This window comes from Terriglobus roseus DSM 18391 (assembly GCF_000265425.1).
Lineage (GTDB): Bacteria > Acidobacteriota > Terriglobia > Terriglobales > Acidobacteriaceae > Terriglobus > Terriglobus roseus.
The window spans coordinates 5,185,058-5,227,858 of sequence record NC_018014.1; the positions used below are offsets into that span (position 1 = coordinate 5,185,058).

Annotated in this window: 38 protein-coding genes (1 of these 38 running past the window's edge); 19 read left to right on the forward strand and 19 right to left on the reverse strand. The window is 60.9% G+C overall.

What is annotated here, in order from left to right:
• Nucleotides 1-1,084, reverse strand: partial view of a capsule assembly Wzi family protein gene (locus TERRO_RS21470; protein ID WP_157178486.1) — the 5' portion only. The gene continues 611 nt to the left of window position 1, outside the view; the window shows 1,084 of its 1,695 coding nt (coding positions 1-1,084); the start codon lies at nucleotides 1,082-1,084; its stop codon lies beyond the left edge, outside the window.
• 195 nt (nucleotides 1,085-1,279) lie between these two features.
• Between TERRO_RS21470 and TERRO_RS21475 the strand changes: the two genes are divergently transcribed.
• From TERRO_RS21475 to TERRO_RS21485, 3 genes are read left to right on the forward strand one after another with little or no spacing between them, the layout of a single operon-like run.
• Nucleotides 1,280-2,512, forward strand: a complete 1,233-nt coding sequence (locus tag TERRO_RS21475; protein ID WP_014787822.1) for a GumC family protein — start codon at nucleotides 1,280-1,282, stop codon at nucleotides 2,510-2,512.
• Nucleotides 2,509-3,477, forward strand: a complete 969-nt coding sequence (locus TERRO_RS21480; protein WP_014787823.1) for a glycosyltransferase — start codon at nucleotides 2,509-2,511, stop codon at nucleotides 3,475-3,477. The genes TERRO_RS21475 and TERRO_RS21480 overlap by 4 nt, the downstream gene beginning before the upstream one ends.
• Complete coding sequence (locus TERRO_RS21485; protein ID WP_014787824.1) at nucleotides 3,474-4,418, forward strand: glycosyltransferase family protein; 945 nt, start codon at nucleotides 3,474-3,476, stop codon at nucleotides 4,416-4,418. Before TERRO_RS21480 ends, TERRO_RS21485 begins: the two co-directional genes overlap by 4 nt.
• Here TERRO_RS21485 and TERRO_RS21490 read toward each other — a convergent pair.
• Entirely contained in the window at nucleotides 4,415-5,449 is a 1,035-nt protein-coding gene (locus TERRO_RS21490; RefSeq protein ID WP_157178487.1) for a hypothetical protein, read from the reverse strand. The genes TERRO_RS21485 and TERRO_RS21490 overlap by 4 nt on opposite strands.
• 242 nt (nucleotides 5,450-5,691) lie before the next feature.
• On the opposite strand from TERRO_RS21490, the gene TERRO_RS21495 reads away from it, so the two are divergent.
• Nucleotides 5,692-6,987: an O-antigen polymerase gene (locus tag TERRO_RS21495; protein ID WP_014787826.1), complete on the forward strand. Its 1,296-nt coding sequence runs from the start codon at nucleotides 5,692-5,694 to the stop codon at nucleotides 6,985-6,987.
• Here TERRO_RS21495 and TERRO_RS21500 read toward each other — a convergent pair.
• Complete coding sequence (locus tag TERRO_RS21500; protein ID WP_014787827.1) at nucleotides 6,966-8,066, reverse strand: glycosyltransferase; 1,101 nt, start codon at nucleotides 8,064-8,066, stop codon at nucleotides 6,966-6,968. The genes TERRO_RS21495 and TERRO_RS21500 overlap by 22 nt on opposite strands.
• Before the next feature lie 48 nt (nucleotides 8,067-8,114).
• On the opposite strand from TERRO_RS21500, the gene TERRO_RS21505 reads away from it, so the two are divergent.
• From TERRO_RS21505 to TERRO_RS21540, 8 genes are all read left to right on the forward strand, one after another.
• On the forward strand, nucleotides 8,115-9,266 hold the full coding sequence (locus TERRO_RS21505; protein WP_014787828.1) for a glycosyltransferase family 4 protein: 1,152 nt from the start codon (nucleotides 8,115-8,117) through the stop codon (nucleotides 9,264-9,266).
• Nucleotides 9,267-9,292: 26 nt separating this feature from the next.
• Nucleotides 9,293-10,666, forward strand: a complete 1,374-nt coding sequence (locus TERRO_RS21510; protein ID WP_041593654.1) for a bifunctional folylpolyglutamate synthase/dihydrofolate synthase — start codon at nucleotides 9,293-9,295, stop codon at nucleotides 10,664-10,666.
• Nucleotides 10,663-11,448, forward strand: coding sequence for a lysophospholipid acyltransferase family protein (locus TERRO_RS21515; protein WP_014787830.1), 786 nt, complete (start codon nucleotides 10,663-10,665; stop codon nucleotides 11,446-11,448). Before TERRO_RS21510 ends, TERRO_RS21515 begins: the two co-directional genes overlap by 4 nt.
• 466 nt (nucleotides 11,449-11,914) lie before the next feature.
• Complete coding sequence (locus tag TERRO_RS21520) at nucleotides 11,915-12,658, forward strand: gamma-glutamyl-gamma-aminobutyrate hydrolase family protein (protein WP_014787831.1); 744 nt, start codon at nucleotides 11,915-11,917, stop codon at nucleotides 12,656-12,658.
• Nucleotides 12,659-13,273 (forward strand): 16S rRNA (guanine(527)-N(7))-methyltransferase RsmG, encoded by a 615-nt coding sequence (gene rsmG / locus TERRO_RS21525; RefSeq protein ID WP_014787832.1) that lies wholly within the window; start codon nucleotides 12,659-12,661, stop codon nucleotides 13,271-13,273.
• Between the two features lie 144 nt (nucleotides 13,274-13,417).
• On the forward strand, nucleotides 13,418-14,242 hold the full coding sequence (locus TERRO_RS21530) for a ParA family protein (protein ID WP_014787833.1): 825 nt from the start codon (nucleotides 13,418-13,420) through the stop codon (nucleotides 14,240-14,242).
• A 34-nt stretch (nucleotides 14,243-14,276) separates the two neighbouring features.
• Nucleotides 14,277-15,188 carry a ParB/RepB/Spo0J family partition protein gene (locus TERRO_RS21535; protein ID WP_014787834.1) on the forward strand — a complete coding sequence of 304 codons (912 nt, stop codon included), beginning with the start codon at nucleotides 14,277-14,279 and terminating at the stop codon, nucleotides 15,186-15,188.
• 70 nt (nucleotides 15,189-15,258) lie between these two features.
• Nucleotides 15,259-16,038, forward strand: coding sequence for a methyltransferase family protein (locus TERRO_RS21540; protein WP_014787835.1), 780 nt, complete (start codon nucleotides 15,259-15,261; stop codon nucleotides 16,036-16,038).
• Between the two features lie 112 nt (nucleotides 16,039-16,150).
• Here the strand turns inward: TERRO_RS21540 and TERRO_RS21545 are convergent, their stop codons facing one another.
• From TERRO_RS21545 to TERRO_RS22520, 3 genes are all read right to left on the reverse strand, one after another.
• Complete coding sequence (locus TERRO_RS21545) at nucleotides 16,151-16,462, reverse strand: HU family DNA-binding protein (protein ID WP_014787836.1); 312 nt, start codon at nucleotides 16,460-16,462, stop codon at nucleotides 16,151-16,153.
• A gap of 283 nt (nucleotides 16,463-16,745) precedes the next feature.
• The gene (locus TERRO_RS21550) at nucleotides 16,746-17,444 is read right to left on the reverse strand and encodes a DUF2461 domain-containing protein (RefSeq protein ID WP_014787837.1); all 699 of its coding nucleotides are present in this window, start codon (nucleotides 17,442-17,444) and stop codon (nucleotides 16,746-16,748) included.
• Between the two features lie 11 nt (nucleotides 17,445-17,455).
• On the reverse strand, nucleotides 17,456-17,974 hold the full coding sequence (locus TERRO_RS22520; RefSeq protein WP_014787838.1) for a hypothetical protein: 519 nt from the start codon (nucleotides 17,972-17,974) through the stop codon (nucleotides 17,456-17,458).
• A gap of 87 nt (nucleotides 17,975-18,061) precedes the next feature.
• On the opposite strand from TERRO_RS22520, the gene TERRO_RS21560 reads away from it, so the two are divergent.
• Nucleotides 18,062-18,991, forward strand: coding sequence for an SPFH domain-containing protein (locus tag TERRO_RS21560; RefSeq protein WP_014787839.1), 930 nt, complete (start codon nucleotides 18,062-18,064; stop codon nucleotides 18,989-18,991).
• Nucleotides 18,992-19,259: 268 nt separating this feature from the next.
• The gene (locus TERRO_RS21565; protein WP_014787840.1) at nucleotides 19,260-20,105 is read left to right on the forward strand and encodes an SGNH/GDSL hydrolase family protein; all 846 of its coding nucleotides are present in this window, start codon (nucleotides 19,260-19,262) and stop codon (nucleotides 20,103-20,105) included.
• A 381-nt stretch (nucleotides 20,106-20,486) separates the two neighbouring features.
• Here the strand turns inward: TERRO_RS21565 and TERRO_RS21570 are convergent, their stop codons facing one another.
• Both TERRO_RS21570 and TERRO_RS21575 read right to left on the reverse strand, forming a co-directional pair.
• Nucleotides 20,487-21,404: an NADP-dependent oxidoreductase gene (locus TERRO_RS21570; protein ID WP_014787841.1), complete on the reverse strand. Its 918-nt coding sequence runs from the start codon at nucleotides 21,402-21,404 to the stop codon at nucleotides 20,487-20,489.
• A 39-nt stretch (nucleotides 21,405-21,443) separates the two neighbouring features.
• Nucleotides 21,444-21,965, reverse strand: coding sequence for an SRPBCC family protein (locus TERRO_RS21575; RefSeq protein ID WP_014787842.1), 522 nt, complete (start codon nucleotides 21,963-21,965; stop codon nucleotides 21,444-21,446).
• Nucleotides 21,966-22,141: 176 nt separating this feature from the next.
• On the opposite strand from TERRO_RS21575, the gene TERRO_RS21580 reads away from it, so the two are divergent.
• Nucleotides 22,142-23,308, forward strand: coding sequence for a threonine aldolase family protein (locus tag TERRO_RS21580; protein ID WP_157178488.1), 1,167 nt, complete (start codon nucleotides 22,142-22,144; stop codon nucleotides 23,306-23,308).
• A 10-nt stretch (nucleotides 23,309-23,318) separates the two neighbouring features.
• On the opposite strand, the gene TERRO_RS21585 is transcribed toward TERRO_RS21580, so the two are convergent.
• The 4 genes from TERRO_RS21585 to dnaN form a co-directional block, all read right to left on the reverse strand.
• Nucleotides 23,319-24,143: a class I SAM-dependent methyltransferase gene (locus TERRO_RS21585; RefSeq protein ID WP_245536168.1), complete on the reverse strand. Its 825-nt coding sequence runs from the start codon at nucleotides 24,141-24,143 to the stop codon at nucleotides 23,319-23,321.
• A gap of 102 nt (nucleotides 24,144-24,245) precedes the next feature.
• Nucleotides 24,246-27,395 carry a protease pro-enzyme activation domain-containing protein gene (locus TERRO_RS21590; RefSeq protein WP_052313430.1) on the reverse strand — a complete coding sequence of 1,050 codons (3,150 nt, stop codon included), beginning with the start codon at nucleotides 27,393-27,395 and terminating at the stop codon, nucleotides 24,246-24,248.
• A gap of 326 nt (nucleotides 27,396-27,721) precedes the next feature.
• The gene (accD, locus tag TERRO_RS21595) at nucleotides 27,722-28,561 is read right to left on the reverse strand and encodes an acetyl-CoA carboxylase, carboxyltransferase subunit beta (RefSeq protein WP_014787846.1); all 840 of its coding nucleotides are present in this window, start codon (nucleotides 28,559-28,561) and stop codon (nucleotides 27,722-27,724) included.
• A 217-nt stretch (nucleotides 28,562-28,778) separates the two neighbouring features.
• A complete protein-coding gene (dnaN, locus tag TERRO_RS21600; protein ID WP_014787847.1) occupies nucleotides 28,779-29,969 on the reverse strand; it encodes a DNA polymerase III subunit beta in 1,191 nt (396 codons plus the stop codon).
• Between the two features lie 945 nt (nucleotides 29,970-30,914).
• Between dnaN and TERRO_RS21605 the strand changes: the two genes are divergently transcribed.
• The gene (locus tag TERRO_RS21605) at nucleotides 30,915-31,496 is read left to right on the forward strand and encodes a hypothetical protein (protein ID WP_014787848.1); all 582 of its coding nucleotides are present in this window, start codon (nucleotides 30,915-30,917) and stop codon (nucleotides 31,494-31,496) included.
• A 10-nt stretch (nucleotides 31,497-31,506) separates the two neighbouring features.
• Entirely contained in the window at nucleotides 31,507-31,836 is a 330-nt protein-coding gene (locus tag TERRO_RS21610; protein ID WP_014787849.1) for a TfoX/Sxy family protein, read from the forward strand.
• Between the two features lie 55 nt (nucleotides 31,837-31,891).
• Here the strand turns inward: TERRO_RS21610 and TERRO_RS21615 are convergent, their stop codons facing one another.
• Entirely contained in the window at nucleotides 31,892-33,022 is a 1,131-nt protein-coding gene (locus TERRO_RS21615; protein WP_014787850.1) for a Gfo/Idh/MocA family protein, read from the reverse strand.
• A 222-nt stretch (nucleotides 33,023-33,244) separates the two neighbouring features.
• Between TERRO_RS21615 and TERRO_RS21620 the strand changes: the two genes are divergently transcribed.
• The gene (locus tag TERRO_RS21620) at nucleotides 33,245-35,026 is read left to right on the forward strand and encodes a M20/M25/M40 family metallo-hydrolase (protein WP_014787851.1); all 1,782 of its coding nucleotides are present in this window, start codon (nucleotides 33,245-33,247) and stop codon (nucleotides 35,024-35,026) included.
• An 89-nt stretch (nucleotides 35,027-35,115) separates the two neighbouring features.
• Here the strand turns inward: TERRO_RS21620 and TERRO_RS21625 are convergent, their stop codons facing one another.
• The 5 genes from TERRO_RS21625 to rpmH form a co-directional block, all read right to left on the reverse strand.
• Nucleotides 35,116-36,165 carry a thioesterase domain-containing protein gene (locus tag TERRO_RS21625; RefSeq protein WP_041592774.1) on the reverse strand — a complete coding sequence of 350 codons (1,050 nt, stop codon included), beginning with the start codon at nucleotides 36,163-36,165 and terminating at the stop codon, nucleotides 35,116-35,118.
• Nucleotides 36,166-36,192: 27 nt separating this feature from the next.
• Nucleotides 36,193-36,342 (reverse strand): hypothetical protein, encoded by a 150-nt coding sequence (locus TERRO_RS23365; protein WP_014787852.1) that lies wholly within the window; start codon nucleotides 36,340-36,342, stop codon nucleotides 36,193-36,195.
• A gap of 164 nt (nucleotides 36,343-36,506) precedes the next feature.
• Nucleotides 36,507-36,776 (reverse strand): membrane protein insertion efficiency factor YidD, encoded by a 270-nt coding sequence (gene yidD, locus TERRO_RS21630; protein ID WP_014787853.1) that lies wholly within the window; start codon nucleotides 36,774-36,776, stop codon nucleotides 36,507-36,509.
• Between the two features lie 5 nt (nucleotides 36,777-36,781).
• Complete coding sequence (rnpA, locus tag TERRO_RS22525; protein ID WP_014787854.1) at nucleotides 36,782-37,255, reverse strand: ribonuclease P protein component; 474 nt, start codon at nucleotides 37,253-37,255, stop codon at nucleotides 36,782-36,784.
• A gap of 122 nt (nucleotides 37,256-37,377) precedes the next feature.
• Nucleotides 37,378-37,533: a 50S ribosomal protein L34 gene (rpmH, locus tag TERRO_RS21640; protein WP_014787855.1), complete on the reverse strand. Its 156-nt coding sequence runs from the start codon at nucleotides 37,531-37,533 to the stop codon at nucleotides 37,378-37,380.
• A gap of 360 nt (nucleotides 37,534-37,893) precedes the next feature.
• On the opposite strand from rpmH, the gene TERRO_RS21645 reads away from it, so the two are divergent.
• The gene (locus TERRO_RS21645) at nucleotides 37,894-39,777 is read left to right on the forward strand and encodes an alpha-L-arabinofuranosidase C-terminal domain-containing protein (RefSeq protein WP_014787856.1); all 1,884 of its coding nucleotides are present in this window, start codon (nucleotides 37,894-37,896) and stop codon (nucleotides 39,775-39,777) included.
• Between the two features lie 104 nt (nucleotides 39,778-39,881).
• Here TERRO_RS21645 and TERRO_RS21650 read toward each other — a convergent pair whose 3' ends face one another.
• Nucleotides 39,882-42,395, reverse strand: a complete 2,514-nt coding sequence (locus TERRO_RS21650) for an Ig-like domain repeat protein (protein ID WP_014787857.1) — start codon at nucleotides 42,393-42,395, stop codon at nucleotides 39,882-39,884.
• Nucleotides 42,396-42,801 lie beyond the last annotated feature (406 nt).

A 42,801-nucleotide genomic window follows, 5' to 3' on the forward strand; every position in this document is an offset into this window, starting at 1 on the left:
GCGTCGCTGCAACCGTGCTGAAGAAGCTGCGCAGGAAACTCTCGATCGTAATCGGCGCATGACCTTCACCGCCCCAGATCACCGCGCGAGAGAACCCGAACTCAATATCGGGCGTCGGCTTGAAGCTGACCTTCTCGTTATGGATCCACGGGGCGTTGGGATATTTGTGGCCCTTCAAACTGCCCACACGAAACTCGTAGCGAAACAGCCCTGTAATCCGCGAAAGCCCCGGGATCCAGAGCGGCTCCGTCCGGTTGATGCGAAAGGTATACGGACTCTCCGCATTGTTCGACCAGATCATGGCGCCGCCCTGCGCCGGTCCCAGCCAAGCATCCTGCTTACCAAAGGAGATCTCGTGTCCCAGCAGGTGCGCCGACGCGTCAGCCTCAATAATGCGAAAGACATTCGTCGTCGCAATCGGTCCCGGAAAGATGGTGGCCTGTGGCAGGCCGGGGATCGGCCGATCCAGCGTCGTCAGAATGGCAGCCAGCTCCGGCGTGAAGCCAGGCCCGGAGGGTGCATGCTGGTATTCACCGCGGAACGCCAGACTGAAACGCCCGGCCGTGCCGCGCGCGCTGAAACCCGTTATGTTGCTCACACCCGACTGGTACGGACGGCCGTAGTCGTCATAGATCGTCTGACCAAAGTGGAAGCTGTCATTGAGCACATCGCCGCTGATGCCCCGTATCCGCGTGTACCCGTACTCCGGTGTCACGCGCGGCTTGTCGTCTGCTGCCAGCTCCGTGCGCAGTTCCCGGCTAAGCCGGTCAAATATCTCGGATGCCTCGTTGCCAGGATCTCCCGCCAGCAGTTGGCCGCGCGACAACACCAGCGCATGCGCCAGGGACGCGCGGGTCCACGGCCGCAACCCCACATATAGTGTCGGCAGATAGCCCAGCTCGTACAGTCGCAGGGCTGACGACGTCATCCAGCTATCCACCGGGATAAACGTCGATCCCGTGGTCGGCCGCGATGCCTCGAAGACCTCTTGGTGCGATGGCGTGTCTTCACCGCTCTGTGCCCAAAGCGACGTTGTCGTCGCGCAGACCGCAAACAAACCGATACAGAAGCGTGGAACTGACAAAAACCGCAAGCAAAGCCCTTCCAATTCAGCGAGGCCAGATGCAGGCCCGTTGAATTGATACTAATTGTCGCGACGAAGACGGCCGCCCCCGCATGGAAAGGATGTGGCACGAAAGCCTTGTTCGTGTAGCCTTAAGTCGCTACCGAAGCCTCCCGAGGAGAGCATCGCGCGGCGTAGAGGCGGGATACACAAGGCATGGTGCAGGATCAAAGCAACGAGCCAGTAGTGCGGGCTTTAGAGCAGGGTGTGGCAACCTTGGTGGTTCCGGTAGTGCAAAGTCCGGCAGACGAAATTTCACTCATCGACATCCTCATCGTCCTGCGCCGAAACCTGCGGCTCATCCTGCTGAGCGCCCTCGGTATGGGCCTCCTGGCCTTCGCCTTTGTCTTCACGATTCCCAAGCAGTACACCGCCACGACGATCATTCTTCCGCCGCAACAGGCCAGCTCCTCCTCTTCGCTCCTCTCGCAATTGGGCGGTCTCGGTTCGCTCGCTGGTCTTACCGGCGGTGCAGTGAAAAGCCCGGCCGACCTATACGTCGGCCTGATGAAGAGCGTCAGCGTTGAAAACGCAATGGTGAACCGCTTCCACATCAAGGGAGACTATCTCTCCCGAAGCCGGGTGAACGTCGAACAGATGACCAAGTTCGACACCACTGGCAAAGACGGACTCATCCGCATCTCCGTGACGGACAAGGATCCGGCTCGTGCAGCCGACATCGCCAACGGATGGATCGAAGAATACCAACACCTCTCGTCCTCGCTCGCGATCGGAGAGGCATCGCAGCGGCGCCTCTTTCTCGAAGGCCAGTTGCAAAACGTTAAGAACAACTTGGCCGCCAGCGAAGAAGACCTGAAGCGTACCGAGCAGAGCAGCGGCCTGATCGAACTCAGCAGCCAGGCACGCGCGCTCATTGAAACAACCGCAGGTCTGCGCGCGCAAATTGCCGCAAAGGAAGTCCAGATCCAGTCGATGCAGACCTACTCAGGCACCGGCAATGTTGATCTCATCGCCGCACAGCAGGAGCTGAGCAGCCTGCGCGCGCAGCTTTCCAAGCTGGGCGGTGGACAGTCCGGTAACATCGGCGACCCCATCGTCCCGCAAGGCAAGCTTCCCCAGGTCGGCCTCGAATACGTGCGCAAGACTCGCGAAGTTCGTTACAACGAAACCCTCTTCGAAATCCTGGCGCGTCAGTTTGAAGCGGCCAAGCTAGATGAAGCGCGCGAAGGCGCCGTCATCCAGGTCGTCGATCGCGCCACGCCGCCCGACTACAAGTCCTATCCGCCGCGCCTGCTCTTCCTGATTGGCGGCTTCGTCCTTGGACTCTTCTTATCCACTGCCTATGTTCTGTGGCGTAGCATGATCCGCTTCCTCCGCCGGTCGCCCGTATGGGCTGAAAAGCTTGACGCTCTAGGCCGCAAAGGATGAGCTCGCCGGGCATACTGGCCGTCGTAGTGCGCTACAAGACGGCGCTCTCTGACTCGCAGACCATCGCCGGTCTCGCAGAGGCCCTGGTAGATCCGGAACTGTCGCGCGACGTCGCCGTGCTTCTGTGGGATAACTCACCCGCGCCACTCGTCGATCCGCAGTTACCCTTCGCCTTTCAGTACGGCTGGACAGAGCAGAACCTGGGCACGGCAGGCGCCTACAACCAGGGCATTGCGCTCGCAGCGGAACACGGCATCCCGTGGATGCTGCTGCTGGATCAGGACACCGACTTGACCGCGGACTTCCTGCGGTCCATGCTGCGACACAGCCGCGCTCTCCATGGCGACTCAAACATCGGCAGCATCGTCCCTTTCATCCGCTCCTACGGCCAGATCGTCTCGCCGCGCCGCTTCCGTCCGCTCAATCGCAATACCCCCGTAGAACGCAACTTCACCGGCCTGCTGCGAGAGGACGGCTATGCCGTCAACTCCGCGTCATTGATGCGCGTCTCCGCCCTCCAGGAGTTCGGCGGCTACAGCAACGATTTCTGGCTCGATCTCTCTGACGTCTACGCCTTCCAGCAGATGTACCAGCGTGGCCGCCGCATCTTCGTCGCAGGCGAACTGGAACTTAACCACGCCATCGCCGGCATGAACTTTCAACAGGAGATGGTGCCCGAGCGCTACGAGACCTTCCTCGCGGCCGAAAGTGCCTACCTGCAGATGCACCGCTCACGCTTTGAGAACTTCGTACAGACCCTCTGGTTGCCGCTCCGTGCGCTCCGCCAGTGGCGCCAGTACAGGGACAAGCGCTACGCAAAGATCACCTGGCGCTACTTCATCATGCGCCTTACCAAGCCGCCCGCAACGCGCCTCCAGATCTGGCGCGAACAGCTCCGTGGTCGCCGCAGCATTCCTGCCGCAAAGCCGCTACCAGACAAGGCGGGGGGAAAGGCCGCCGCATGAGCGAACCGCTGCAACCCCGCATTCTCGTGGTGATCGTGAGGTACCGCGTCCCGGTCTCCGAGTCCGCAACCATCCAAAGCCTCACGCGTGCCTTCGCCGCGGACCCGTCCCTGCACGATCGCTACACCACGCTACTGTGGGACAACAGTGCGGAACCTCTGACCGACCCGCCGGCAGGCATGCTCTACCGCCACGACCCGGCCAACAGCGGCATCACCGGTGCCTTCAACGCATCGGCCGCATACGCTGAACAACACGGCTTCCCTTGGATCCTCTTGCTCGACCAGGACTCGGACCTGCCGCCCAACTTCCTGCATGACATGGCGGAGGTGGCGAACCACGTCCACAACATTCCAGAAGTCGCTGCAATCGCACCCAGCATCTACGCGCAGGGATTCCCAGCCTCGCCGCACCGCGTACTGCGCAACCGCCACGTGCCTTATCCCGCAGGCGAGAGCGGGATCGCTTCGGGCGAGGCCACAGCCATCAACAGCGGCTCCATGCTCCGCGTAAAGGATCTGCTGGCAGTGGGCGGGTACAGCGCGGCCTTCCAGCAGGAGTACTCCGACTGGTACATCTTCCACCAGCTACACCGTGCGGGGAAAAAGCTGTGGCGGGCCGCCAACATCCGCGTAGACCACGTCATGACCGTCATGGACTACGACAACCTGTTAAGCGTGAAGCGTTACGGCGAACTGCTCGCTGCTGAGGAAGCCTTCAACGACCTCTATCGCAGCTCCCTCGAAGGTTCGCTGCAGACGCTACGACTCCTTCTACGTGCGGCCAAACAGCGCCTCCGCCTCAAGAATCCCGAGTTCTCGCACGTCACACTCCGCCGCTTCTTCCGCCGGCTCGCAACAACCCGCGGGCACCGCATCGCCGCTTGGCAGGCAGACGCCGAAGCCCGCCGAAATCGATACACCGCCGGCGCCTCCAACTAAGATTCAGAAGGAATCGGCTCCGCCACCAGTGCACAGTAAGCCAGCGTCGGCAGCATACCGCAGAGCCACAAGCCGCCCTCCCACGACCCCAGCTTCTCTGCGATATGGCCGGGCCCGGCGAGCTTCTTGCTCAGATCAAGCACGGCTGGCAGACCAAACGTCACCGCGAAAAAGACAAGGAAGATTCTTCGCGCGGGCAAACGGCCGGCAAGCCACAACATCAAGAGCGCAAGCAACACCAGCATCGTGATGGCCCAGACCGGCCCAATGGAGAGCAGAACGTTCGCCGGCAGCAACGGCAGGCTGCTGAATTTGCGAAGGACGTGCCAGGGTCCAGACGTCAGATACGATTCAGCATTCCAGTGCAGGAAAACTACCTGCCACACCAGCGCCAACCCAACGCCACCCAAAGCAAGCCAGCGGCCGACGGCATCCCGCAGCAGAACGGGCAGGATGATAGTGGGAAGACGAAACTGGTCTATCAGCGATGCGGCAAGCACGATAGGTATCTTCACCCAGCCGAGCTTCCGCCGCTGCTCCGACAGCGCGAGCAAACCGACGCTCAGGATCCCAAAGGTAAGGAAATCTGTACCGTCAAACAGGCCAAGCAGGCAGACAGGGGCGACCGCCAGCAGAGCAAGCCAGCCGGCGGTCGTACGTGATCCCGCGCACCACAGCAGCACAGCCAACGTGGCAAGCCATAGCAACAGTAGATTCACCGGATACCCCGCGAGGAGCGTCGCTGGCATCTGCAATGCCATCCATCCAGGACCGCAGCTCATCGGGTTCCCCGTCCAAAGCTTCGCTGGCTGGTAGGGCCATTGCCCATGTGCGAGGAGTTGCCCACCCACCACTACGCAATCGGCCTGGTCGCTGCCACGCCCCTGCTGATGTAGCCGTTGCATGCTGTGATGTCCCGCAAAGATCGTCACAGCAAACAGCAGAGCGGCCCCCACAGAAACCACAGTGCGCCAACGCAAGGAAACGATCCAAAGCAGCGGCAGGCACACCAGCACAGTCAGGCCGGCCATGATCAGCTGCAAAGGAAGATGCAGCAGTCCGGCCACCAAAGGAGCCTTGCCAAGTAGACCAATTCCGGAAAAGACGCTCAGACAGGCAAACGTCCAGCCCGCAGCTCGCTTCGGAACCGCCACTAACTCGGGTGCATTTTTTGGCAAAGCTGGCTCGCAGCGGAGGAGTCCGCACAATGCCGTTAGAATAGCCTACAGCCGAGCGCCGCCAATCCGGTGCGCACCTGCCTCGTCACGCAACCATGCTCATCGCCCTACTTACCGCGTACCTCGGCGCACTTACGTTCGCAAACTATCGCCTGAAGCGTTCCGTCCTCTACCCGCCATTTCTATTCTGTGGCATGTGGTTTTTGACGATGACGCTGTCGGCGCTACAAATCGTGGAAACCGATCCACTACACGGCACAGTTCTCTTTCTCGTTGGAGCCGGTGCTCTTTGCTTCACGATCGGCGGCGCAGTCGCTGCGCTCCTGCCCGCGCCGCTCGTTGAAACGCGCTTGACACTCTGGCCACGCTCGCGCAAACCCAGGCAAGACCACTTCATGAAGTACGTCTACCTTGGCGTGATGATCCTCTCGATGATCCTCATCGCACGCCAGACCATCCTCACGGGTCTATCCCGTGGCGGCGTCGCTGGTATCCTCGCTAACGCGCGGGCAGCCGGCGTGGAAGGAACTGCCGAGGGAGGCTTTGCACTCCTGGCTTACATGCCATCCTGGACCATCTACACAGCCGTACTCTTTGCCGTGGAACGAAGAAATCGCATGTTCTGGATCGCTGCGGTTGTGGCCTTTATCTCGGCTGTGTTCACGACGGGACGCGCCCCGATCATGCAGCTTTTCATCTCTCTCATCGTGGTCTTCATGGTGCAGACGAATCGTACGCGGTTTCTTCAGGCTGTCAGGATTGCCCGCATCCCGATGCTTATCTTCTTCGCGCTCTATGTCGGTCTCATCTTCACAACGAAGAATTTATCAACGATGGAGGGTGGCGTCGTTAGCATCGCTACCTACTTCGTTGTCAGCTATATTGTCGGACCGGTGGCGGCGATGGATTACGTGATCGAGCACCCATCTCTATACAGCGCTGAAGTTCACCACACCTTCAAATTCCCTCTCGGTATCGCAGCGCGACTGCACCTCTTTGCCTACGAACCGCCCCCCTTGCTCGACACCTTCGTAGCCATCCCGTTTCCTGCGAACGTGTACACCGGATACAAGTTCTTCTACACAGACTTCGGACTCTTCGGCACCTTGATCGTCGCGCTGGTCATCGGCTTCCTTCACACGTTGCTTTACCGCAAGGGCACGCAACGCGGCGCGGACGGCGAAATCCGAAGCGAGCTCGGGCTCTATTGCTTTGCCTGCTCCATCACAGCACTCGTCCTGTTCATCTTCGATGATCTCTATTCCGCGATGGGCCTGAATCTCACAATCCTGCTCTTCGGAAGCCTATACTTCGCCGTCCGGAACTTCAGCCCGCTCGGTGCAGCCGGACGACGTTCAAGCCCAGCGGCTCACGCAAGCACATTGGCATAGAGTTCCCTATGCAATAACCCAGTGGCTGCTGCGCTAAACAGCCCCGCACGCACCTTGGCTGCAGCCGCATACTGCGCACGAAGCCCATCATCCTCGATCAGCGTCCGCATCGCTCGCACCAGCGCAGCCGTATCCGCCGGCGGAACCGTAATCCCCGTCTCGCCATCAACAGAAACCTCGGGCACAGCCGACTCGATATCCGTATTGATCACCGGCAGCCCCGCCGCCATAGCCTCCAGCTGCACCAGCCCAAACGACTCCGCACGCGTGATCGACGGCATCACGAACAGTTCCGCCGCATGCAGGTAAGGCTGCACCGCATGCACAAATCCCAGGAAGTGCACACGATCACGCACCCCTGCCTTCACGGCCACTCGCTCCAGATCCGCACGCAGCGGTCCGCGTCCGATCAGCATCAGCGTGCCCGGCACATCCCGCATTGCCCTCAGCAGATACTTGAATCCCTTGTAGGGCACCAGCCGTCCCGCCGTCACCAGGATCGGCCCCGCATACTTCGCGCGAATCCTGCGGGCATCCGCCAGTACCTCCGCCGTCGGCTCCGGGACATCCAGCCCCAGCGGAATAATGCGGCACTTCTCGCGAAATGGCCGCAACTCATCCGAGCTGTCCGCATAACGCGCCGAAGACACCACAATTGCATCCGCTCGCTGCATCGCGCGACGATTGATCGGATCAGTTAACTTTCTTAACCATGCGCGATTCAGCGTATCGCCATGGTGCGTCATCACCAGCCGCCCGGGGTGCCCACTCGCCAGGAACGCCGCCACCGCCGCGGGGTTCGGCACATGCAGATGCACCAGGTCATCCTTGCGCCCATGCAGCCGCGTCAGAAAGCTCGGGGTGATCGGCATCGATGCCACCGCACCAAACGTCGCCAGCCGCGTCACCGTCGCACCATCCAGATGCTCCGTCACCGTCCGCGATCGTTCATTCGATACCAGCACCGAAACATCCGCGGAGTCGCTCTGGTAGCCTACGAGACTGCGAAGATGCGTCTCCATCCCACCCGGATGGGGAGGATAAAACTTGCCGACGTGGAGAATGGATGGCCGCTTCATACTGCTGTATCAGCATATCGTCCGCACGCGCGAGAAGCGCAAAACGCCATGCGCAATAGCACGCCCCACATCGAACCACTAGCCGTTCCGGAACGCCGCATCGCCATCAACGGTCGCTTCCTGACACAGGCCATCACCGGCGTGCAGCGCTACGCGCTCGAGGTCGTGCGCGCGCTCGACAAACTCCTCGCCGATGGCCTGATCCCCACGCCCACCGAGCCAGTGCAGATCCTCGCGCCGCCCGGCACACACATCGCAGAACCCTTCCAGACCCTCCAACTTCGCCACGTAGGCCACGGCAACGGCCAACTCTGGGAGCAGCTCTCGCTGCCCCTCTACTGCCGCAACGCGGTACTCTTCACCCCCGCCGGCGGATCGCCATTGCTCCATCGCCGCCACGTCTTCACCCTCCCGGACGCCGGCGTCTTCGCCACCCCACAGGCGTACACAGCGGCCTACCGGGCCTGGTACAGCACGCACCACCGTCTCGCCGTAACCAACCCTGACCTACAGCTCCTGACCGTCTCACAGTTCTCGCGCCGTGAACTCGCGCGCACCCTGCACCTCGACCCCGCAAAGATCGCCGTAACGCTCGAGGGCCACGAACACGCTCTCGCACCCACCGCTGATCCCACCATCCTGGGCCGCCTCGGCCTCCATCCCGGCGGCTTCTTGCTGGGCGTAGGGTCCGCCAATCCCAACAAGAACTTCCAAGCCCTCCTTGCAGCGTTCGGAATCCTGCGCGACACCATGCCCCCCGACACCGCACCAACCCTGGTCGTCGTTGGCGGAGGGGACGCCCGCATCTTCGGTGCCGACGCCCACGCCCTTGAAGGCGTCGTCCGCGCCGGCTACCTCACCGACGGAGAACTCCGAGCCCTCTACGAAGCCGCAGCCGCCTTCCTCTTCCCATCCACCTACGAAGGCTTCGGCCTGCCGCCGCTCGAAGCCATGGCGCTCGGCTGCCCCGTCATCTGCTCCAACGCCGCCTCGCTGCCAGAGGTCGTCGGCAACGCCGCACTCATGGTCGATCCGCACGATGCACCCGCCATCGCCGCCGCCATGCGCACGCTCCTGACGGACGCTGCAGCGCGCCACGATCTCATCGGCCGCGGACGCGCACAGGCGGCCCGCTTTACCTGGGAAGCGACCGCCATCGCCACGTGGAACCTGCTGCTCGCGTCGGCACGCACCCAATGACGCCGCGCTCGCCTACAATCATCAGCATGTCGTACGCGGTTGCCGTGGAACATCTCTACGCCCTCAGTGGCGAGCTTGCGCCTGCCGCGCCGGGCGCGCCCCGCCGCAAATTCGACCTCGCGCACATGCGTACACTCGCAGCAGCGCTCGGCGATCCCCAGAAGAACTTCAAGGCGGTCCTCATCGCCGGCACCAACGGTAAAGGCTCGACGGCCTCCACGCTCGCCAGCATTCTCAGCGTCAGTGGCCTGCGCACCGGGCTTTACACCTCACCGCACATGCTCCGAGTCAACGAGCGTGTGCAGATCAGCGGCATCACACCCGGTGCCAACTCACTCGCAGAGATCGACGACGATACTTTCGCGCGCCTCTACTTCCGGGTCGACGACGCAGCCAACCGCCTCGTCGCCGAAGGCAAGCTACCGCACACACCCAGCTTCTTTGAAGTGGTCACCGCCATCGCCTTCCTCGCCTTCGCCGAGGCAAAGATCGACATCGCAGTCCTCGAAGTCGGAATGGGCGGACGCCTGGACGCCACCAACATCGTCGAACCCGCCGTCTCCGTTATTACAGACATCGCACTCGACCACACCGAGTGGCTCGGCAGCACGCTCACTGAGATCGCCCGCGAAAAAGCCGGCATCCTGCGTCCCGGTGGCCGCATGATCACCCTGCCACAGCACCCTGAGGCCAACATCGCTATCGGCGAAATCGCCATGAGCCTCGGTGTCACCGGCATCAACGCTGCGGCCTACCTGCCGGAACGCGGCGCCCCACGCGGTCCCTACCCGCTCTCGATTAACGGCGAAACCATCACGATCGCGCCCGTTCTCATCGGCGACCACCAGAACCGAAACCTCGCCCTCGCGATCGCTTCCGCAGTAGAACTTCAATCGAATGAACACCTTACAGCGATCACGCCTTCGTCCATCGAGGCTGGCGTCCGTCTGACCCGCTGGCCGGGACGCCTCGAATCCATCGCCTCACCCACCGGCAGCGGCACCATTCTGCTCGATGTCGCGCACAATCCCGCCGGCGCCTGGACGCTGCGTTCTCATCTCACGCACGCCATCGACGACGGACGCCTGCCCGGTCCGCGCACCCTCGTCTTCTCCGCACTCCGCGACAAATCCGTCCGCGAGATGGCTCAGATCCTCTTCCCAAGCTTCGATGAACCCGGCGACCGCATCCTGCTCGCTCCCGTAAACTCGCCGCGCGCAAGCTCCGGCGAAGAACTCGCCGCAGTCGCCTCCGCTCTTGACACACCCGTCATCATCTGCGCGTCCGTAGCGGAAGCCATGAAACTGGCCTCAGCAGAACCCGGCAGCGTAGTCGTTTCCGGCTCCGTATACCTCGTGGGAGAAGTCAAAGCCTGGATCGAGCGAGGCGCCACCGCGTGAAGAAGCTGCTTCCCTGGATCTCGTATCTGGTTTTGATCCCCCTGATGGCATTCGTGACCATCATCTGCGGCCTGTTCTCGCTGCTCTTCTCGCTCTGGGACAAGTCCGGACGCCAGCAACACGCCATGGCGCAGTTCTGGGCAAAGCTGATGCTCGGCATCTCGCTCTCGCCGGTCACAGTAGTTAATCCCAGGAACCTGCGCTTTGGTACGGCGGCCGTCTTCGCCTGCAACCACCTCAGTTACATGGACACGCCGGCCCTCTTCGGCTCGCTGCCCTTCCAGTTCCGCATCCTGGCCAATCACTACCTCTTCCGCTACCCGTTCATCGGCTGGCACCTCACGCGCTCCGGCCAGGTCCCCATCGACCAGTCCAGCATGCGTTCCCAGGTCGCAGGCCTCATGCGCGGCGTCGCCAGCCTCAAATCCGGCATGCCGATCCTCATCTTCCCAGATGGCAGCCGCTCTTCTGACGGCCACGTCCGCCAGTTCATGGCCGGCGCGGCCTATATGGCCATCAAGGCCCAAGTGCCGCTCGTTCCGCTCGCACTCATCGGCACCTTCGAACTGCTGCCCATGCACACCTACCACCTCACACCGCGACCACTCATGCTCGTCGCCTGCGAACCCATCCCCACGGTCGGGATGACGACGAAGGACGCAGACAGGCTGACCAACCGCCTGATGGAAACGATCGCAGCAGAGTATTACGAGCGCTCCCCGCTCAACCGCCCGGAACCCCTCCCGGAAAGCCAGGCAAAAATCCCAAGCGCCCAGCTCTAGCTCTTCGCTCCCGGTGAACACCAGTGCAGAGACCGCAAATCCCTTCCAATCACGAATCACGGGATCGCAAAAACACGCCAAGACATCTGCGACTCCACGATAAGCGCATAAGGCGCGGTCTCCATGCCCGGGGAGCCTTAGGCGGCCGCACCGATCAAGCGCACTGAAGGTGCGCGGCATCTACCGGAGAAGTTCCTGCCCAACAATCAAGCGCACTGAAGGTGCGCGGCATCTACCGGAGAACTCCCTGCCCGACAATCAAGCGCACTGACCATGCGCGGCATCTACCGGAGAACTTCCTGCCCAACAATCAAGCGCACTGAAGGTGCGCGACTTCCTAGCCCAGGGCGAAGCCCTGGGTCTAGTCGTTCGGAAGATCTGCGGGCTGTAGGCCCGCGACAAAGGCCTCCATGCCCGGAAACACTTGGGCGAACCGGCCAAACACCCGCCGGTCGTAAAATCACCCATGATGAAGCCACGCATCCTGATTCCCGTCCCAACCAGCTTCGACGAGCCCTACAACGCCGCCAACTGGTCCAACTACGCCGCTGCCATCTCCGCGGCGGGCGGCGATCCGGTTCGCCTCGAACTAACCCACACCGCTGCCGAGATCGACGCACTCGTCGATCAGGCCCAGGGCATCCTTCTCCCCGGCAGCGGCGCCGACGTCGACCCGTCCCACTACGGCCACGAACGCATCCCAGAGTGCGCCGAGGCTGACAATCTCCGCGAACAGACCGACCATGCCCTCTTCGCCGCTGCGGAGCGCACCAAGAAGCCCCTGCTGGGCATCTGTTTCGGTACGCAATCCATGAATGTCTTCTATGGCGGCACCCTCCATCAGGACATTGACCCGCTTCCGGTCAATCACCGGGCAGGCCGAGCCGTCATCACGGCTCACCCGGTCCTGTTTCCCGTCGACAGCCGACTCGGCAAGATAGTCGTCGCTTCCGGCGAAGCCGTAGCCGAAGATGAAGAATTTGCCCGCCTCCCCGTGAACTCCAGTCACCACCAGGCCATCGCAGCCCCCGGGGACGAGCTCCGCGTCGTCGCCCGCTGCCCGGCTGACGCCGTCATTGAAGCCATTGAAGGCCCCGACCCGGCCCACTGGCTGATCGGCGTGCAGTGGCACCCTGAGCGCACAACGGAGACCAGCGCCGCCTCGCGAAGCATCTTCCAGTCCTTCGTCGAAGCCGCCAGGAACGCATAGATGCCCACTCTCCTCGAAAACCGTATCGCCGACTTGCTGGAACCCTATCTCGCGGGTGGCCCGGAGCTCGCCGCCGACCTCATCCCCCGTATGAGCCGCTATCTCGACCTGCTCATGCTCTGGAACGCGAAGACCAACCTCACAGCCATCCGCGAACCGGCGCAACTCGTGCAGCGTCAACTGGGCGAGAGCCTCTTCGCGGCCCGCTTCCTCCCAGCCACCGGCACATTGCTGGACTTTGGCTCCGGTGGCGGCTTTCCTGGCATCCCGCTGCAACTCGCATTCCCAGACCTGCGGGTAACGCTCGCGGAATCCCAGGGTAAGAAGGCCGGTTTCCTGCGGGAAGCGACGCGTTCCCTGGCATTGAATGCCGAAGTCTGGTCCTCCCGCGTGGAAAGCATGCCGTCAGATCGCTCTTTCGACATCGTTGCCATGCGGGCCGTCGATCAAGCAGCAGCCATGCTCCCCATAGCCCAGGAGCGTGTGGCCCACACAGGCCAGCTCCTCCGCTACCTCCCGGCAAGCGAGGAAACTCACCTCGGTGAATGGGACCTGACGCAAGAAGCCCAGGTCCCACTCTCCCAAGGCCGCATAGCCCTTTGGAAGCGAGCTTAGTAGACGTTCCACGTGGAACATCCAGGCCTCTCCCATCGTTCACTCAGATGTTCCACGTGGAACATCTCGACCTGAATTCCTCACCCATGTTCCACGTGGAACAACAGTCCCGCCACCCCATCCTGCTACTCTTGCCCAAGACACATGGGCAAAGTAATCGCAATCGTCAATCAGAAGGGCGGCGTGGGTAAGACCACAACGGCAATCAACCTCGCCGCTGCCATCGCACTCACCGGCCTGGACACGCTCCTCGTCGACTGCGACCCGCAAACAAACGCCAGCGGCGGTCTCGGTGTCACACGCGACACCGAACGCATGTCCACCTACGACGTGCTCCTCGGCGACTGCACCGCTGCAGAAGCCATCATCGCCACCGCCGTCGAAAACCTCTCCATCATCCCCAGCAGCAAAGACCTCATCGGCGCCAACTTCGACCTCGCCCAGCAGGAACGCCGCGAATTCTGCCTCAAGGAAGCACTCGCCCCCCTCCGCGAGCGCTTTCCCTTCATCCTGCTCGATTGCCCGCCGGCGCTCGACCTCCTCACCCTCAACGCCCTCGTCGCTGCCGACAGCCTCCTCGTTCCCATGCAGGCCGAATACTTCGCGCTCGAAGGCATCTCGGAGCTGACCGGCACGCTCGACCGCGTCGCCGGAGCCTTCCAGCCAGACCTCGCACTCGAAGGCGTCGTCCTCACCATGTACGACCCGCGCACCTCGCTGTCGCAGCAGGTCTCTGAGAACATCAAGGGTTTCTTCGGCGACAAGCTCTTCACCACCACCATCCCGCGCAACATCCGCGTCGCCGAAGCGCCCAGCCACGGACTCCCCGTTGTGCTCTACGATCCCAAATCACGCGGCGCCGAAGCCTACCGCGACCTCTGCCGCGAACTCCTCGCACGCAACGGCGTCTTCACCATCGCAGGCAATCCCGCTGGCGCGGTCGTCCACGAGTCCGATCCAGAAGAGTAGTCCGCACCTCCGCAACACCCAGGAGTTTTGAACGATGTCCACCGCCAAAGCACCCGATCCAAAGCGCCGCGCACTCGGCCGAGGCCTCGAAGCATTGCTGCCCACCCGCCAGGCAGCCCCAGCACCCGCGCCGGCAGCACCCGTAGTCGAGAACTCCGGCAAGCCGCTCGAAGTCGAAGTCACCGCCATCGACCGCAACCCCTTCCAGACGCGTACCCGCTTCGACGAAGCCGCGCTCGAAGAGCTCGCCCAGTCCATCGCGGCCACCGGCGTCATCCAGCCCATCATCGTCCGCGCCCTCGGCAAGGGCCGCTTCCAGCTCATCGCCGGCGAGCGCCGCTGGCTCGCCTCGCAGCGCGCAGGCAAGCCCACCATCCCCGCCGTCGTCCGCGAAGTCTCCGACGAACAGGCGATGGAGATGACCATCGTCGAAAACCTCCAGCGCGCCGACCTCAACCCCATGGAGCAGGCACGCGCCTACGACCGTCTCAGCCGCGACTTCAAAATGACGCAGGACCAGATGGCCAAGCGCACCGGCAAGGACCGCGCCTCCGTCTCAAACTTCCTCCGGCTCCTCCGCCTCCCGGAAGCAGTCCAGGGCAAGGTAGAGGCAGGCGACCTATCCTTTGGCCACGCCCGCGCCCTCCTCGCCCTCGAATCCGAAGCGCAGATGATGGCAGCCGCCCAGAAGATCGCCGCGCTCTCCATGTCCGTCCGCCAGACCGAAACCTACGTCAAAAACCTGCTCGACCCCGAACGCAAACTCGGCAAAGTAGAAGCGCCCGCCGCCGAAATCGATGCCAACGTAAAGGCCGCCCAGGACCAGCTCCAGCGTTCCCTCGGCCTTAAGGTCCGCATCGAAGATACCCACGGCAAGGGCCGAGTCGTCATCGAGTACAGCAGTCTCGAAGACTTCGACACACTCCTCGAGACCCTTTCCCGATAACGTATCTAATTGATTTAATGAGCTTTACCTGACAAACCGCAGCAGCCCCGGCGCTGCAGGACGACCCTTTATGCAGGCCACCGCCTTCGAATACAAACACCGCTACCTAGTCCACGGCCTCATCTACACCCTCTGCTTCGCGGCACCGTGGCCCGATTACCACAACGGCGCGGCTGGAATGACACACATCCAGGTCTGGAACTTCGTCCGCAACGGCAGCGTCTGGTTCCGTCTCTCGGACGCCCTGACCCGTCCGCTCTACCAGCACTTCGCTTCCGCCTGGAACACCATCCTCGTCGGCATGATCCTCTTCGCCCTCGCCGGCGCAGCCCTCCGCGTCTGGGGAGCAGCCTATCTCGGCGCCACCACCGTCCAGCGCGGCGGCATGGTCGGTGACCGCATCGTCGCCGACGGCCCCTACCGCTTCGTCCGCAACCCGCTCTACCTCGGCACCATCCTGCATACCATCGCGCTTGCCATGCTCATGCGGCCCGACGCAGCCGTCCTCTGCGTCCTCCTCATCACCTTGGTTCAGCTCCGCCTCATCGGCCGCGAAGAGCCCTATCTCCGCGAGCGCCTCGGCGAATCCTACAGCGCCTACCTCATGGAGGTGCCGCGCCTCGTGCCCTCGCTACGCCCCTGCACAGCCCCCGGACAGAGCCATCCGCACTGGCAGCAGGGCATCCTCAGCGAGATCTACATCATCGGCGTCGCCGTCACACTCGCTGCCGTAGGCTGGTCCAACGGCTTCGCCTGGGAGGCGTCCGTCCTCCGCGTCATGCAGGGCATCGTTATCTCCCTGGGCCTCTCCGTCATGGCACGAGCCTTCATCCCAAAGGCCACCTTTTAGAGCAACCAGGCAAATAATCGCAGCGCAGCAAAAACCGCCGCCACGCATCAGCGTAGCGGCGGTTCTGTCTTACGGACGTGCAACACCGTTCGCGAACGAGCGGTGCAGTTGACTACTTCTTGACTGCTGCAGCCTTCACCGGTGCAATCGCGTCCTTCGCAGCCTTTGCCACGCGGAACTTGACCACGGTCTTCGCCTTGATCTTGATGGCTTCGCCCGTCTGCGGATTGCGGCCGGTGCGTGCCTTGCGCTCAGCCTTGACCAGCTTGCCCAGTCCAGGAATGGTGAACTCGCCGTTCTTCTTGGTCTCCTTCACTGCGGTCTGCGCCAGCAGATCCAGGAAGCCAGCCACCTGCTTGGTGGGCAGTTCGGTTGCGTCGGCCATCTGGCGGATGAGTGCTGTCTTCGTGAGTCCCTTTGCCATTGTGTTGCTCCTTTACGTGCAGAAACTGTGATGCGGCGCGGGTGGGGCGCATGACGTTCGGCGATCGCTTTCGTTACCCTTCGCGATACAACCGGCACCGGTAAAATCTCCAGTGTTCATGCGGGTTCCCGCAACCGTTCCGCATATCACGATGGACTTTTGTGGGCAGCTTGTCAACGGACAAACTTCCACTTTTGTCGGTTTTCTTTGGCTTTTAGCGGGATTCTTGTGGAAAGGTGTCCAATATGGTTCCATATCGGGCAAAATCCCTGCATTTTCGCGCCTAAAACAAACTCTTCCGCGGTGCCGCAGACCTTAGCAAAGGCGCATTCAGCAGCGCCACCATCGGTGCCATCGCACGAAATCTCTTCACAATCTCGCTGCCAAGCTTTGGTGTCATCGCCACATCCACCGGCAACGTGGCCGACAAAGCCCACTGCCGGCACAGCAACAGGTCCGCAGCAGGGTCTTCCGCGGCAAAGCCCTTTGGCATTCGCTTCAATGGATTGCTGTCCAGCTCAGGCATCAGCTTCCGCAGCTTCTTGTCCGCCAGCATCGCCCGCATCTCTCCATGGGCCTGCTGCATATGCCTGCGGATCGCCAGCAACTGCTCCGGCTGCGGCATATAAACACCTGCCGCAACCACAACCTCATCGCTCCCCACATGCGCATAGAATCCGCCGCCACTCGTCTTCGCCAGCGAAGCCGGTGACCACCACGCACCCACATGGGTCTTGTACGGCAGCTTGTTATTGCTGAAGCGCGTATCCCGATAGATACGGAACATCGCCTTCTTCGCAGGCTTCACACACTCCGGCGCAAACTCGATCAAGGCTTCATTGATCTCATCGATCAAAGCAAGCCACGGCGCCTGCACCTCCGCCTCATACACTCCCTTCCGATCCGCAAACCACGTGCGATCGTTGTGACGCTTGAGACCCTTTAAGAACTTGATACCGGCAGGTGCAAAGTGTGTAGCCATTGTCTCTATTCTCAGCGAATCACTGTGATCACGGGCGGTCCGGTGGCAATCACATCGATCACATGATTCTGCGTCACGATTTCGTAATGCTGCATTGGTCCGTCAAGCTCCTCGGGATACTGAGTATGCGCACGAGTGAACTCCAAAAGATGGGACGCCGAAAAAATCCGCAACCACTTTCCTGAGAATCTCTCAGGGGCTACCGGATACTTCCCGCAGCTTTCATCGGAGACGGAATAACTGATCAGCCTGTGACGGCTGAACTGGATGAAGAAACGCCGCGAGCTTCCATCCGGACGAATTGGGCGGCCCACACCAAAATCAACACCTTGCAGTACCAGGGGTTCTTCAGCCTGCGCCTTGCCCTCAACGAGCAGGATGGAGAGTTGCAGCTCTTCCAACTCACCGATGGCCTCCACGAAGAAAGACTCGCACTCGTCCATGAGGCGAGCGCCCTCTAGCCAATCAATCGGCAGCTCCTGCTGCGCCGCACCTTTCAGACGACCCTGGAGCTTCGCAAGCAAATTCATCCGACAAGTGTAGCGGCTTCATCTCAGATCGGGAGCCCATCCACCAGAGGCGTATCGTTAACTCTCGAACGTCCTTGGAGTCTTTCGATGGATCCCGTCTTTGGTGTCATCCTGCTCGTCATCGCACTCGCCCTCCTCATCACACTGCTCAAGACCCTCTACACCGTCCGCACCTCGCAGGCCGGCGTCGTCGAGCGCTTCGGCAAGTTCAACCGCATCGTCCGCCCAGGCCTCCATCTGCTCATCCCCTACGCAGAGCGAGTCTCCTTCGTCGACCTGCAGGTCCAGCAGGCCCAGTTCTCCGTCGAAACCAAGACACGCGACAACGTCTTCGTACAGATCCCCGTCAGCGTCCAGTACGGCGTCCTCGACGACAAGATCTTCGACGCCTTCTATCGCCTCTCGCGCCCGCAGAAACAGATTGAAAGCTTCGTCTTCAACTCCATCCTCGGCCACGTCCCAAAACTCACACTGGACGAAACCTTCGAACAGATGAGCGGCATCTCCATCGCCGTCAAGGTAGAGCTCGACGCCACCATGCGCGAGTTCGGCTTCAACATCCTCACCGCCCTCGTCACCGACATCATCCCGGACGCAAAGGTGAAGGCCGCGATGAACGACATCAACGCCGCACAGCGTTCGCAGGTAGCCGCCCAGGCCAAGGGCGAAGCCGACAAGATCCTCAAGGTCAAACAGGCCGAAGCCGAAGCCGAAAGCAAGGCGCTCCAGGGCAAAGGCATCGCAGCCGAACGCCAGGCCATCATCGACGGCCTCCGCGCCAGCATCGAACACTTCCGCGAATCCGTACCCGGCACCACCGCAGAAGATGTCATGGCACTCGTCCTGCTCACCCAGTACTTCGACACCCTGAAAGACATCGGCATGCGCGGCGGCACCAACACCCTCTTCCTGCCCAACAACCCAGGCGCAGCCAACGAGTTCCTACAGCAGATCCTCGCAGGCCTACGCGCAAACCCACACAACCCCGCACCACTACCACCAGAACCCAAACACTAACCCCGCCGCCAAACCGGGTGCCCCACGTCTCGCTTCTGAGACGTGGGTTCATACCAACCCCGGCAACGAATTACGAAACGACCACCAAGCGGGTGCCCCATTCTTTGCGAAGCAAAGGGTGGGTTATCGCGCGAAAGCGCGACCAGCAAAGCCTGAAGCACCAAAGCCATAAATGGGAACCACTAAGGTGGGGAGTCGTGCAAAGCACGAACCGCTTTCCATCACCAATCAAGCCCCCGCTATACTGGCCTCGCCAAGAGGACCAAGAATGCGCCGCTACCTGTTACTCCTACTCCTCGCACTGACCCCATTCGTAACCCAGGCCCAAACCAAACCCTACAACCAGCTCTACGTCTTCGGTGACAGCTACTCCGACAGCGGAGCAGGCTACATCGATGGCAACGGACCCACCGCCGTCGTCTATCTCGCCCAGCGACTAGGCATTCCCTTCACCTACTATGGCGACCCCAAAACAAAATCCGAACATCCCATCCGCGAAGGCCTCAACTTCGCAGTCAGTGGAGCACGCACCGGCGCAGGCGAAGGCAAACACTACCCGCACAACGAATTATTAGGCAGAGGCATGCGCAACCAGGTCGACGACTTCGCCGCCATGGTCAAAGACGGCACGGTCAAGTTCGATTCAAAGACCACCATGTTCTTCCTGCTGGGTGGCCTCAACGACCGCGGCTTAAAAGACGGAGAAACCGTCAGTAACATCGAGGGAGAAATCGAAACCCTCTACGCCCTCGGCGCACGCCGCTTCCAGGTAGCTTTGTTACCCACTAAGATCCCAGCCTTCGCCTCCGCCGGCGAACGCTTCAATCCGCAGTTAGCAACAATCCCCGCCGACGAGCGTGCAAAGCACCCCGACATCCAAATCGCAAACAGTAACTGGGGCAGCTTCTTCGACGAAGTAATAACCCATCCCGCAAACTACGGCCTGACCAACACAACCGATAAGTGCGCCGGCCGAGTCCTACGCGACGAAGACCCAACCCCCTGCGCCTCACCACAAACCTACTTCTACTACCACGAAGGCCACCCCTCCACCGCCACCCACAAAGCAGTAGGCGACCTACTCTACAAAGAAGCAACGAACACCAACAACTAACCAATAAAACCGGGTGCCCCATTCTTTGCGAAGCAAAGGGTGGGTTATCGCGCGAAAGCGCGACCAGCAGATCCTGTCCCAAAAGACAGTGCGGGGCAAGCCGGGTGCCCCAAGTCTCGACTCTGAGACGTAGGTTCTCAGCGGTAACTCCGCCGCTCACTCCGTCCTACAGACGTATAGGGTCTCTCATCCCACGAACCCATGCGCTCCCGCGCAGTAGCTGTCATCCCAGAAACCATGCACTCGCGAGCAGTAGCCGGCATCCCATGTGGCTACGCGCTGGCGAGCGCATAGCGGGCTGAAGGCCCGCGACAAAATCCTGCCCAACAAAACAAAAGCCCCACACCTAAGATGTGGGGCCTCCATTCCAAAACCAAAGCACTAAAGCATCAACAACAAAACCTTCCCACCGCTACCGCCCTTTTCCGCAAACTCCTGCGCCTCCGCGGCCTCGCTCAACGCAGACTTACGAACAATCGGTAACTTAAACTTCCCATCCCGATAATCATCCGCAAACTCCCGCACCTTGCTCGGATCAGGATGCGCACGATGCGGCACCACCTTCACATCAGGATGCAACGCAGCATCGGGTGGCGGAGTAACGACCGTGCCGCAGATACCGCCTTCTTTAATATGGCGCAGCAGGGGTGTCGTAACATCGCCACCAACCGTATCGGCAATGGCATCTACCTTGCCCATACTCTGCACGGCATCTTCGTCGTCCAGCGCAATCAATGCATGCGCACCCAGTTCCTTCGCCTCATCCAACTGGTGTTTCCGAACGCCCGCAATCACATGTGCGCCCAGCTTCTTCGCGGTATGCACCGCCGCGCGGCCAACGCTGCCCAGCGCACCCGTAACCAGAATCGACTGGCCCTTCTGCAGACCACAGGCCTCCCGCACCAGTTGATCGCCAGTAAGTACCACCAGCGGCAACGCTGCAGCCTCAATAATGTCGACGCCATCGGGAATATGCGTGATCTCATTTCCCTTCACAATCACCAGTTCGGCATAGGTGCCATTGGTCAGCGCCATCACACGCTCACCCACCTTCACGCCGCGCACGTTACTACCGACTGCGCGCACCAGGCCGCTGACATCGCGACCAAGGATCGCCGGAAAACTCACCGGAAAGCGCTCCTTCGCAGCTCCTGAACGCATCTTCCAATCGATCGGATTCACGCTGGTCGCGGCAGCCCCAACCAGTACATCGTCCTCACCCACCTCGGGGTCAGGTGCATCCGTCTCGTACTTCAGATTCGTCGCTGGACCGTACTCATACAACCGGACTGCTTTCATTGCCTGCTCCTGAACTCTCGTACTGTTGTCGTACCGTGCCTACGCATGGGATGCCGTCTGCTCGTCCGGCAGATACTGTCGCCAGGCGTCACCCTCGGCAATTCGCCTGATCCGCGCAAATCGGCTCCGTAACAGCCGCAGAATATGCGGCACCATCACATACCGCGCCACCAGCCGCCCCACGAATCCAAACGGTAGCGAGAACCGCACCTCATCCTGTAACTCAGTACCCGCATCATTGGGCAGCTCCCGCAGATGATGATCATGCTGAAAGGTGCGGAAGCGTCCATCCAGCATGCTGTCCTGCATAAACACCGGCCGTTCATACCCTGAGATACCGGTCACGTGGTAATGCTTCAGGCCCAACTGCCAGCCCTCCCAACGCACCTCGTCACCATGCTGCACCAAGCCCTCCGTGCGCCCCGTCACCGGCTTCATCCCAAGCTCTTCACGCACCAGCGCAATGCAGCACGTCAGTTGGAAGCACCGGTCAATCGGCGCCTTCACCACGGCCGTGTCGCGCAACGTAAACGTGTCGCCGTCCTGTGTCCACTCTGCCATCGTGTCTCTACCCGTCTACGTGTGATGTCGCGCGGAACCAATAGGCAGCACGTGCGTATGATGAGTCCACACGCCACCCATAACCTCAACGAAAGCCTCGCGCTTTTGTAACCGCATCAGTCTTCGCGCAGAGGCAGATGCGCGACAACTCGCAGTACCGGACGACGGAGACGACCATGGCAGACGCAATCAACCGGAGATCCTTCCTGCTGGCCGCCGCACCCGCGGCACTCACCGCCGCAACCCTCGCGCAGCACCCACTGCTCGCGCAGACGGCAGCAGCGCCGGCTCCACTGCCTCCCGTCGACGACCGCACCGTCTACTTCGCCAGTGACTACCCCAACATCTCGCCGGAAGAACACATCCGCATGTTCACCACGGCCCTCGCAAAACATCCCGGCAAGGAAGACACCTATCTCAAGGGCGGAGCCGTCACAGAACTAGAGCAGAAGTTCGCTGCTATGTTCGGCAAAGAAGATTGCGTCTTCCTGCCCACCGGCACACTCGCCAACAACCTCGCGGCACGCATCCTCTGCGGTGAGCACAAGCACCTCATCACCCAGTCCGACAGCCACCTCTACGCCGACGAGAGCGACAGCCCATCCATCCTGAGCGGCATCACCATGCAGCCCGTCGCACCCGGCAAAGCCGCGCCCACCTTTGAAGAGTGGGAGGCAGCCGTCCTCGACGCCGAACACCGCGCCTACCCGCTCAAGGTCGGTGCCATCTCCATGGAGAGCCCCGTTCGCCGCCACAACGGCGAGTCGATTCCCTTCGCCATCGTTCAGAAAGTCTGCGCCATGGCAAAGTCCAAAGGTATCGCCACCCACTGGGACGGCGCCCGCGCCTTCATGCTCCTCGGCACACCCGGCTACGACCTCGCCCACTACGCCGCGCCCTTTGACACTGTCTTCGCATCGCTCTACAAGGCACTCCACGCACCCTTCGGCGGCATGCTCATGGGCACCAAAGAAAAGATGGCGCAGGCACGCGACCTCCGCCACGTCTTCGGCGGCCTCATCTATCACGGCTGGGTCGCAGCACTCCCTGCACTCAACGCACTCGACGGCCTGCCCGAACGCTGGAGCAAACTCCGCACCGCCGCTGAAGAGTTGATCGCAAAGCTCCAGTCAGCCGGCGGCTACACCATCGAACGCGTCCCCAACGAAAGCAACATCTTCCTGCTCAAGCCATCCGAAGCACGCATGAAGGGTCTCCAGGACCGCCTGCTCGCCGCAGACATCCGCATCGCCGCACCGCGCAACGGATCCATCGTCATGTACTTCAACGAAACCATCCTGCGCCGCCCCATCGCAGAGATCCTCAAGCCCTTCGTCGTATAACGCCCAGTCGCTAACCAACCTTCGGCAACAGGCGAGCGGACAGCATATGTCCGCCGCCACCAATCGCCCGCAGCTTGCCCTCTGTAAAGTACCGGGCATTCAGCGCACCCGTATCCAGGTCCTCGATCAACTCCCAACCCATGCCCCTTAACCGCTCCCGAATCTCCTCCGGCGTAAAGAAAAGCTGGAATGGCTCCCCAGCAGCCGCCACACGAGCAGCCAGCGAATCGAAGGCAAGCTGTTCCAGATACGGCAGCGCCTCACGCGGCAGCGCGTAGTCAAAAATCAGCTCGCTTCCGGCAGCACATTTCGACAGAAAGTCCATCGTCGAAACGAACCCTTCCTCGGTCAAATAGGGAACCACGCCCAACCAGGCGAAAACAGTCGACTGAGACGATTCAAAACCTGCAGCCAACAGCCGCTCAGCGAGCGAATCCGCATGAAAATCAACGGCAACATGCGACACATTTGCCGGCGATTCAATCCCCGTCCTCGCCAGTAAAGACAGCTTCCAGGCCTGCGTATCCGGGTGATCCACCTCAAAAACACGCACGCCCACAAAGGGATTTCGATAAGGAAACGTATCCAGACCAGCCCCCAGCAACACATACTGCGAAGCGCCCCGCAAAGCCACCGCAGCCGCCAGAGTATCTTCCGCAAACCGCGAACGACCCACCAGAAACGCCCGTAAACCAACAGAATGAGGCCGCGAAGGCGCCCGCAGATCTGTACCACCAAGCTTGTCCGAAGTCATGCCAAGAATGCGCAAAGCAAGCGGATCCTTGAAGACAACCGGTTGATCAAACACCTGATGAGCAGCCCGCCGCAACGCCACTCGATACGCCGTCCCTGACGGTTTCCCCTCACGCATATCTTCACTCTAACGCGACAAAAGCCGCCCACATTCCGGCGGCTTCCGTCCGTCCTTATAACCCTTCTACTGCACGATCAAAGTAAACGTAGTATTCGCGGTAAGCGTCCCCGAGGTCCCGGTCACGCGAATCACATAAGTACCCGGCGTCGTGGTTGTTGTCGTCGTTGTCGATGCCGTTGTGCTGCCGCTGCCGCAGCCGGTGATGCCAAGCGTGCCCGCAGATACAACCAACGCGATCAGGACGCCGACATGCAGACGCCTGCGGAGTACGAAGCACGCAACTAACCCTGCACTAAGTACGATCAGACCGGTGCGCTGCCCTGGCAGTCCTGACTGCATCGGCTTTGTGTCTAGCTTCGCCTGCGACGGACTTCTCAGCGTCGCAGCCGACGTGCAGCCACTGGTTGTCGTAGTAATCGTAAGTGTCGACGTAACCGCGCCACTTGTCACCGTGGCAGCAGGCGCCGAGTAACATCCTGCGAAGGTTCCTGTTGAGCTGATCACTGCAGGCGTTAAGGTCACAGCGCCGGTGAAGCCGCCCGCCGGCGTCACCGTGATGACATTTGTGGCTGCACTTCCAGCAGCCACCGTCACCGTCGACGAACCTGCCGATACCGAAATTGATGCAGTCACTGTTCCCACCGTAAGGTTGGTCGTGACACTTGTCGATCGATAAGTAGCACTGCCGCTGTAGACAGCGGTCACGGTGTGAATTCCCGACGTCGCAGCACCCGGATAGGTATAGGTCGCGGATCCGGACACTAATGCCACCGCCGTACCTACATTCGCTCCGTCCACCTGGAACTGCACGGTACCTGTAGGCGTTACTCCGCCGGTGAAAGCCACTGACGTCGTATAAGTCACTGCGGTATTAAGAGCGACTGTAGTGTTCGCAGGAGTCAATGTAATCGTCGGCAGAGGCAGCACCGCCGTCACCGTAATAGTCGCAGTACCGGCGTTGTAGTTAGAGTCTCCCGCATAGGTCGCCACGATGGTATGGGTACCTGTCGCAGTAAAGCCGCTATAGCTGTAAGTGGCCACACCGGAGCTAAGTGCAACTGCGGAACCGACGGCGGTGCCATCCACGGTGAACTGCACATTACCCGTGGGTGTTGCCGTACTGCTACCAGCGCTGCTCACCGTCAGAGTGAACGTCACAGCGTTGCCAACGGTCGGTGTCGTCGAAGACGCGATCAGAGCAAGCGCCGGTGCCTTGGTCGATACCGTTGTCAGAGCTGACCGCAGCGCCGACGCATCCAGGGAGCCGAGGCCCGTTACCAGGTCGTAGCCAACACCGGCGCTGTATCCTATGCTGCCGGTGGTGCAGTCCGTTGTGCCAACAGTACAACTGACGATGTTATCGCCGGTCGTGACGTCATGAAAGATCGTGCTGTAACTCGATCCCTGTGCCAGCGTGTAGAGCATTGGGTTTACGTTGCCCAGTGACCCGCCGCCGTTAGCCTGTTCGATGACGGCTAACATCGCTGCAAAGTTAGGTGCTGCGACGGACGTACCGCCCACCAGCCCACCACCACCAGTAGAAAAGCCGACTGTACCGTTGGTGCAGGCACCGTCCACCGTGCAGGTGAAATAGCCGTGCTCCGTGATATTGGCAGGAAACGCTACATCCGGAACGTCGCGATGGCTATCAGCCGGAACGCCCGTGCCGCCTTGCCAGCTGGGCTTCGCAAATATCTTGCTTACTCCGCCGCCGCTGGCTGCAAACGACTTATACGCCACCGTGTCGTTCCACGAAGTCTCCGGCATATAGCTGATCGCCGAGCCTGCAAATGCGTTGTTCGTGGAACTCCAGTAAGTACTGGCATCGCTGGTCAGCGTGGTGCCACCCACGGCAGTTACATAAGGCGAAGATGCAGGATAGCTGACAGTCAGTCCGCGAGTGGCAACCGTCACCTTCGTGCTGCTCTGATCGCAGGTCGCCGCACCTGAGTCACCGCTGGAGACCAACACCGTTTGCCCCTGCGCGTTCGCCTGCTTCAGGTACGACTCGAAGGGATTGGTTCCCGTCGTGGCGTACGTGGTGAAGCTTGACTCACAGCCGCCATAACTCAACGTCAAGACGGGGATTACAGCGGTGCCATTATTCGCAAGCTTGGTCGTAATCGCGTAAGTCAGTGCATCGAAAACGCCATTGTTATTACAACTGTTGTTATTCGTCAGGGGCGAAGCATTGGTAGTAGTGCCACAACCGGTATAGATAAAGTTGATGCTCGCACCCGGCGCGCTGCCGGTCGTGTATTCCAGATCAAGTTCCGACTCACCCTGATCGCCACTGATCTTGTTGGAAACGCCCGTGTTGGGCACCAGCGTCATCGTCGGCAGCTTAACCGTTGAAACGCCGGTCTTCTGCTGGAAGTAAGTAAGCTGTGCCGAATCCACCGCGGACTGTCCGATGACACCGATAGTGATGCCGGTACCGTCAAACCCGCTATTGATCAGCGTATTCATGCCGTAGATCTGGCGGAAGTCCCATGGCACCAGGTAGTGATTGCCACCGCTGGTGGTGTAGTAAGGCGTCAATCCCGTCTGGTTCTGCGACGCCTGCGGCAGCGCTGTGCGGCGCAATTGTGGCGACGCCAGCCGATAGCTGCTCAGACCGGTGACGCCACCAATTACGTCCGCCATTGCTGCCGGCACCTGCACGGCAGTGCTGTTCTCAAAGAAGGTGCGACCATCCCGCTGGTACTGCTTCATCGTGACGGCAAAAGCACTCTCTACCGCAGCGGATGTACCACTGAAGACGATGCGATTACGGCTGGGTGCAACGGAGTCCACCGTGAAGCCGCGAGCCTGCAGCCAAGCAGTAAGTACGGCTACATCATCGTCAGACACACCAAAACGCGCTCCATACTGCTCCGGCGTCAGCCACTGGTGATAGCTGGTGGATGCGGGGTTCTGCTGGTCCGCAATCAGTTGCGTCAGGGCAGCATCCTGCGCTGCCGTCGGCTTCAGATACAGCGCCATGCCCTGCAAACGTGTCTCGCCGGGAAGCTGACCAAGAGTATCGCTTGCCTGCAGCCGCTCTTCGGACACGCTGCCCGGCAGCGCGATCCGTGAAGCTGTAGCGGCAGGAATCGCAGATAGACGACGGGCAGATACCTGCGCCGTTGCATGGACTACGCCGGACAACAGCAGACCGGAAGCAAAAACCATGCGAAGGGCGCGGAGCGTCATCGGCGTCTTTCGGGCCATTTGGAGAGGGGCAGGTGTCATCACTTGTTTTCAACCCTTTGGGGCCAACCGAGCCGGTGTCCGGCATGCGGTCGTGAACGGAGAGGACTCCGCGCTCTTGGCCTTTTGTCTATAGGACGAGATACTTCATCCCGAGTAAACACTCGCAAGACAGCTTTGTCGTCCCCAACAGGTGTTAGATCCCGCAAACGTTTACCGTTCTGGGATCATTTCCTGACCTGATGAACATGAGTTGCTGGAGACCAAAGCCCTCACATCATCTGGCGCAAAAGCGTGCCCGCAGAAAGACCGCAGACAACAACAAACCCAGCATCGATCAGCCGGTATCAGCCTGCCATCCATCCAAACGCCCGGTCGAGATAAACCTTCAGCTCCTTGCGAGGAACAACGGCATCCAGGAATCCGTGCTGCAGCAGGAATTCGCTGCGCTGGAAGCCCTCTGGCAGCTTCTGCCGGATCGTCTGCTCGATCACGCGGGGACCGGCAAAGCCGATCAGAGCGCCGGGCTCAGCGATGTTCAGATCGCCCAGCATCGCGAAGCTGGCAGTAACGCCGCCGGTCGTGGGGTCCGTCATCAGACTGATGTACGGCACCTTCGCGTCAGCGAGGCGGCCCAGCGCGGCAGAGATCTTGGCAAGCTGCATCAGGCTGGCGATGCCTTCCATCATGCGAGCGCCACCGCTCGCGCTGATGATCAGCAGGGGTGCCCGAGTAGCCAGCGATCGGTCGACAGCGCGGGCGATCGTCTCACCCACCACCGCACCCATGCTGCCGCCAATAAAGCTGTATTCCATGGCGCTGATGACAATATCGCGCTCGCCCAGCCTGCCGATCGCATTGACGATGGCATCATTCAGCCCGGTCTTGGCCTGCGCTTCGGCTAACCGCTTTTTATAAGGCTTCAGATCGGTAAAGTTCAGCGGGTCGGTCGAGACCAGCTCGAGATCAACCAGCTCGTAACCGGGTTCCAGCAGATTCTGGATGCGGGTCCGTGCGTCCATCTTGAAGTGGTGGCCGCAATGCGGACACACGCGCATGTTCGCGTCCAGCTCCGCACGGAAGATGGCCTTGCCGCAATCCGGGCACTTGACCCAAAGGCCCTCGGTGCGGACCGTCCGCTCAGAGTCCGAAACAATCTCGTTATCCAGCCGCTTGAACCAACTCATCGCTGATAAGTCTACCCGGTTTCGGGTTCGAAGGTCCGATCGCCCACTCTTCAGTTTGGTCAACAACGCGGATTCTTCTGAAAGACAAAGAGCCCGGCACAAGGCCGGACTCCCCATCCAGGACTACTCAATATGCCCTGCCCAAAGCCGGGCTATTACTGCATCCCGCATTAGCATTGACACGCGCAAAGCGCGTCGAGGCCTCGATGGCAGATCGTCAGATACGCATGGGCATCAGGATGTAGCGGTACTTCTGGTCTTCGTTCGCGTCTTCCGGACGCATCTGACCGGCAGACTGGGCGTCCTTGAACTCCAGGCGGACCTCGCCCGTGTTGCCTATGGCTTTCAGAAAGTCGATGAGGTACTGCGAGTTGAAGCCGACGACCAGCGGATCGTAGTTGTAGGGCGTCTCAATGATGTCTTCCGACTCGCCCGAATCGGTGGACGAGGACGAGATACGAAGCTCGTTCTGTTCCAAGCGGATTTTGATAGCGCCCGAGCGTTCGTCGGCGAACTGGGCCACACGCTGCAGGGCACCCATCAGGTCCTCACTGCGCACGATGACAAACTTGTTGTTATCGCGCGGCAGGACGGCTTCATAGTTCGGGAACTGGCCCGTCAGCTTGCGGCTGGTAAGGACTCGTCCACCCATACGGAAGAAGAGGGTCGTCTCGTCATCGGCAAATTCGACAAAGTCATCGTCTTCGCCCGAACCGGAGGCCAGCAGCGACTGCAGCTCGCCCAGCGCTTTACGCGGAATCAATGTCTTCTTCTCGCCGGTGATGCCTTCCAGCGTCTCGCCCAGGCGCTCAATGTGCGCCAGGCGATGACCGTCGGTGGCTACCATGGCCATGCTCTCAGCCTTCAGTACCAGCAGCGCGCCGTTCAGCGTGTAGCGGCTCTCCTCGCTGGAGATCGCGAAGATAGTCTTTGAGACCATGGAGCGCAGCGCGGGCGCGGCAATCTTGATCGCGCTGGCGGTCGGGAACTCCGGCACCTGCGGGAAGTTAGCACGGGCCATGCCCACCATCTTGGTGTTGGAGCGGCCTGCGCGGATCTGCACCCAATGGTTATCCATCAGCTTGATGCTGATCTCGCCCTCAGGCAGCAGCCGGATGTAGTCGTACAGCTTGCGCGCAGGAACAGTGCAGGCACCCGGCTTCTTCACCTTGGCGGGGCAGCTCGTGCGCAGGCTCTGGTCGAGATCGGTCGCAGTGATGGTCAGGCGATCGCCGGCAGCCTCAAACAGGAAGTTCGACAGGATCGGAATCGTCGTCTTCCGCTCGACCACAGATTGCGCCGCGGTCAATTCGCGCAGCAGCTCCGCACGCGAGACGGTGATGTCGAGGTTGCCGGTAGGTGCTGCTTCAGTGGTTTCAAGCGAAAGCGGCGATGCGGTCGTGGACACGAGAGGAACCTCCGGAACAAATGCGGGCAATGCAAGAAGTCAGATCTGGACAGCGGCACCAGCCAGGCTGGCCCATGGGTTGCAGTCGACAGTGCCTAAGTGGTACTCAGCCTACCACCGCGCCACCGCCTTTCCTAGCGCGTTTCTGATGCCGTTACCGCCCCAGATGCGGACTGGGAGAACGGTGTTGCTGATGCGCAATCGTAGCGCGGAAGCGAGGTGTGGAAGGCCGGGCCGGATGGTGGGAAACCGGTGTTCCTGATCAATTTGCCAAACCAGTTCGCCATGCCCGGCGCGAAGCCGGGCCGGAACGGTTGGAGCCAGGCAAACGGACACACGCGAAGCGTGTCGAGAACGGCACGAAGTGCGTGCGAGTACTTGCTTCTAAGAACCATAGCCTTATGAAGACTTATTGCCCGTAGTAGTAACCGTTGTCGGCGGAAATGTGGATCGCTTGCCCAAACAACTCAAAACGAGCGACTTGCTCTATGTACCAGATTCAGAAAACCTGCCCGCAGAAACCGAAGAAGCAGGACAACGGGAGCACTTTTGATAGCCGCTCCTCCGTCGGGACGCGCAATCCACCGCGATCCACCGATACCTGCCGACTCCCGGGCAGAGCTTAAGTGGAAACTCCGCGCACAACCGCGCCATTGCTGGGGAATGGGACCTATGCGCGATCCACAGGAGGACCCTGCAGCCTGAGGAAAGCCGGGGTTTTACGATATTTCCTCAACGTGCCTGGACCCTGTGGCAAAGACGGTCCGGAACGTCTTTGCCATCGATCCGGACAGTGGCGTTCCGGGCTGCAATCCGGAAGAGCTTCGGCGAGGTTGCGGCAACAACTTGTCCGTTTCGCAACCCGCGACCTGCGAAAAAAAACTGTCGTAAGGGATAACGACTGGGCTTGGGACGTTCTGATACCGTTGGCTGCGAGTGCCAACCATGACATCCTTTCTCTCTCGCAAGGTCCTTCTCCCCACGTTTCTATGCGTTGCGTCCGTCGCATCGGCGCAGACCGCGCCTGCGCCGACGCCGGCTGCACCGGCACCTGGCGCTATCGCGGCTCACCCGGAGTGGCCAAAAGCAAATCCTGCCGATGTGAGTTCGCCGCAGGCGATCATCGCCGCCGTCTCCGACGCCATCTCAGGCGAGGCAGGAACGCCGCGCGACTGGCAGCGCGTCCGCTCGCTCTTCATCCCGGGAGCAGGACGCATGGTCGTCACGCGCGTCCCAAAGTCCGGCCCGGCCGACGTGACGGTGATGTCGATCGACGACTACGAGAAGCGTGCCGGCGGGCAAACCTTTTTTGAGAAGCCCATTGCGTATCAGGTCGAGAGCTTTGGGCGCACCACGCACGTGTATGAGTCCTACGGCATTCGCCACAAGACCACAGACGCGGAGCCGTACGTCCGCGGCGTCAACAGCTTTGAGCTGCTCTTCGACGGCACCCGGTACTACATTCTGCAGATCTTCTGGGATACGGAGCGGCCGGACAATCCCCTCCCGGCGAATCTGAGCAAGTAAGGAGAGGGACATGGCGCGCGATGCGGGACTCGAGGCGATGGTCAACGACGCCTTGCGCGGACAGCCCGGCCTGATCACGAAGGCCATGTTCGGCGGCTGGGTCTGGATGCAGCACGGTAACCTGCTGTGCGGTGCCAAGACCGATAGCCTGCTGGTGCGGCTGGGTAAGGATAACGTCGCGTGGGCACTCGAGCTCCCCGGCGTCACCGCCATGATGAGTGGCACCCGGCCCATGCGCGGCTGGGTGCGCGCCTCAGCCGAGGCCTACGGCGGGGGCGCTACCTTCGACCCGCTGATCGCCGGCGCCCTTGCTTTTGTCGCGACGTTGCCACGGAAATAGCCGGTCTGAAGCAGGGCCGGGAGCCCTGCTTCAGACCGGCAATTAACGCGCGTCGTTAGCGGGAGGGCAGCGGCTTCAGCATGACCGTCCGGCCGGTGCGGATGCTCTCGCGGGCGGCATCCAGGATCTGCACGACGACCATGTTCGTCTCCAGCGACGACAGGTCGCCGCTGGGATCGACCTCGTGATGCAGCACGGCGGCCAGATAGTCCAGCGAGTTGCTCTGGTTGTGCGGCAGTGCAGGCGCCGGGTGAGCGGGCGACTCAGACTTATCGCCCTTGTATCGCGTCACAATGTCATTGCCCGCAACGGTAAACAGCTCACCCTTGTTGCCGTAGACTTCCATATTCTTCACGGCAAAGCTCCAGTCCCACGACGGCATCAGGATCGCCTGCATGCCGGGGTAGGCGACGATCACGGTGGCATCATCCTCGGTGCGCGTGTAGATCTCCGGCTTGTGTGTCTGTCCAATCGCCGTGACACTCAGCGGAGTCTTACCTCCGTTGATCACGGTGGCCAGGTCGGCGCCGTAGCAACCAAAGTCAAACAGCGCACCCGCACCGTTCTGCTTTGGATCGGTGATCCAGGGCAGCCACTCCGGGCCGACACCAATCTCCTTCGGTCCCTCATGGCCATCGCGCACCAGGATCTTACGCACCGTACCCAGCTTGCCGTCCTTGATCTCCTTCAATGCTTCGGCGTTGCTGTTGTACCAGGTGGTCTCGTAGTTCACCAGCACCTGGACGTGGTGGTCGTGCGCAGCCTTGCGAATCGCGAGGGCGTCTTCCACGGTGGTGGTCAGTGGCTTCTCGACCATGCTGTTCACGCCGTGATTCGCGGCAATCTCGATCACCTTCCGGTGCTCCGCAATGGTGCCGTAGCCCAGCACGGCATCGGGATGCAGCTTGTTCAGCATGGTCTCTTCGTCTGTGTAGAAGAGGGTAGAGTCAAGCTTGTACTGGGCGGCATACTGCTTGGCGAGTGCCTGGTCCGGCTCCACAATCGCAACCAGCTTTGCAGTGGTGCTGTTTGGCAAGGAGTGCAGGAAGCCCTTCACATGGCCATGCGTAAGACCAACGATGGCGACACGGATGGGCGTGCCTGCCACAGCTTGTGCCTGCGATGGGACAAGCGGTGTCAACAGCAGCGCAAGCGCCGGAACAGCGGTGCGGATCATTCGAAACATACGGACCTCAAGAGACTGAATTCGCCAAGGGGGATTCGACGGGTTAGGCATGGCAAGCATCGCACTCACGCAACGCAGCATGCAATCGCGCAGACCAACATGGGAAACGGCAAGGGACATATGTCGCTAAAAGGCAGAAGGTATCGACGGTCATTGAGTAATCTGGAACCGTCCCCGATATCACCAGTCAATTCATCACCACCTTTTTGGAGGCTTTACCCGATGCATCTCATGGGAGCACTTCGCCGCGGCGTCTGCGCGGTCACTCTGTTGTCCACGATCGCTGTCACTGCCATCCCGGTTGCGATGGCGCAGGCCGCAAAGAAAGCGCCAAGCTACTACGGTCCGCAGCCCGCCACCGAAGACATCGACCTTGGCATCTACGCACAGATCCGTACCGAGGGGCTGTCGCACTCGCACGTCATGGAGTACATGAGCGGCCTCAGCGACGGCATCGGCCCGCGCCTGACCGGCTCGCCCAATATGAAGAAGGCGAACGAGTGGACACGTGACCGGCTGACGGACGCAGGTCTGGTAAACGCTCATCTTGAAGACTGGGGCGAGTTCGGCATGGGCTGGAGCCAGGTCAATAGCTGGGCCCGCATGATCACGCCGGACACTGAGCCTATCTGGATCCAGGCAGCACCGTGGTCGCCCGCTACCAAGGGTGCCGTGACCGCCGATGCTGTCGTCCTGGAACTGACGAACGAAGCGGACCTTGCAAAGTACAAGGGCAAGCTCGCCGGTAAGATCGTCCTGCTCGGCGCGCCGCACGCCATCGTCGACCTGACCGATCCGCTCTTCCATCGCTACACCGAAGAAGAGTTGAAGGAGATGGAAGGCCCGGAGACTCCGCGTGCCGGCGGTGTGAACATCGCCGCGCTGCTCGCAGAGCGCAACCGTGCCACAGCACTGCGCACCGCAGCCCTGAAGATGATGACGGACGAGGGCGTCGCCGCCATCCTGACACCCAGCCGCGATGGCGGCAAGGGCGGCGGTACCGGCATCATCTTTGACGACAATGGCGCGAACCTCATCCGTGGCGCGCAGACCCGCGCAAACGCTGTAAACGTGCCCAACGCCGTCACCACCGTCGAGATGTATGGCCGCATCTATCGCCTGCTGAAGGCGCGCGTACCCGTCAAGATGGAGGTCAACATTGAAGTAGCCTTCACCGGCGATCACGAACACGGCTTCAACACCATTGCTGAAATCCCCGGCACGGACCCGAAGCTGAAGGACCAGGTTGTGATGGTCGGCGGCCACCTGGATAGCTGGATCAGCGGTACCGGTGCTACCGACAACGGCGCAGGCTCGGTCGTAGCCATGGAGGCAGTCCGCATCCTCAAGGCGATCGGTCTCAAGCCAAAGCGGACCATCCGCATTGCGCTGTGGAGTGGTGAAGAGCAGGGCCTGTACGGCAGTCGCGGCTACGTGAAGCAGCACTTCGGCGAGGTGACCATCCTGCCCGGCGCTCCCATGGGACCAACCGGCCAGCCCGTCGCCAACGGCCCGCTGAAGACCACCAAGGAGTGGGAGACGCTGGACGCCTACTACAACCTCGACAACGGCACCGGCCGCGTCCGCGGTGTGTACACGCAGGGCAACTACGCCATCGGTCCCATCTTCGCGCAGTGGATCGCACCGCTGCGTGACCTGGGCGTCACCACCATCACCAATCGAAACACCGGCGGCACCGATCACCTGTCGTACGACGCCCTCGGCCTGCCCGGCTTCCAGTACATCCAGGACCCAATGGATTACGAGACGCGCACCCACCACAGCAACATGGACACGGTCGAGCGCATCCACGCGGCTGACCTGCAGCAGGCCGCCGTCGTCGAGGCGATCTTCCTCTACAACACGAGCGAGCGTGAAGCGATGATGCCCCGCAAGCCCTACCCGCACCCGGAAATGAACAAGGAGCACGACGAGCCGTTGAAGAACCTGTTCCCAACGGCGGTCCCCGCACCCGACGCAGGCAAGCCGGGCACACCGCAGTAGTAACGAAAAGGTCGCCACGAAGAAGGGGTGAGGGCGCTAAGCCCTCACCCCCTTTTCGTGGGCTGAAGCAAAAGATCAGCCGCCTGAATTCAAAGCCCGGAAACCCATGAGCGAATTCCGTCCGCGATCTTTGGAATATTGGGCCGGAAGAATACTTCGCCATGCCCGCCGGCAAGGCCGACCTTGGTAAAGCTGGCTCTATGGAAGTGTCCCCAGGCCATCCGCGACATGCGCAGGTTAAAGTCTTTCTCCGCATCTGCCAGAAAGTGCAGAGTCGGCAGTTCCATCGGCTTGATGCGGAAGAAGTGAGGCACTTCAAAACATTTTGCCTGGGAGGCGACACGCTTCAGCAAGTGGGTTCGCCAGAACGGACGCAGGAGTGATCGCGACCTGCTGAGCACGTGCCAGGCAAGCTTGCGAGCTACCACTCGCTTCATCGTGTCTTGACACTCCGGAGCCCCTGCCGCCCGCGATCTTGCCCGCAGATACTGGAAGACGCTGCGTGGATAGGAAAGGCCTGGGTAGGGATACGGATGGCCGGGCATCGGTGTATCCAGCAGAACAAGGCCGGCGCAACCGTCTGGACGCAAAGCGGGCGCTGCGAGATAAGCGATGAGCCCGCCGAGACAGGACCCAACAAGGATGAACGTACACCCCGTCGTGCGTGCCGATCGTATCTGCTCCACGATGCGGTTCGCAGTCGCATCCAGGTTGTAAGGATTCGCGGGAGTAAGCAGCGAAGAGTCCGGGCGGACCATGGACACCGTCCACTCCGGCCCAAGAGCGTTCGCGATTCGCCGAAAACTGCCACCTTCATCCCATGCGGGAGGAATACAAAAGATCTCGGGAAGCGAGAGGTCGGAACCCTGTTGGAGAAGCAACAGATGCGGTGCTTCGCCCTCAAGATCGCTGCGATCGATCATGGAGACAAGGCGGTCCACGGTGGGACTTCGCAGAAAGTATTCGCGAGTGAGCGAAGGAGTGCCAAATCGGCACGTCGCCTCCTCGAGCATGCGGTCCGCACTTTCATACGTGCCGCCCGCTGTGAGGAAGCTTCGCGTGTCACCCAGATCGGTCTTGCCAAGGATCTCGCACCACAGGCGCAGAACCTTCGCCTCAGTTGTATCTTCCGGTGGCATACCTGGGGTTCCGTGGTCGTGGAATGCCTAGCTCTGCAGGGGATTCTGCTGCGTATCGGGACTGAGATATGTGCCGTCGAATGCACCGGCTACAAACTGCGCGGCCGCATCTGCGGCCGACGCAACCTGCATGGTGGGTTTGCTCCACTGCTTCAAGGGGGAGTTGGACTGCTTCATAAAAGGGAGTCTCCTGTGCTGTCTGGGGGTGCTGACAGGTGCGACTCACCTGCAACTCCTGACCTTACCCGGCTTCTGGGAGTAAACCTGATACCACTGCACGTAAGAGTGCGAAGTGATATCAAAACAAGCATCTTTCTTTGGTTGCTCGTCAACCCAGCGCTTCAACGTTCCGGAACGTTGTCCAGACCGCCCTTGCTGAAGGGATGGCAGCGCGCGATCCGCCTGACGGCAAGCCACGAGCCGCGGACCACGCCAAAGCGGGCGATCGCTACTTCGGCATACTCCGAGCAGGTCGGCGTGTAACGGCAGTTGGTGAAGCCCATGCTGTGCAGCATGGGAGAGAGCACCCGGCGATAGACCAGCAGGGCAGCGCGGGCAGCCGCCGACGGCATCGACAGAGAATCTTCGTTGCCGGATGAGCCGTTTGCCATCGCTTTTAGATCTCCGCAGGAGTGGTAGGTGCAGGCGCGACGGCCGGCTTCGGCGTGCCGCACTGCTTCCGAACCGCACGGAAGACATTTGCAACCTCCCGCTGCAGCTTCTCCCAGTCCAGCAGAAGAACGCTGCGGCGCGGGTGCAGGATCACGTCGATCTCCAGGCCTGCAATCAGGCCGGCGTGCAGGGCAACCGCCGCACGCATGCGGCGCTTGATGCGGTTGCGGTCGTGCGCTTTACCCATCACCTTGCCAACGGTCAGCCCAATCCGCGGACCGGAATAGGGCGCTCCGTGCAGCAGTTCCGCCGGATGCAGCGTACGCGTCGGCATCGCATCACGACGCGCGCAGAACCAGGTCAGTTCCTTCGCGTGCTGCTTGCGAGAGGCGTTGTACGCACGCTGATAGTCCGCATGCTTGCGCAAACGCAGGTCGGCAAAGGCGGTCTTGCTGGCCGGATTGGAAGGAGTAAGCATCGGTGGCTCTAGTGACGGCGGGAATTCACATCTTGCGAAGACGGGATACCCGGAGTGTCAGCAGCAAAAGAGAAAGGGCGCGCTTGTGGCGCGCCCTTTCGGATGTCTGGGTGAGGCGCGAACTAGTCGCGGAAGCCGGCGGAGACGGCAATCTTATGACGGCCCTTGGCGCGACGACGGTTCAGCACGTTCTGGCCTGCCTTGGTCTTCATGCGGGTCAGAAAGCCATGCGTCTTGGCGCGGCGGCGGCGGTTCGGCTGGAAAGTGCGCTTCGGCATCGTAAATCTCCTGCGCTCGCCTGCAAGGCCCTCATGTCAGGTGAGAGTGACAGCAGCGCTGAGCTGTAAAGTGGATGTCCCGTCCGGCGGGCGTTACAGCACCCTGCCAGGCCACGCGCATCGCAGAAGCGGCGCATCGCGGACAACTCAACTATCGTACCCGATTTTTCACAGATCTCCAAGTCTGGAGTCAGGCAAGAAAGCGGGTGTCCACCTCTCGACTCTAAGACGTCGGCCAGATCGTGGCTTAGATACCGCCCCACAAGTCCTTTAGGAACATGTAGGAGCGTGCCCGAATTCGTTTGTTGCGCGAAAAATATCCCCTCGCGCGATAGCATGTTGCCCTTGAGGAAACCTGCCATGCGCCCGTTCGTTCGCCTTGCCATGCTCTCTGCCTTCACCTGTGCGCTGTCCCTGCCGGCGCAGCAATCCGCGGTTCTGACAGTGCAGGCAGACAAGCCGCTGCACGCCGTCAGCCCCATGCTCTACGGCCTGATGACAGAAGAGATTAACTACTCCTACGACGGCGGCCTGTACGCCGAGATGGTGCGTAACCGCACCTTTGAAAAGAACTGGATGGGCATTCAGTACTGGATGCTGGACAACGCCGGCGACTCCCACGCTTCGCTGAAGTGGGACGATTCAACCGGACCCAGCGAAGCGGTCGGCAGCAGCGTCGCCGTTACGGTCGATGCGGCGGACGCCGCGCATCCCGCTGGCCTGCGCAACGACGGCTGGTGGGGCATGGCCCTGCAGCCCAACACGACCTACACCGGCTCGTTCTACGCAAAGGGCGACAGCCTGGACACGGTCGGCGTCTCGCTGGTTCACAACGGCAGCGGCAAGACGGTTGCCAGCACCACCGTCAGCGCGATCAACGGCGACTGGAAGCAGTACACCTTCACGCTGAAGACCGGTGACGTGAAGGCATCCAAGGACAACCACCTGCTCCTCACATTCCCAAAAGCGGGCAAGGTAAGCCTCTCACTCGTCTCGCTCTTTCCACCCACCTACAAGGGTCGCGCCAACGGCAACCGTACCGACCTGATGGAGATGATGGCCGGCCTGCACCCGAAGTTTCTGCGCATGCCCGGCGGCAACTACCTTGAAGGCGACCAGATCGATCAGCGTTTCGACTGGAAGACGACCATCGGCCCCATCGCGGATCGCCCGACGCATCGCGGACCCTGGAGCTACCAGTCCAGCGACGGCCTGGGTCTGCTCGAGTTTCTGGAATGGACCGAAGATCTGAAGATTGAGCCGGTGCTCGCCGTCTATGCGGGCTACTCACTCAAGGGCGACTTCGTGCATGCCGGCCCCGCCATGCAGCCCTTCGTCGACGATGCGCTGGATGAGATCGAGTTCGTCATCGGAGACACCTCCACCAAGTGGGGCGCCGTGCGCGCAAAGCTGGGCCATCCCGCGCCCTTCCCGCTCCACTATGTCGAGGTTGGAAACGAGGATGACCTGGATCACAGCGGCAGCTATGAGACGCGATTCCCGCAGTTCAACACCGCCATCAAAAAGAAGTATCCGCAACTGCAGGTGATCGCAACCGCCCACGTAAAGCGCGGCCAGCCAGACGTAATCGACGACCACTACTACAAGCGCGCGGAAGACTTCTACGCGATGGTCGATCGGTACGACAACATGCCGCGCACGGGCGCAAAGATCTTCGTGGGTGAGTGGGCAACACGCGAAGGCTTCCCCACCACGGACATGGGCGCTGCACTGGGCGATGCCGCCTGGATGACCGGCATGGAGCGCAATAGCGACCTGATCGTCATGTCGGCGTACGCACCGATGCTGGTGAACGTAAACCCGGGTGGCATGCAGTGGGAGAGCAACCTGATCGGCTACGACGCCGCGACCAGCTACGGCTCGCCCAGCTACTACGCGCAGAGCATCTTCGCAGAGTTTCTCGGCACGGACGTTCCAACCTCCGCCATCACCGGCGCCAACAAGCGCTTCTTCTACAGCGTGACGCGCGATGCGTCGAAGCTGTATCTGAAGGTCGTGAACGCATCGACCGAGCCGCAGGCGTTGGATGTGAAGATCGACGGCGCAACCATTGCGGGAGAGGCGACGCTGACAACACTGCACGCCAACAACCGCGCCGACACCAACACGCTGACCGATCCGAAGCACATCGTGCCGGTGACATCAAAGCTGCGCGCAGCCGCAGCAACCCACCGCACCGTACCGCCGCTGACCATCGAGGTCATCACACTGCCGCTAAAGTAAGTCCATTAGAGAGGGCGGTACAAGCAAAGGGGCACAGCATAAGCCGTGCCCCTTTGCTTTGTGACTGACTCAGCTACCTGGTTAGCCCGCCAAGAGCACTCACCCTACTGCACGTTGATGGTGTAGGCGGTTGTCGTTTGTGCCGCGCCGGAGGTAGCTGTGACGTTGAAGGTATAGCTCTTCGCTGTGCTGGTCGACGTCCCGCTACCACTGCCTGTGCCAGTGCTACCACCACCGTCACTGCCACTGCACCCCGCTGCACCGATCACCGCGACCGACACCGCAAGCGCAAGCAACGTGTTGCTGATGACACGACGGCGGCGCGATGCACCCGCGACACAGACCAGGCAGACACCAGCCAGCATCAGGCCGCCGCCACTGCCTCGCAGATCATTCAGCAAGCTCACCGTAGTGGCGACTGAAACGGTCATCGTCGTGTTGCCCGGTGCGGTGCCGGTGACTGTAACGGTAGCCGGCGCAAAAGCACACGTGACACCGGTCGGCAAGCTGCCGCACGCGAAGGCCACCGTACCGTTAAAACCGTTCTGCGAAGCGACGACAATAGCCGAGGTCGTCGAACCCCCGCGAGTCGCACTCAGCGTCGTGCTGCCGCTGGAGGTGCTCACGGCAAACGGGTTGAGCGTCGTCGCAGTGATGGTCACGGAACCGGCTGCGGTATTCGCGTCACCCGCATAGCTGGCCGTAACAGTCTGTGTTCCCACAGTCGTGAACGTGTACGAAATGGACGCATTCCCGCTCGCATCCAGCGTCCCAGTGCCGAGCGTCGTCGTGCCAGCGGTGAAGGTCACAGCGCCGGTTGGCACAATCGTAGGCGTAGTCACCTTCACACTCAACGTAATCGGTTGCGTCACCGGTGCCGACGTGGGCGAGGCACTTCCCGTGATGGTAGGCGTCTGCTGGCCGATGGTCACAACCACCGCTGGCGAGGTGCTGGCGGCGAAGGGTGCTACGCCTGCGTAAGCCGCTGTGATGCTGTGCGTGCCTGCTGCAGGCTTGGAAGAGGACACCGCGATGGAGCCGTTCGATCCAAACAAGAACAGCGGCTTACCGTCGAGCGGCGCGGTCTGGAAGCAAAAGTCGGCCAGACCGTCTGCGTTAAAGTCTGCCGTTAGCAGTTGGCCGACGATTCCGCCATTCCAATTGGTCACGCCGTAGACAAACCCAAGCAGATTGCGCGCGGTTGCAAAGCTTTGACTTGTGAAGTTGAAGTTTCCGTTTCCCAGATAAACGTAACCTTGCGAATCCAACAGGTCCAGCTTTCCATCGAAATCGAAATCCGTCGCAACGAGCGAAGGGTACGCCCCGGTGAGCCTGGGATTGCCTGCGTTGGATACGGCTAGAACCGACGCAAATACATGCGGGGAACCAAAGGTTCCATCACCGTTCCCTGGATAAACAGACACGTTTCCATTCGGTGTTGGCGGCTGGCCGGAGATCGCCAAATCAGTCTTACCACGGCCCGCGAAGTCCCCCGTCACAATGGAAGGTCCGCAGATTGTGCTGCTGTTCGGACCACCAACGGTGGTGCTGCTGGCGACGTCGCAGGGCGTGCAGCCGACTCCTAAGCCAGAACAAGTCGCATCAAGCCTTGAGGCGACACTCAGTAAGCCGGTCCCGTCATTCACCAGGACGCCGATATGTGCGGCAGGCTGAATGTTCTGGCTTGCCGGCGTGTTCGTCACATAGCCATACGCTGCTATCACGTCGAGCTTTTGATCTCCCGTCACATCCGCTAGGGCAAACGAACGAACGGTTCCCGTCAATTGGGTGATGCCGGAAGAGGTTGTGCTGTCCTCGAGTGCGGCGCTACCCAGATACGTAAAATTTCCGCTGCCCTGGTTCCTGTAAACAGAGACAACCTCCGAAAGAACCCCCTGCGCCGAGTTATCCGATAACTCTCCGATGATGACATCCTTCAAACCATCGCCATCCAGATCTGCGTATCCAAGCGCTGAAAGTGCATTGCTGTAGAGTGTGCCGTTGTTATCAATCTGATACGAACCGATCGACTGTGCAGCGATCCCCGGAAAGCTAACCGGCGCCGCAAAAGTGCCGGAGCCATTCCCATACAGAACCGTCAGGGTCGTCCCGCCTGGTAGAGCGATGTCGACGTTGCCGTCTCCATTGACGTCGAGTAGTGCCGGTTCATAAAACGCCGTCGAAGCCGTGTACGTCTGTGCGGGCAGTGAGCCGTAATGTCCCGCGCCATCTCCGAGGAAAACCTGAAACGCCCCTCCGCAGTATGAGAGGAGGTCCATCTTCCCGTCAGCATTCAGATCAGCGGTAACCAGCAGGCACGCCGCGCGGCTGTCCACACTGCCCATCATCAGCGCGCCTGGTGCAAGTGTGGGCGCAACCCAATTCGCTGACGAAAGAGTCGCGGTGCTGATGGCTTGTTGTCCGTCTAGAAAGGTGACTGTCCCTTGCGGTTTCATCGCCGAAGAGGCCGCGCCTCGAACCGTTGCCGTCATCGAGACCGAAGTCCCGGCTGTACCGGATGCCGGTGTGGCAGTCAGTGCTGTTGTAGTGCCTTGCGCACTCGCTGAAACAGCCGACGCAGCGAGCAGGCAAAGAGAGAACAGCCGATTCGTTACCATGGAATGACTCCGGGACCAAAGGTTGTTAGGACCAGAGAAGTATCCCGTCCCACTACCGGGGGCACAAGTGAAAACGACCTGCTGCAGTCCCAAAGTGGCACTCCAAATACACTTCGAAGTCGTCGCTGGCAAGCGAAATCACACGAAGGTGGAATAGCGTATTCCTCGTTGTCCAAGCAGTGCACCACGTCTCGTGCAAGTGATTTTCTTGCAAAAATATTTGCGTTATGGCCCTTCCAGACGGCCCTCACCATCGTGCTACCATCAGGTTCGTTCTACCAAGTTCGTCGCCAACGGCGCTTCGTTTCCGACCACTGTTCCACATCCCGATCGGTCCTGTTACGGCATCGCCGACGGTCATCAAACGACTCCGAAGAACTCCCTGTCCGGTCCTGCTGTCTGGAAC

Excerpts from the sequence above, each read along its gene's own strand:
- TERRO_RS21475 (WP_014787822.1), top strand. The coding sequence starts at position 1,280 with ATGGTGCAGGATCAAAGCAACGAGCCAGTAGTGCGGGCTTTAGAGCAG.
- TERRO_RS21480 (WP_014787823.1), top strand. The coding sequence starts at position 2,509 with ATGAGCTCGCCGGGCATACTGGCCGTCGTAGTGCGCTACAAGACGGCG.
- TERRO_RS21485 (WP_014787824.1), top strand. The coding sequence starts at position 3,474 with ATGAGCGAACCGCTGCAACCCCGCATTCTCGTGGTGATCGTGAGGTAC.
- TERRO_RS21490 (WP_157178487.1), bottom strand. The coding sequence starts at position 5,449 with ATGGCCGGCCTGACTGTGCTGGTGTGCCTGCCGCTGCTTTGGATCGTT.
- TERRO_RS21495 (WP_014787826.1), top strand. The coding sequence starts at position 5,692 with ATGCTCATCGCCCTACTTACCGCGTACCTCGGCGCACTTACGTTCGCA.
- TERRO_RS21500 (WP_014787827.1), bottom strand. The coding sequence starts at position 8,066 with ATGAAGCGGCCATCCATTCTCCACGTCGGCAAGTTTTATCCTCCCCAT.
- TERRO_RS21505 (WP_014787828.1), top strand. The coding sequence starts at position 8,115 with ATGCGCAATAGCACGCCCCACATCGAACCACTAGCCGTTCCGGAACGC.
- TERRO_RS21510 (WP_041593654.1), top strand. The coding sequence starts at position 9,293 with ATGTCGTACGCGGTTGCCGTGGAACATCTCTACGCCCTCAGTGGCGAG.
- TERRO_RS21520 (WP_014787831.1), top strand. The coding sequence starts at position 11,915 with ATGATGAAGCCACGCATCCTGATTCCCGTCCCAACCAGCTTCGACGAG.
- rsmG (WP_014787832.1), top strand. The coding sequence starts at position 12,659 with ATGCCCACTCTCCTCGAAAACCGTATCGCCGACTTGCTGGAACCCTAT.
- TERRO_RS21530 (WP_014787833.1), top strand. The coding sequence starts at position 13,418 with ATGGGCAAAGTAATCGCAATCGTCAATCAGAAGGGCGGCGTGGGTAAG.
- TERRO_RS21535 (WP_014787834.1), top strand. The coding sequence starts at position 14,277 with ATGTCCACCGCCAAAGCACCCGATCCAAAGCGCCGCGCACTCGGCCGA.
- TERRO_RS21540 (WP_014787835.1), top strand. The coding sequence starts at position 15,259 with ATGCAGGCCACCGCCTTCGAATACAAACACCGCTACCTAGTCCACGGC.
- TERRO_RS21545 (WP_014787836.1), bottom strand. The coding sequence starts at position 16,462 with ATGGCAAAGGGACTCACGAAGACAGCACTCATCCGCCAGATGGCCGAC.
- TERRO_RS21550 (WP_014787837.1), bottom strand. The coding sequence starts at position 17,444 with ATGGCTACACACTTTGCACCTGCCGGTATCAAGTTCTTAAAGGGTCTC.
- TERRO_RS22520 (WP_014787838.1), bottom strand. The coding sequence starts at position 17,974 with ATGAATTTGCTTGCGAAGCTCCAGGGTCGTCTGAAAGGTGCGGCGCAG.
- TERRO_RS21560 (WP_014787839.1), top strand. The coding sequence starts at position 18,062 with ATGGATCCCGTCTTTGGTGTCATCCTGCTCGTCATCGCACTCGCCCTC.
- TERRO_RS21565 (WP_014787840.1), top strand. The coding sequence starts at position 19,260 with ATGCGCCGCTACCTGTTACTCCTACTCCTCGCACTGACCCCATTCGTA.
- TERRO_RS21570 (WP_014787841.1), bottom strand. The coding sequence starts at position 21,404 with ATGAAAGCAGTCCGGTTGTATGAGTACGGTCCAGCGACGAATCTGAAG.
- TERRO_RS21575 (WP_014787842.1), bottom strand. The coding sequence starts at position 21,965 with ATGGCAGAGTGGACACAGGACGGCGACACGTTTACGTTGCGCGACACG.
- TERRO_RS21580 (WP_157178488.1), top strand. The coding sequence starts at position 22,142 with ATGGCAGACGCAATCAACCGGAGATCCTTCCTGCTGGCCGCCGCACCC.
- TERRO_RS21590 (WP_052313430.1), bottom strand. The coding sequence starts at position 27,395 with ATGGCCCGAAAGACGCCGATGACGCTCCGCGCCCTTCGCATGGTTTTT.
- accD (WP_014787846.1), bottom strand. The coding sequence starts at position 28,561 with ATGAGTTGGTTCAAGCGGCTGGATAACGAGATTGTTTCGGACTCTGAG.
- TERRO_RS21605 (WP_014787848.1), top strand. The coding sequence starts at position 30,915 with ATGACATCCTTTCTCTCTCGCAAGGTCCTTCTCCCCACGTTTCTATGC.
- TERRO_RS21610 (WP_014787849.1), top strand. The coding sequence starts at position 31,507 with ATGGCGCGCGATGCGGGACTCGAGGCGATGGTCAACGACGCCTTGCGC.
- TERRO_RS21615 (WP_014787850.1), bottom strand. The coding sequence starts at position 33,022 with ATGTTTCGAATGATCCGCACCGCTGTTCCGGCGCTTGCGCTGCTGTTG.
- TERRO_RS21620 (WP_014787851.1), top strand. The coding sequence starts at position 33,245 with ATGCATCTCATGGGAGCACTTCGCCGCGGCGTCTGCGCGGTCACTCTG.
- TERRO_RS21625 (WP_041592774.1), bottom strand. The coding sequence starts at position 36,165 with ATGCCACCGGAAGATACAACTGAGGCGAAGGTTCTGCGCCTGTGGTGC.
- TERRO_RS23365 (WP_014787852.1), bottom strand. The coding sequence starts at position 36,342 with ATGAAGCAGTCCAACTCCCCCTTGAAGCAGTGGAGCAAACCCACCATG.
- yidD (WP_014787853.1), bottom strand. The coding sequence starts at position 36,776 with ATGGCAAACGGCTCATCCGGCAACGAAGATTCTCTGTCGATGCCGTCG.
- rnpA (WP_014787854.1), bottom strand. The coding sequence starts at position 37,255 with ATGCTTACTCCTTCCAATCCGGCCAGCAAGACCGCCTTTGCCGACCTG.
- rpmH (WP_014787855.1), bottom strand. The coding sequence starts at position 37,533 with ATGCCGAAGCGCACTTTCCAGCCGAACCGCCGCCGCCGCGCCAAGACG.
- TERRO_RS21645 (WP_014787856.1), top strand. The coding sequence starts at position 37,894 with ATGCGCCCGTTCGTTCGCCTTGCCATGCTCTCTGCCTTCACCTGTGCG.
- TERRO_RS21650 (WP_014787857.1), bottom strand. The coding sequence starts at position 42,395 with ATGGTAACGAATCGGCTGTTCTCTCTTTGCCTGCTCGCTGCGTCGGCT.